Source organism: Chromobacterium sp. (assembly GCF_041912965.1).
Taxonomy (GTDB): domain Bacteria; phylum Pseudomonadota; class Gammaproteobacteria; order Burkholderiales; family Chromobacteriaceae; genus Chromobacterium; species Chromobacterium aquaticum.
Genome location: NZ_JAYSGF010000007.1, coordinates 1 through 54,487 on the forward strand (window position 1 = coordinate 1; position 54,487 = coordinate 54,487).

Sequence of the window (54,487 nt, forward strand, 5' to 3'; positions counted from 1 at the left end):
TGATGATGTTCGCGCAGGCCAACTCCGAGCACTGCCGCCACAAGATCTTCAACGCCAAATTCATCATCGACGGCGAGGAGCAGGAAAAATCGCTGTTCCGCATGATCCGCGATACCCACGACGCCAATCCGCAAGGCACGCTGGTGGCGTACAAGGACAATGCCTCGGTGATCGAGGGCGCTTTCATCGAGCGCTTCTATCCGCAGCCGGGCAGCCACGCTTACGCTTACCACAGCGAGCCCACCGATATCCTGATGAAGGTGGAAACCCATAACCACCCGACGGCGATTTCTCCGTTCGCCGGCGCGTCCACCGGCAACGGCGGCGAGATCCGCGACGAGGGCGCCACCGGCCGCGGCTCGCGGCCCAAGGCCGGCATGACCGGTTTCACCGTATCCAATCTGAACATCCCCGGCTTCGTGCAGCCGTGGGAGCGTCATGGCGACGCGGCGGCGCAGTACGGCAAGCCGGACCGCATCGCTTCCGCCTTGCAGATCATGCTGGAAGGCCCGATTGGCGGCGCGGCGTTCAATAATGAATTCGGCCGTCCCAATCTGACCGGCTATTTCCGCACCTTCGAGGAAGAGGTGGAAGGCGAGATGCGCGGCTATCACAAGCCGATCATGATCGCCGGCGGCCTGGGCAATATCCAGCAGCAGCAAATCCACAAGAACGAGATTCCGGAAGGCGCGCTGCTGATCCAGCTGGGCGGCCCCAGTCTGCTGATCGGCCTGGGCGGCGGCGCGGCTTCGTCGATGGATACCGGCGCCAATAGCGCGGATCTGGATTTCGACTCCGTGCAGCGCGGCAACCCGGAAATCGAACGCCGCTGCCAGGAGGTGATAGACCGCTGCTGGCAGATGGGCGACGCCAACCCCATCGTGTCGATTCACGATGTGGGCGCCGGCGGTCTGTCCAACGCCTTCCCGGAGCTGGTGAACGACGCCGGCCGCGGCGCCATCTTCCATCTGCGCAAGGTGCACCTGGAAGAAAAGGGCATGACGCCGATGCAGATCTGGTCCAATGAGTCGCAGGAACGCTATGTAATGGCGGTGCTGCCGCAGGATCTGGAACGCTTCAGCGCGCTGTGCGAGCGCGAGCGCTGCCCGTTCGCGGTGCTGGGCGTGGCCACCGACGACGGCCATCTGCAAGTGCGCGACGATCACTTCGACAACAAGCCGGTGGACATGCCGCTGGAAGTGCTGCTGGGCAAGCCGCCGCGGATGACGCGCGACGTGAGCACCCGCGAGCGCGAGCTGAACATTTTCGACGCTTCGCGTTTTGAGCTGAAGGAAACCGCGCTGCGCGTGCTGCGCAACCCGACGGTGGCCGACAAGTCCTTCCTGATCACCATCGGCGACCGCACCGTGGGCGGCATGACCGCGCGCGATCAGATGGTGGGCCGCTGGCAGGTGCCGGTGGCGGACGTGGCCGTCACCACCATGGGCTTCAACACCTATCGCGGCGAGGCGATGGCGATGGGCGAACGCACGCCCACCGCGCTGTTCGACGCGCCGGCTTCCGGCCGCATGGCGATAGGCGAGGCGCTGACCAATATCGCCGCGTCCTTTGTCGGCCATATCGGCAACGTCAAGCTGTCCGCCAACTGGATGGCCGCCGCCGGCCATCCGGGCGAGGAGGCGCGCTTGTACCGCACGGTGCAGGCGGTGTCCCAGCTGAGCCAGGACCTGGGCATCAGCATCCCGGTGGGCAAGGATTCCCTGTCGATGAAGACGGTGTGGGAAGAGGCCGGCGAGAAAAAGGCGGTGACCGCGCCGCTGTCGCTGATCATTTCCGCCTTCTCCCCGGTGGAGGACGTGCGCAAGACGGTGACGCCGGAACTGAAGGACGAGAAGGACACCGACCTGATCCTGATCGATCTGGGCTACGGCCGCTGCCGCTTGGGCGGCTCCATCTACGGCCAGGTGTGGAAGGCGATGGAAGGCAAGGCGCCGGATGTGGAAAGTCCGCATCAGCTGGCGGCCTTCTTCAACACCGTGCAGACGCTGTTGCGCGACGATATGTTGCTGGCCTACCACGACCGTTCCGACGGCGGCCTGTTCGTGACCTTGTCGGAGATGATGTTCGCCGGCCATATCGGCGTCACCATCGATTTGCAGGAACTGGTGATCGAGCGCAAGAACACTCAGCGCATCATCGACGACTTCGTGCAGCCCACCCAGGAGGCCGCCACCCATGGCCGCCTGATGCGGGTCTTGTTCAACGAGGAACTGGGCGCGGTGCTGCAGGTGAAGAAGTCCGACACGCCGGAGGTGATCTCGCGCTTCATGAAGGCCGGTATCGGCCGCGAGCTGTTCGTGATCGGCCGCGTCAATAACAAGGACCGCCTGGTGATCAAGCACCGCGGCGCCGAGTTGTTCAACGAGAGCCGTTCCGATCTGCACCGCGAATGGTCGGAAACCAGCGCCCGCATGCAGCGCCTGCGCGACAACCCGGCCTGCGCCGACAGCGAGCACCTGCTGCGTTCCAGCCCGAAAGCGCCGGGTCTGAGCGCCAAGCTGAGCTTCGATGTGCACGCCGACCCGGCGGCGCCCTTCGTCGCCCGCGGCGCGCGCCCGCGCCTGGCGGTACTGCGCGAGCAGGGCGTCAACGGCCAGATCGAGATGGCGGCGGCGTTCAATCGCGCCGGTTTCGATACCGTGGACGTGCATATGAGCGACATCATCAGCGGCCGTGTGTCGCTGGCGGACTTCAAGGGCCTGGCCGCCTGCGGCGGCTTCAGCTACGGCGACGTGCTGGGCGCCGGCGAGGGCTGGGCCAAGAGCATTCTGTTCAATGCCCGCGCCCGCGATCAGTTCGAGGCCTTCTTCGGCCGCGGCGACACTTTCGCGCTGGGCGTGTGCAATGGCTGCCAGATGATGTCCAATCTGTCGTCCATCATTCCGGGCGCCGAGTATTGGCCCAAGTTCCACCGCAACGCGTCCGAGCAGTTCGAGGCGCGCTTCGCGATGGTGGAGGTGACGGCCTCGCCGTCCATCTTCCTGGGCGATATGGTGGGCAGCCAGCTGCCGGTGGTGGTCAGCCATGGCGAGGGCCGCGCGGTGTTCGCGCCGGGCGCGCAGGACCAGGCGCTGACGGCGCTGCGCTATGTCGATTTCGACGGCCGCGCGACTCAGACCTATCCGCTGAACCCCAACGGCTCGCCGGCCGGCATCACCGGGGTGACCACGGCCGATGGCCGCTTCAGCATCATGATGCCGCATCCGGAGCGGGTGTTCCGCACCGTGCAGAACAGCTGGCACCCGGCGGACTGGGGCGAGAACGGCGGCTGGTACCGGATGTTCGCCACCGCCCGCCGCTGGGTGGGTTGAGCGGCGGGACCATGGCGGGCCGGTGTTCCGGCCTCGCCTGATGCACTCTACGAACGGAAGCCTGGGCTTCCGTTTTTTCATGGCATCAGCGCGGGTTCAGGCCGTGGCCGGCATCGCGGGCCGCCGCGCGCACCGCTTCCAGCAGCAGCCGCGCCTTGCGCGGAATGCGGCGGCTGGCGAAGACCGCGTGCATCTGCGGATTGTCGCCATGGCTGGAAACGATGCGGTAATCCGGGCACAGCCGCAGCAGCTGGCCGGCGCGCACCAGCGGCTCGGCCAGCCAATCGCCCATGCGCGCGATGCCCAGGCCGGACTGCACCGCGTGGAGCACGGCGCTGCCGGAGCTGACGCGGTGCCAGGGCGTCAGATTAAGGCTGACCTGGTGGCCGGCGGAGACGAAGTTCCAGGCTTTCAGCACCCGCGGCGCGGAATGGATCAGCACGCGGTGTTCCGGCAGTTGCTCCGGCGTTTGCGGCGCGCCGTGACGCTCGACATAGGCGGGGCTGGCGTAGAGGTGGCGCTGGTAGTCCCACAGCGGGTAGCCGATCAGCTCGCTGGAGGCGGGGAAGGCGCCGCGGATGCTGAAGTCCAGTTTCTCGCGTATCGGGTCCAGTATGGTGTCGCTATAGAGCACGTCGAAACGCAGTTCAGGGTTGGCGTCGGCCATGCGCGCCAGCACTGGCGGCAATAGCGCGTGGCTCATCGCCTCTGGCGCGGAAAAGCGCAACAGGCCGCGCGGCGCCTCGCTCATGGCCGCCAGCTCGTCCTCGGCTTCTTCCTGCAGGTCCAGCATCTTGCGCGCCGAGGTGTAATAGCTTTCGCCGGCCAGGGTCAGGCTGAGCTGTTTTTGCGAGCGCGCCAGCAGGCTGTTGCCCAGCGCTTCTTCCAGCGCTTGCACCGCGCGGGTGGCGCTGCTGGGCGAGGTGCCCAGCTGGCGCGCGGCGGCGACAAAGCTTTTTCTTTCCACCACCGCGCAGAACACGCGCAATTCCCAAAGCGATTTCATCTCCGGCCTCATTCAGATCATTGCAATTTCCGCAATACGGTATTGCAAGCATGCGCGGCTGGCAAGGCATAGAATATTGTCCTGATCGCAAGCGGCGTCTAGCCAGGAGAAGTGAATGTTGTTGACCTTGAGTTTTCTGTGCGTGATTGCCTTCGCCGCCGGCCTGGTGGACGCCGCGGTGGGCGGCGGCGGCCTGATTCAGATTCCGGCGCTGTTCAGCGCCTTGCCCAATCTGGCGCCGGCCACGGTGTTCGGCACCAATAAGCTGGCGGCGGCGATGGGCACCTTGTCCGCCGCGCGTTCCTATCTGAAGCGGGTCAAGGTGCCGTGGCGCTTGGTGCTGCCGGCGGCGGTGGCGGCCTTCTTCATGTCCATCGCCGGCGCGGCCACGGTCAGCTTGATCGATAAGGCGGTGTTGCGGCCCCTGGTGCTGGCGCTATTGGTGGTGATGGCGGTGTACACCTTGTGGAAGAAGGACTTCGGCTCCCTGCACAAGCCGGTGGCGATAGGGCGGCGCGAAATGGCGATAGGCATGGCCATAGGCGGCGCGATTGGTTTTTACGACGGCCTGTTCGGCCCCGGCACCGGCAGCTTCCTGATGTTCCTGTTCATCCGCTTCTTCGCTTTTGATTTTCTGCACGCCTCGGCCTCGGCCAAGGTGGTGAACCTGACCACCAATTGCGCGGCGCTGCTGTTCTTCATTCCGGCCGGCCATGTGCTGTTCCAGTACGCGCTGCCGATGGCGGTGTGCAATATGGCCGGCGCGACGGTGGGCACCTGGGTGGCGATGAAGAAGGGCACCGGCTTTGTGCGGGTGTTGTTCCTGCTGCTGACCTCCACCTTGATCCTCAAGCTGGGCTGGGACATCTTCCACGGCTGAGAACCTGTTCAAGTCCGCCGCGCTTGGCTAGACCCGGCGCGGCGCGCGCTGTTTCGAAAGATGCATGCGTCGCGTTCCCTCCACTTCCTCCGCTGTTTTCCCTCTAGATCTCGCGCGGGCTGGCGGCATCGTCAAAGGCTTTTGGGCCCTGCCGGCTTTTGAACTCTGGCGCGGCGTCCTTTATGATGCGGGTTGTTGTCATCTGCGCCGAGAGTTTATGCATCCATCACGTTGCCCGCCGGCCGCGCTGGCGCGGCATTTGCGCGAGCTGCCCAATATCGGCCCCAGCCTGGCCGAGGACCTGCGCCTGCTCGGCATCGACGAGCCGCGCCAATTGCGCGGCGCCGACCCCTTGCGGCTGTACCATCGCTTGTGCGAGCTCACCGGAGCGCGCCAGGACCCGTGCGTGCTGGACACGCTGATGTCGGTGGTGCATTACATGGACAGCGACGAGGCGCGGTCGTGGTGGAGCTTCACCGCCGAGCGCAAGGCGAAAGGCGGCTATTGATGGCGCGGCCGGACCCCGAATTCAAATTGAGCGCCTGCCACGACTGCGATCTGCTGCTGCGGGTGCCGATCGTGGGCGAGGACCGGGTGTGCTGCCCGCGCTGCGGCGCCGTGGTGCACCGCTACGGCGCGCAGCGCCAGGACGCCGAGCTGGCGCTGCTGCTGACCGGGGTGATCGCCTTTCTGCTGGCCAATGTCTATCCGGTGGTGACGCTGGAGGCGGCCGGCGTCCGCAGCGCGGCCACCCTGTGGCAGACGGTGGTGGCGCTGGAGCGCCAGGGCATGCTGTCGGTGGCGATGCTGGTGATGTTCACCGGCATCGTGATGCCGTCGCTGGAGTTGGGCAGCATGCTGTATGTGCGGCTGCCGCTGGCCTTCGGTCACGTACCGCGCGGCTTTCCCTGGCTGATGCGGTTGAAGATATTGACCCGCCCGTGGTGCATGGTGGAGGTGTTTTTGCTGGGCATCCTGGTGTCTTTGGTCAAACTGGTCAGTCTGGCCACCGTGCATGTGGGCGTGGGCCTGATGGCCTTGTTCGCCTTGATCATGCTGATGGCGGCCACCGCCAGCCGTTTCAATCCGGAAGATTTGTGGGAGCGTTATCAGCAATGTCGGGCTTAGAAGTGAAAACCGCTGCCGACGCCAGCTTGTGTCTATGCCACGGCTGCGGCCTTCTGTGCCGGATCGGTGAGGGCGCGCAAGCCTGCCCGCGCTGCCACGCCGCGCTGCACTCGCGCAAGCCGCACAGCCTGCAGCGCAGCTGGGCCTTGCTGCTGGCTGCGATGGTGGCCTATCTGCCGGCCAATCTGCTGCCTATCATGGAAACCTCCACCATCATGGGCATGCAGAACGACACCATCATGAGCGGGGTGGTGTATTTGTGGAAGTCCGGTTCCTGGCCGCTGGCGCTGGTGGTGTTCACCGCCAGCGTGCTGGTGCCGCTGCTGAAGATTCTGGCCTTGCTCTTGCTGCTGGTGACGGTGCAGCTGGGCTCGGGCTGGGCGCCGCGGCAGCGCACGCGGCTGTATCGCATCGTCGAGGTGATAGGCCCGTGGTCGATGCTGGATATTTACGTGGTGGCCTTGATGGTGGCGCTGGTGCAGTGGCAGTCGCTGGCGTCGATCAAGGCGGGGCCGGGGGCGATCGCCTTCGGCACGGTGGTGGTGCTGACCATGGTGGCGGCAATGAGTTTCGATCCCAGGCTGATCTGGGATCCGGTAAAGGAAGATGATGAGCAGTGATAAACCCGAAACCCCGGCCGAGGCCGGCGACGATCTGCCGCTGGCGGTGCCGGTGAAGCGGCGGCGCTGGTCGCCCTCGCTGGTGTGGCTGATTCCGGTGCTGGCGGCGGTGATAGGCGGCTGGCTGGCGGTGAACGCCGTGCTGTCGCGCGGACCCACCATCACCATCGCCTTCCAGAACGCGGAAGGCCTGGAGGCGGGCAAGACCCGCATCAAGTACAAGGATGTGGAAATCGGCGAGGTGAAGGCGGTGTCGGTGAGTCCGGATCGCCAGGCCATCCTGGTCACCGCCGAACTGAGCAAGAACGTGGATGACTACCTGGTGGCGGACAGCCGCTTCTGGGTGGTGCGGCCGCGCATCTCCGGCGGCAGCGTGTCCGGCCTGGGCACGGTGCTGGGCGGCTCCTACATCGGCATGGATGTGGGCAAGAGCAAGGAGCGCCGCACCGAGTTCAAGGGCCTGGAAGTGCCGCCCATCATCAATGCGGACCTGCCGGGCAAGATGTTCGTGCTGCGCTCCGACAACCTGGGCTCGCTCAATGCCGGCTCGCCGGTGTATTTCCGCCGTGTGCCGGTGGGGCAGGTGGTGGGCTATGAGCTGGATCCGGCCGGCAGCGCGGTGAAGCTGTCGGTGTTCGTCAACGCGCCCTACGACCACTTCGTCACCGTCAACAGCCGCTTCTGGCATGCCAGCGGCATCGACGTGGCCATCGGCGCCAATGGCCTGAGCGTCAATACTCAGTCCTTGGCGGCGATCGCGCTGGGCGGCATCGCTTTCGAAACCCCGTTGAGCGACGGCCCGGACAAGACGCCGGACGCCAAATACTTGTTCCTGCTCAATGAGACCCGCGAGAAGGCGCTGCAAAACCGCGACCGTGAAACCCAATCCTTCCGCTTGAAGTTCCGCCAGTCGGTGCGCGGCCTGACCGTGGGCGCGCCGGTGGATTTCCGCGGCATCACTTTCGGCGAGGTCACCGCCATCGGCATCGAATACGCGGCGGATCGCAAGGATTTCGACATGACGGTGGATATCCGCACCTATCCCAGCCGGCTCAACACCTTGTCCGGCGATCATCGGCTGTCGGCGAAGATCTCCGTGGAATCGCTGGTGCGCAACGGCCTGCGCGCCCAGCTGCGCTCCGGCAGCCTGATCACCGGCCAGCTTTACGTGGCGCTGGATTTCTTCCCCGAGGCCAAGCCCGCCAAGGTGGTGATGCGCAACGGCATGACCGAGCTGCCGACGCTGCCGGGCGATCTGGAGGAGTTGCAGCGGGTGCTGCAGCGCATTGCGCGCCGTCTGGACAAAGTGCCGTTCGACAGCATAGGCGAGGAGCTGAACCAGTCGCTGAAATCGCTGCATCAGACGCTGGACGGCATGCGCAAGCTGTCGGAAAACATGGATGGCAAGGTATTGCCGCAGGCGGTGAAGACGCTGGAAGACTTGCAGAAAACCTTGGAAAGCACGCGTCAGACGATGCGGGCGGATTCGCCGCTGCAGCAGGACGTGCGCGCCGCGGCGCAGGAAGTGTCGGAAACCGCGCGCAGCTTCCGCGCCTTGGCCGACTATCTTGACCGGCATCCGGAGGCGTTGATCCGCGGCAAGGGAGATAAGAAATGAAGACCATCGCATTGAGCCTGACGGTGCTGGCGCTGTTGAGCGCCTGCGCGTCGCCGCCCACCACTTTTCACCAACTGCGCCCGGCGTTGCCGGCCGCCAGCCAGAACCCGGCGCAGGGCGTCAGCGTGATGGTGGGCCCGGCCACGCTGCCGGCCGGCCTGGAGCGGCCGCAGCTGGTGGTGGAGGGCGCCGGCGGCAATATCGAGCTGCTGGATCTGCAGCGCTGGGCCGGTCCGCTGGACCGCATGTTGAGCCAGACGGTGGCGACCGATGTGTCCCGCGCCTTGGGCTTGGTCAGCGTCTACGCCTATCCGCAGCCGGGCATGGGCGGCGGCGATGTGCGGCTGCTGCTGGATGTGCGCCAGCTGCGGCTGCGTCCGGGGCATGAGGCGACGCTGGAGGTGGCTTGGCAGGCTGTGCCGGGCCGCGGCGAGCGCCAGCCGCTGGCCAGCGGCTATTTCAACCGTAGCCAGCCGCTGGCCGCCACCGATGCCACGGCCGCCGCCGCGGCGCTGCAGGCGCTGGTGACGGAGCTGAGCCGGCAGTTGGCCGGTGATCTGGGGCCGGCGCTGGCGGCGTTCAAGCCTTAGAAGCTAAAGGACTTCAAGGCCTTGCTCCGGCCTGGCGCGCGAGCGTAAACCGGTTCTTAGAGCCTGTTCAAAGTCTCGCGAGCAAGAGCGAGACAAGGCGAAAACGAGCGAAAAAGCGGAATGTACAGGTGGTACATGAGCACTGGGCGTGGTTTCAACGCCCATGTCTATCCATCCCGCCGACGCGCAGCAGACTTTGAACAGGCTCTTAAGGCGCCGGCGGTCGCCGTTGCGCCCAAGGCTGGGCCTGTTCCAGCTGGCGCGCCAGCCGCAGCAGCGTCAGCTCGTCGCCGCAACGGGCGACGAATTGCACGCCTATCGGCAGGCCGGCGGCGTTCCAGTGCAGCGGCACGCTCATCGCCGGCTGTCCGCTCATATTGAATGGTATGGTCCAGCCCAGGTATTCCATCATCCGGCGCGAGGTGTCCGGGATCAGCTGGCCGAAGCGCAAGGTCCAGTCCCAGCCCAGCTTGCCCAGGACCCAGCGCGATAGCGTCGCTTCGGCCGGGCTGGGTCCCAGGCTGCCGATCGGCGCCGGCGGCTGGTTCAGCGCCGGAGTGGCCAGCACGTCGTAGCCTTGGTGGAAGGCGTCCATCGCCCGGGTTTGCGACCAGATGAAGCCGCGCGCCCACGCCAGCTCGCCGGCGCTGAGCCGCTCGCCGTAACGCGCCAGCGCCCAGCTGGCCGGTTCCAATTGCGAATAGCGCGCGGCGGTGCCGGTCTGGCGCTCGATGTCGCGCAGCAGGCCGGCCATCTCGGCGCAGATCAGCACCAGCATCGCGCGCTGGTAGTCTTCCGGCGGCGCCAGCGGCAGCTGGACTTCCTCCACTTCATGGCCGAGGCCGGCCAGCAGCGCCAGCGCGCCGTCCAGCGCCGCGGCGCAATCCGCGTGCAGCTCGCCGCCCAGAATGGGGCGTTTGGTCCAGGCGATGCGCAGCTTGCCGGGCTCGCGCTGGTGCGCGCTGAGAAAGTCTTGCTCCGGCGCGGGCCAATAATAGGCTTCGCCGCCGCTGGGCTTGCCGGCCAGCAGGTCCAGCATCGCCGCGCTGTCGCGCACGCTGCGCGTCAGCGCGTGCTGGCAGACCAGGCCTTGCCAGCCCTCGCTGTAATCCGGGCCGGCTGGGCTGCGGCCGCGGCTGGGCTTGAGCCCGAACACGCCGCAGTTGGAGGCGGGGATGCGGATGGAGCCGCCGCCATCGCCGCCATGGGCGATGGGCACGATGCCGGCCGCCACCGCCGCGGCAGAGCCGCCGCTGGAGCCACCCGGCGTCAGCGCCAGATTCCAGGGGTTGCGGCTGGCGCCGTAGACTTCGGATTCGGTATAAGGGCAGAGACCCAGTTCCGGCGTGGTGGTCTTGCCGATGAAGATCAGGCCGCCCTGGCGGTAGCGTCGGATGATCTCGGCGTCGCGCGTCGCGACATAGCCGTCGAACAGACGGCTGCCGTTGCGGGTGGGCACGCCGGCGATATCGGCTAGCAAGTCCTTGATCAAGACCGGGCTGCCGGCGAGCGGGCCGCCGCCCTGCGGCTGCGCCAATTGCGCCTGGGCCTGTTCCGGCAGCGGCAGGCACACCGCGTTCAGCGCCGGATTCCATCGTTCCAGCCTGGCCTGGGCGGCCGCCGTCGCCTCGCTGGCCGCGATCTCGCCGCTGGCGATCAGCTGGGCCAGGCCGATGCCGTCGTAGTCTTCGTATTCCTTGAAACAGATCATGCCCGCTCCCTGTGATTTACATGGAATTTGCCGTCGTGTCGCCGCTCGCCATTGTAATGGATGGCTGTGTCTTGTTGTTCAAGTCGCAACAAAATAAAATCGCATGTGCTTGATTGTTGCTTGATGAAATGCATTTCAAATTTTTGGAGATGGCGATGCGGAATGAGGGAAGGCATGCCTGCGCCGCGCTGGTGCTGGCGGCATTGGCGAGTGGAGCGTCGGCGGTTGAGACGCCGGGGCGTTTGCGCGCCCTGGGCAAGGAGTCGGTCTACGCCTATGCCGAACTGGCCAAGGGGCGCGAGGTGTTCGACGCCTTCCGCGCGCTGGCGCCGGGCGCCGAGCTGCGCTACCGCCTGTATCCGCATCCGCCGCGGCAGGGCGTGGGCCTGGCCTGGCGCGATGGCGGCGGCGCCAAGGGCGCGTTGCGGCTGGCCGGCGACAATAGCTTCACCATGGCGCAACTGGCGGGGCTGGAGCGGCGCAATGCCTGGCTGGTGGCCAGCTTGCCGCCGGCGGAACTGAGCTGGCGGCCGGTGGTGCGCAGCAGCGGCCTGCCGGCCAATGTCCGGCGGCTGGGCGATTTGCGGTTGGAGTGCCTGGTGGGCGCGCAGGGGCGGGTCAGCCTGCGCGATGAGCGCAAAGTAGCCTGCCTGCCGCCGCCCAATGCCATGTGCCAGGATGATGTGGTGGCTTGCGCGCGGCGGGCCTCGGTGGCCTTGGGCGAGGCCATGCTCAAAGGGCTGACGCGCTTGCAGGGGGAGAAGAACCCCTATGAGCAAGGGCGCGCCCAGTATCTGTTCATCGCGGACAAGCCGGTGTTCAGCGCCACCTTGCAGGAGGGCGGCCGGCAGTTCACCCTGCCGGCGATCTGGCTGTATGGCCGCGCCGAGCCATTCACGCCGTTTTTCCAATGGCCGTACCCGCGCGAGTATTTGTACTCGGTGCCGCTGGAGCTGGGCGAGTGGTCCGATGACGCTCTGGTGGTGCTGGAGCCCATGGTGGCGGAGGGGGGCAAATGAGGCCGGGACGGATATTGGCGCTATGCTGCGCCTGCTGGCTGAGCGCGTGCGCCAGCAGCGGCAGCCAGCAATTGGAAGGCGTGGACGAGCCGGCGGTGAAACGCGTGTTGCAGCGCGGCGGTGGCCGGCAAGAAGTGCTGGCGGCTTTCGGCGAGCCGCAGGACAGGATCAAGTTCGCCAATGAGCGCGAGCTATGGGTCTACAGCTACATCCAGTACCGGGCGCAATTGCAGAATTTCACCGATCTGGCGCCCTTGATCGGCGCGCAGAACCGCTTCGACAAAGAGCTGGTGCTGCTATTCGACCCCGGCGGCAAGGTGCTGCAATGGCGGCTGTCCACCCGCGAGGAAGTGCGCGGCACCGGGTTGCTGAATCAGCCGCTGTCTGACGAGCGCTGAGCGGCGGCGAGGATGCCGCGTAGCCAGTTGCGGCGGCATCCCCTACAATAGGGGCAAAATGCAACAGCGGACTTGACGATGGCTTGCGGTTTGGCCTGCTTCTCGCCTTGAGTGCGAGGGCCGGCGCGAATGCCGCGGCGCGCGCAAGCCGCTTTTTTATTGGCGGAATGAAATGATGGAACCAGTGCGCTTGTCAAAACGCATGGCCGAGTTGGGGCTGTGCTCGCGCCGCGAGGCGGATAGCTATATCGAACAAGGGTGGGTGAAGGTGGACGGCGAGGTGGCCATCCTGGGGCAGAAGGTTTTGCCGCACAATCTCATCGAGGTGGACAAGAAAGCGCAGGACGCGCAGGCCTCGCGCGTGACCATCCTGCTGAACAAGCCCATGGGCTATGTGTCCGGCCAGGCCGAGGATGGCTACGAGCCGGCGGTGGTGCTGGTCAAGCCGGAAAACCAGTGGACCGAGGACAAGAGCCGCCGCCGCTTCTCGCCGCAACATCTGAAGGGCCTGGCGCCGGCCGGTCGCTTGGACATCGATTCGGTGGGCCTGCTGATCCTGACCCAGGACGGTCGCGTGGCCAAGCAGGTCATCGGCGAGCATTCCAGCGTGGACAAGGAGTACTTGGTGCGGGTGGAAGGCGAGCTTTCCGACGAAGGTTTGCGCCTGCTCAACCACGGCCTGGAGCTGGATGGTAAAAAATTGCTGCCGGCCACCGTGGCCTGGCAGAACGAGGACCAGCTGCGCTTTGTGCTGCGCGAGGGCAAGAAACGCCAGATCCGCCGCATGTGCGAACTGGTGGGGCTGCGCGTGGTGGGCTTGAAGCGCATTCGCATCGGCAAGGTCAAGCTGGGCAATCTGCCCACCGGGCAGTGGCGCTATCTGCGCGACGACGAGTCGTTCTAGGCGGCGTGGAATCGATGATTATTTAGCGGAGGACGGATGTTAGGGCGCTTGTTGCAACGATGGGGGTTGGATGCCGAGAGTCGGCGGCGCCAGCGTGAGCAGGAGCAGGCGATCGAGTTATTGGTCGATGCCACCGACAAGCGCCTGCGCTTGTCATCCGGCTACCAGCAGGCCTTGGCGCCCGGCATGCGCATCACCCAGGCCTATCTGGCCGAACTGCCGAGCCGGATGCCGGAGCCCTTGTGTCTGTCCCTGCGCGGCTTTGCGCAAGATCCACGGCTGGGCCTGCTGTTTTCCGGCCCGGCCAGCCTGTTGTCCTGCCTGCGGCAGAGCGAGCCCTTGCGCAATTTCTTCCTGTCGGCAAGCCAGGGCGACGAGGCCTGGGCTCTGTTGTCGATGGCGCGCAGCGAGACTGGCCGTTTGGGGGTGGCGATGGAGGGGGGCGAGCTGCGGCGCGAGGTGCCGCAGCAGGTGGTGAGCTTCGACGGCCATCGGCTGGCGATGCCCTGCGCGTCGCGCGAGCTGCTGCTAGAGAGCAGCGCGCGGCGCAGCCAGGAAATGCTGACCACGGTGATCGCCCGGCGCTTGAGCCTGCTGGAGCAGCTGCGCCAGACGCTGGACAATGAGATGTCGCGTTTGCAGCTGCGCATGAGTGTGCTGCGCTGCGAGGCCGGCACCGTGGTGGATGGCTCCTCGGACGGCGCGCCCTTGCCGGATACCTGCGAAGGCGTGCAGCGGCGCATGGACGAAATCGAGCCCCAATTGCGCGAAGCGCGAGGCGCGCTGAGCCTGGAAGGATTGCTGGAGACCGTGCGCCAGGTGCTGGAACATCCGGCCGAGCATTTCCGGCTGGAGTGGCAGACTCTGTATTTGAACCGCATGGGCGTCAAGCAGGACGGGCCGGGCGAGGATGTCACCGAACTGGCGTTCGAAGAGCTGGTGCTGGGGCAGGCCCAGTCGCTGCGGCGCGCGCTGATGCCGGTGCGGGTGACGCGGCAGGCGCTGGCGGAACTGGAGCGGGAGTTCGGCAGCGAATGAGCGTGGCGCGCGGACGTCAAAGCCGGCTTTGCAAAGCTGAAACAGCGACTATGCTTCAACTGTAGAGTCGCTTTCGATCAGCCTTCAGGGCGGCTGATTGAGTCTGCCCCGGCACCAGGCCGGGGTTTTTTTGTGCTCGCCTCATTGCAATGGGATATTTTGCGCCGGGGGCGCGCGGAACGCCCGCCAGGGCTTGCTTTGTGCTATCCTTGCGCCCCTCTTCAGCAACGACCGTGACCCGTCACTCAAGCCATGAAAGATCCTTGCGATCACTACACCTTCGATCTGATTGGCGGCGTCCGCAAAAAGCCGGGCCGCAAGCCCTTGGGCGAGCGCGCGATGACGGTGGCCGAGCGCAAGCGCCGCAGCCGCGAGTTGCGCCGCAGCCGTCTGCAGGAGCTGTCGGTGACGGTGGAGTTGAGTCGCGATGCGCAGAAGTCGCTGGACAAGATGATAGAGTGGTGGGGCGTCAGCAAGAAGGAGGCGATCAATCGCGCGCTGATGATAGCCTGTCAATCGCAGACTGGACGCACCGCGCAGCTGTTCGAGTTCGAGCTGCCGCCGGAGGCGCGGCGCAAGGGCAAGAAGGCGGCGCCGGGCGCTTGAGGCGGAGCGGACATGCAAAAGGCCGGGCAAATCGCCCGGCCTTTGCTATTGGCGCGCGGGTGTTCAGCCGTAGCGCTTGGCGGCCTCGATCGCCAGGCCGCTGCCAATGCTGCCGAACAGATCGCCTTCCACGTGGCGGGCCTGGGGCAGCAGGCGCTTGATGCTGTCGCGCAGCGCCGGCACGCCGCTGGAGCCGCCGGTGAAGAACACGGTGTCGATGTCGTCGGCCTGGGTGCAGGCGTCGCTCAGCAAGCGGCGCACGGTGGCGCCGATCTGGCCCAGCATCGTGTCTATGCTGTGGTTGAACTGCTCGCGGCTCAGTTCGCAATGCAGACCGGCTTCGATGTGGTTCAGGTCCAGCCGGTGCAGTTCCTGATCCGACAGCTCGATCTTGGCCGTTTCCACCTGCATCGCCAGCCGGTGGCCGGCGCGGTCCTGTATCAGCCGGAACAAGCGGTCCAGCACCTGCGGCTGCGCCGCGTCGCGGTGCACGTCCTGCAGGTCCATCCAGGCCTTGCGGGTGTAGGCGAAGTTGATGGTGTGCCAGGTGGCCAGGTTGAAATACTGGCTGGACGGCATCTCCGCGTTATTGCGCAGCCGGCTCTTGAAGCCGAACAGCGGCATCACGCCATGCAGGCTCAATTGTTTGTCGAAATCCGTGCCGCCGATGTGGACGCCGCCGGTGGCGAGGATGTCGTCACGGCGCTCGTCCAGGCGGTGGCGTTCCGGCGCCAGCCGAATCAGGGTGAAGTCCGAGGTGCCGCCGCCGATGTCGACGATGAGCACCAGTTCTTCGCGCCCCAGCCTAGCCTCGTAGTCGAAGGCGGCGGCGATGGGCTCGAACTGGAAGGAAATCTCCTTGAAGCCGACCTGACGCGCGATTTCGCCCAGCGTGGCCTCGGCTTCGGCGTCGGCCTTGGGGTTGTCGTCGACGAAATGCACCGGGCGGCCCAGCACCACCTGCTCGAAGGGACGATCGGCGGCGCGGTCGGCGCGCAGCTTCAATTCCTGGATGAATAGGCTGAGCAGGTGGCGGAATGGCAGCGCCTTGCCTTGCACTTCGGTCTGGCTGTCGATCAGGTTGGAGCCCAGCAGGCTTTTCAGCGAACGCATCAGTCGGCCTTCATAGCCTTCCATGTATTCCTGCAGCGCCAGCCGGCCAAACACGGAATGATCTTCTTCGTAATTGAAGAACACCACCGAGGGCAGGGTGATCTTGCCGTCTTCCAGCGCCAGCAGCGTGGCCTCGTGCGGGCGCAGCCAGCCAACAGTGGAGTTGGACGTGCCAAAGTCGATGCCGCAGGCGCGGGCTGTAGTCAGCGTATTCATATTCCCTCCGGTAAAGCGAGGCGCGATGGTACGCGGATTGGCGCGGCATGGGAAGGCATGGGCAGCAAAATCAAGCGCTTTGCCGTGGCGAAGACCGGTCTTTTGATCTGGCTGGCCGGTGGCGGCGAGACGATGCGTGTATGCTGAAAGCGTGCTCCGCGATGCGTTGGGGCGGGTGATGGACTGATTGAAAGGATCCAGGCATGAATAAACTGATCGTGATGTTTGTTGCGCTTGCGCTGGGAAGCGGCAGCCTGTCGGGCTGTGCCAATATGTCCGAGACGCAGAAAGACACCGGCACCGGCGCGGCGATAGGCGCTGTGGCGGGCGCGGTGCTGGGCGGCCTGACCGCCGGCGGCAACCCGGGGCGCAGCGCGGCCACCGGCGCGGCCTTGGGCGCGGCGCTGGGCGCTGGCGGCGGCTATCTGTGGTCCAAGCATATGCAGGAGCAGAAGGCCGCGATGGAGCAGGCGACCAAGGGTTCGGGCGTCAGCGTCAGCCAGACCGCGGACAATCAACTGAAGCTGGACATCCCCAGCGATGTGTCTTTTGACGTGGGTCGCTATGATATCAAGCCCAATCTGCGGCCGATTCTCGATCGTTTCGCCGCTACCCTGAACCAGAACCCAGTGACCACGGTGAACATCGTCGGCCATACCGACAACACCGGCAGCAACGCGGTCAACGATCCCTTGTCGCTGAACCGTGCCCGCGCCACCCGCGACTACCTGACGGCGCATGGCGTGGCCGAAGGGCGCATCAGCATCGCCGGCCGCGGCTCGCATGAGCCGGTGGCCAGCAATGCCAGCGCCGCCGGGCGGGCCAAGAACCGGCGCGTGGAGATCTTCGTCGCCGAAGCGGCGCGCGGTTAGCCAGACGCCGCTTTGGCGGTATGTCAGGGGCGGACCGGCTTGCCGGTGCCGCCCCTATTGCATGCACGACGTGACCGGCGCTGTCGATTTGTTAAATTTGCAATGTAATTCGTAATGGACGGAGGACGGGGTTTGTTAGAATGTCGCCAATAAGCAAGAAGCAGATTCAGCATGGCGACAGATATTTATTCGCGCATCCGGCAGGCTGCGTTCGAACTGGTGGGCGAGGGCGTATGGCCCACGGTGTTGGAAGTGCGGGCCAGGATAGGCGCGGGCTCCAATACCACCATCAATAACACCCTGAAGGAATGGCGGCAGGAGTTCCTGTCGCGCGTGGCGGTGTCCTCGCGGCGGCCGGATTGGCCGGCCGGCCTGGCGGAAGCCTTCGAGCAGGTGTGGCAGCGGGCTTGCGACGAGGCGGACGGCCGGCTGGAATCGCTGCGCCAGGATGCGGAAACCGCGGTGGCCCAGGCGGCGGCGGAGACGCGGGAACTAGAGGCCGGGCTGGCCGCGCGCCAGGCCGAGTTGCAATCCGCCTTGCGCGAACTGGAACTGCGCGCCGCGCGGCTGGCGGACCTGGACGGGCGGCTGAAAGGCGAGGAAAGCCGGCGCCAGATGCTGGAGGAGTCGCAGCAGCAGATGGCGGCCCGCTTGGAGCAGGCGCGACAAGAGCAGACGCAGGCGCGGCAACAGGCCGAGCAGCGCCAGCAGGAACTGGAGCAGCGCGCCGAGCAGCGGGTGCTGGAAGCGCGCGAGGAAGCGGGCAGGCGTGAGAGCCTGGCCTATGAGCGGCTGGAAGGCCTGCGTTTGCGGCTGTATGAGCAGATGGAGGAGGAGCGCCGCGCGATGCAGCAGGCGCAGGCGCGCCAGGAGGAGGCTTTGCGCCAGAGCCGGCGCGAGCTGACGCGGCAGGATGGCGAGTGGCGCGAGCGAATGGCCGAGCGCGAGCGCGACAATGGCCGGCTGGAGGCGCGGCTGGAATTGCTGGAAGAGCGCAATGCGGCGCTGGAGCAGGATGTGTTGCGCCAGGCGGTGCAGCTGGAGCAGGCATCCGCGCGCTTGCTGGACATGGCGAGCGAGAACAGCCGGCTGGCCGGCGAAGTCAATCTGGGCGCGGAGCGGCAATTGGCGCGGCTGGCGGAAGTCCTGGCCGGAGCGCGCCAGGAGTGGTCGGCGCTGGACGAGGCCGGGCTGCGCGAATGGCTGGGGCGGCAGCTGCAACTGCCCTTGCAGGTTTGAGCGGCCGGCGGCGCGCGTATTTCTACTAAGTGCTTGTCACAATGGCGGCCGGGTGCGGCTTTGCTAGTCTGTCGAGATGGGACAGTCCTGATGGAGAGCGAAATGTCATTCGGCGAATACTATCGGGCGCCGGCGTGGATCACGCTGCTGGCGCTGCTGCTGTGGTTTGGCCTGTGCTGGGCCGATGCCGGCTCCGCGCTGTCCGGTCTGTTGGCGATGATCAGCGGCAAGAACCTGATCGTTCTGTCCGGCCTGGCCTTGTTCTGGGGGCTGGAGCTGGCGTTGCGCCATCGCTCGCGGCCTGGTGCCGGGCATGGCCGGCATCACGCATGGCCCTAGTGGGTTGGGCTGGATGAGCAAAAGCGCGCCGCGGCGCGCTTTTTTCATGGGCGAGCGTCTGCTCAGAACAGGCGGGCGAGCGCGGCCGCGATGCGCTCCAGATACTCCGCGTCCACCGCGTCAAAACTGGCCAGCTCGCTGGAATCGATGTCCAGCACCGCTGCCACTTCGCCGGCGGCATTGAACACGGGAACCACGATTTCCGAGCGCGCGCTGGAGGAGCAGGCAATGTGGCCGGGGAAGGCGTCGACATCGTCCACCACCAGGGTTTTGCCGGCCTGCCAGGCGCTGCCGCACACGCCCTTGCCAAACGGGATGCGGGTGCAGGCGATAGGGCCCTGGAAGGGGCCGAGCACCAGTTGCTGGCCCTTGACCAGGTAGAAGCCGGTCCACAGCCAGTCGAAGCTGCTGTGCAGGGCGGCGCAGAGATTGGCCAGCGCGGCGATCTGGTCGGTCTCGGATTCAATCAGCGCCAGCGCTTGCGGCAATAGGGTTTGATAGCGCTCCTGCTTGTCGGCGCCTTGGATGATCAGGTGTTCTGCCATGGATGTCGTTGGGGTGGGGCTGGGGAAAGCGACAGCATACACAGCGGCCGGGCAAAAAGAAAACGCCACCCGGAGGCGGCGCTGAGATAGGAGCCGGAGCGGCGGCGTCACATCATGTGCTGGCCGCCGTTCATCGCGACATTGGCGCCGGTGATGAAGCCTGCCTGCTCGGAGGCGAGGAAGGCGACCAGCGCGGCGATCTCCTCGGGCTTGCCCAGGCGGCCCACTGGAATCTGCGCGACGATCTTGTTGCGGGTTTCTTCCGGCACCGCCATCACCATGTCGGTGGCGATGTAGCCGGGGGAGATGGTGTTGACGGTCACGCCCTTGCGCGCAACTTCCTGCGCCAGCGCCATGGTGAAGCCATGCATGCCGGCCTTGGCCGCGGAGTAGTTGGTCTGGCCGAACTGCCCCTTCTGGCCGTTGATCGAGGAAATATTGATGATGCGGCCGAAGCCGCGCTCGCTCATGCCATCCACCACCGGTTTGGTCATATTGAACAGCGAATCCAGATTGGTGCGCAGCACCGCGTCCCAGTCGTCCTTGGTCTGCTTTTTGAAGCTGCAGTCGCGGGTGATGCCGGCATTGTTGACCAGCACGTCCACCGGCCCCAGATCCTTGGCCACCTGTTCGGCCAGCGTCTTGCAGGAGGCGGTGTCGCTGACATCGCATTGATAGGCGTGGATGTCATGCAGGCCCAGCCCCTTCATGTCGGCGAGCCAGGCCTGCTCGCGGCCGGACTTGCTGTAGGTGGTGACTACGATGTGACCGCTTTCGGCGAGCGCTTTGCAGATGGCGGTGCCAATGCCGCCCATGCCGCCGGTAACAAGTGCGATTCGCTTATTCATAGTGCTGGCTCCTTTATGGCTGTCTGTCTGGATATGCTTATGCGATACGGCTTTCGATCTCTTTTAGGGTAAGTGAATTACCGCTGTATGTGAATGGAATGTACGCACGCCTTACGTTACGGCCTGGACGGTGAAAGCTCATCCGTCAGGCGCCGCAACAAGGCTAGCCTGGGTCTGGTGATCAAGCCGGCGTCGCATGCAGCCATGATGGCACAGTTCGGCTCCACCCGGTGAGAACAGTTGTGGAAGCGGCATTGCCCTATCAGCGGGCGCATTTCCGGGAAGAAACGGGTCAGTTCCGTGGCCTTCAAATGCTTGAGGCCAAACTCTTGCAAGCCGGGGGAGTCGATCAGATGGCTGTCGGCGTCCAGGTGGTAGAGCGTGGCGTGGGTGGTGGTGTGGCGGCCGGAGTCCAGCGCGGTGGAAATGTCGCCGATGCGGGCGTTGGCGTCCGGAAGCAGCGCATTGGTCAGCGTGGATTTGCCCATGCCGGACTGGCCGACGAAGACGCTGGTCTGGCCGTGCAGCAGCGGCAGCAGCGGTTCCACGTCCTGCTTGGCCGACAGCGTGACCAGCTGGTAGCCCAGTTGCCGGTACAGCTCCAGCTTCTGCAGCAAGCCGGCGGTTTCCGGCAGGTCGGACTTATTGACCACGATGACGGGATCGATGTCGCCGGCCTCGGCGGCGATCAGGCAGCGGCCCAGCAACTCTTCGTTGGGACTGGGCACGGCGGCGATGACGAACAGGATGCGGGTCACATTGGCGGCGATGACCTTGGTTTTCCAGTCGTCCTGGCGGTAGAGCAGGCTGCGGCGCTCTTGCGAGCGCTCGATGACCGCCTGTTCCTTGTTCTGCACCAGGATGTCCACCCAATCGCCGCAAGCGAAATCAACGCGCTTGCCGCGGGTGGTGCAATCGTAAACCTGGCCGCCGGATTCAACGATGAAGCGGCGGCCATGGCTGCGGATGATTTGTCCGGTCTGACCTGTCATGGGCGGGCCAGCAGTGCTTCGGTCTTGGCCGCGCAGATGAAGTCGTTCAAGGTCAGGCCGCCGGCGTCGTGGGTGCTGAAGTTGACGACGGCGCGGTTGTAATGCACCGACAGGTCCGGGTGATGGTCTTCGCGGTGAGCGATCCAGGCCAGCGCGTTGACGAAGGCCATGGTGTCGTGGAAGTTGGCGAAGGGGAAGGTCTTGGTCAGTTCGATGCCGCGGATGCTCCAGCCGGGCAGCGCGCCCATCAGCTGATTGATGGTGCTGGCCGCCAGCGGGCTGGCGCCGTGTTGGGCTTCGCAGGACAGTTCGAGCAGGTTCATGTCAGCGGTTTCCTTGTAAGTGGTTGATGCGCAGCGCGGCGGGCGGATGCGAGTCGTAGAAAGCGGAGTGCAGCGGGTCCGGCGTCAGCGTGGAGGCGTTGTCGCGATACAGCTTGACCAGGGCGGAAACCAGTTTGCCGGCGTCGGTTTCGCTGGCGGCGAAATCGTCGGCCTCGTATTCGTGGCGGCGCGACAGGCCGCTGGACAGCGGCGTGAACGGGAAAGTGAAGGCCGGCGCCACGGTGAAGAACAGGATCAGCGCCATCGCGGTGCTGGGCGTGGCAACGCCGAGGCCGGCGTAGAACCACGGCGCGTCCAGCAACTGCCCCAGCAGGAACAGGAAGGCCAGCGACAGCGCGAACGCCAGCGCGATGCGCTTGACGATGTGGCGGCGCTTGAAGTGGCCCAGTTCGTGCGCCAGCACCGCTTCGATTTCGGCGTGGTCCAGCTGTTTGAGCAGAGTGTCGAAAAACACGATGCGCTTGCCGGCGCCAAAGCCGGTAAAGTAGGCGTTGCCGTGGCTGGAGCGGCGCGAGCCGTCCATCACGAACACACCCTGGCTCTTGAAGCCTGCGCGCTGCAGCAGCGCTTCGATGCGCGCCTTGAGCTCCAGGTCCTCCAGCGCGACGAATTTATTGAACAGCGGCGCGATCAGCGTCGGGTAGAGCGCCACCATCAGCAGCTGGAAGCCGGTCCATACCAGCCATACCCACAGCCACCACAGCGGGCCGGAGATGTCCATCAGCCACAGCACCAGCGCCACCAGCGGCAGGCCGATGACGGCGCCGAGCAGCAGGCCCTTGATTTGGTCGATGAAGAACAGCCGCGGCGTGGTCTTGTTGAAGCCAAAGCGGGCCTCGATGCCGAAGGTGGAGTACAGGCTGAGCGGAAAGCTGACGCAGCCGGTCAGCACGGCCACGCCGACGATGAGCAGCAGGCCGGACAGCAGCGGCGAGGCGCTGGCGCCGGCGGCGACGACGGCCAGCCATTGCAGCACGCCGCCGAAGGTCAGCGCCAGGATCACCACGCAGTCCAGCACGGCGGAAAATAGGCCGAAACGGGTCTTGGCGATGCAATAATCGGCGGCCAGCTGGTGTTGTTGCAAGGCGATGGCGTCGCGAAACGCGGCCGGCACTTCGGCGCGGTGGCGGGCGATGTGGCGGATGTGGCGCCAGCCCAGCCAGAGTTTCAGGGCGAGGGTGGCCGCCAGCGCGGCAAGAAAGAGAGAGCTGAATGCCTCGGTCATCGGGGTCCGTTATCTGCGTCAGGTTTGCCGCCAGCGCGGCAATGAAGGAAAATGGCAGGGTTTTGCAAAGATTGGCAAGTATGACACAAGATCAAATGAACCTCATCTGGCTCGACATGGAAATGACGGGCCTGAATCCTGAGACCGACCGCATCATCGAAGTGGCGATGATCGTGACCGACAGCCAGCTGAACGTGGTGGCGGAATCGCCAGTGCTGGTGATTCACCAGCCGGACGCGGTGCTGGACGGCATGGACGACTGGAACAAGAATACCCATGGCAAGAGCGGCCTGATCGAAAAGGTCAAGGCATCCACGCTGGGCGAGGCGGAAGCCGAGCAGATCCTGCTGGATTTCATGGCCCAGCACGTGCCGCCGCGGATCACGCCGATGTGCGGCAACACCATCCACCAGGACCGACGCTTCATGGTGCGCTGGATGCCCAAGCTGGAGGAGTATTTCCATTATCGCAACCTGGACGTGTCCACGCTGAAAGAGTTGTGCAAGCGCTGGAAGCCGGAAGTGGCGCGCGGCGTGGTCAAGCGCGGCAAGCACGAGGCGCTGGCGGACATCCTGGAGTCGATCGAGGAGTTGCGTTACTACCGCGAGCATTTCCTCAAGCTGTAAGCGAGGGTGTTGTTCCGCGGGGGCGGCTCGGTAAGAGGGCTTGCCCCTTTATTATTGGCAAATCTCATTCCAGCGGCAATCCATATGGCTTCGCAACGCAGTTCCGACATTAATTCCACCCGGGTCTGGGCCCGGCTGCATCAACATCAGCGCGCAACCCGGCACATGCATATGCGTGAGCTGTTCGATGCCGATCCGCAGCGTTTCCAGCGCTTTTCGCTGGAGCTGGACGGCCTGTTGCTGGACTACTCCAAGAACCGCATCACCGAGCGCACGCTGGAACTGCTGTTCGAACTGGCGCGGGAGGCCGACCTGGCCGGCTGGATGGAAAGGATGCGCGGCGGCGAGCGCATCAATGTCAGCGAGGACCGCGCGGTGCTGCATACTGCCTTGCGCCTGCCTGCCGGCGAACGGCTGGAGCTGGACGGCTGTGAACTGGTGGCCGAGGTGCAGGCGGTGCTGCAGCGAATGCGTGTTTTCAGCGAGCAGGTGCGCGGCGGCGAGTGGAAAGGCTTCAGCGGCCGGCGCATCCGCCATGTGGTCAATCTGGGCATAGGCGGCTCCGACCTGGGGCCGCTGATGGTGAAGGAGGCGCTGGCCGCGTATGCGACGCCGGAGCTTGAGGTGCATTTCGTCTCCAATGTCGACGGCGCCCACATCGCCGGCACCTTGCAACGGCTGGATCCCGCCGAAACCCTGTTCATCGTCGCCTCCAAATCCTTCACCACGCCGGAGACGCTGCTGAACGCGCAGGCGGCGCGGCAGTGGTTTCTGCAGGCCGGCGGCGAGGCCGACATCGCGCGCCATTTTGTCGCGGTATCCACCAATCTGCCCGCGGTGCAGGCCTTCGGCATCGATCCCGCGCATATGTTCGGCTTCTGGGACTGGGTGGGAGGGCGCTATTCCACCTGGTCGGCGATAGGTCTGCCAGTGATGCTGGCGATAGGTTTCGACCATTTCCAGGAGTTCCTGGCCGGCGGTCACGCGATGGACCAGCACTTCTTCAGCGCGCCGTTCGCCGCCAATATGCCGGTGCTGCTGGCCTTGATCGGCATCTGGTACAACACCTTCTACCGCGCCCACACCCATGCCATCATGCCTTACGATCATGGCCTGCGCCGCTTGCCGGCCCATGTGCAGCAATTGGACATGGAGTCCAACGGCAAGCGCGTCGGCCGCTACGGCGAGGCGCTGGACTTCGATACCGGCCCGGTGATCTGGGGCGAGGAGGGCGCCAACAGCCAGCACGCCTTCTTCCAGCTGCTGCATCAAGGCACGAGGCTGGTGCCTTGCGATTTCATCATTCCAATGCGCAGCCATTACGCCGTCGGCGAGCAGCATCAGGTGTTGGTGGCCAACTGCCTGGCCCAGACCGAGGCCTTGATGCGCGGCAAGAGCGAGGCCGAGGCAATGCGCGAATTGGCGCATCTGCCGGGCGAGCAGCTGGACATGCTGTTGCCGCAGAAGCTGTTTCCCGGCAATCAGCCGTCCAACACCCTGGCGCTGGACGCGGTGACGCCGCGCGGCGTGGGCATGTTGCTGGCCTTGTATGAGCACAAGGTTTTTGTGCAGGGTGTGATCTGGGGCATCAATTCCTTTGATCAATGGGGCGTGGAGTACGGCAAGCAACTGGCGCGCCGCATCCTGCCGGAACTGGGCGCGGCCGACGACGCGCTGGCGCACGACAGCTCCACCAATGGCTTGATCCGTCATTTCAAAACGCGGCGAAGCTGAGAGGATGGTCATGCAAGAAAGCCTGGAATTGGCTCGCCGCTTGGGCGAGCGTCTGCTGGCGGCGGGCGAGAGCGTCGCCGCCGCCGAATCCTGCACCGGCGGCATGATAGCCGCGGCCTTGACCGATATCGCCGGCAGCTCGGCCTGGTTCGGCTATGGCGTGGTCACTTACAGCAATGAGGCCAAGCAGCGCCTGCTGCAGGTGGATGAGCGCGCCTTGCGCGAGCATGGCGCGGTCAGCGAGGCGGTGGTGCGGCAGATGGCGGCCGGCGCGCGGAAACTGTCCGGCGCGGATTGGAGCGTGGCGGTGTCCGGCGTCGCCGGCCCCGGCGGCGGCACGGCGGCCAAGCCGGTGGGCCTGGTCTGGTTCGGCCTGGCCGGTCCGGACGGCTGGAGCGAGGCCTTCAGCTGTCGCTTCGACGGCGACCGCGCGCAGGTGCGCGCTCAGACCGTGATCCGCGCCTTGCAGCGTTTGGACGAGTTGCTGGCCGCGCGCAGCCGCTCGGCTTAATCCTCGTTTTCCGGTTTCTTGCGCGCGCGCGGGTGCGCGTCGTCGTAGACCTTGGCCAGGTGTTGGAAGTCCAGCGCGGTGTAGATCTGGGTGCTGGACAGATTGGCGTGGCCCAGCAGTTCCTGCACCGCGCGCAAATCGCCGGAAGACTGCAGCAAGTGCGAGGCAAACGAGTGGCGCAGCATATGCGGATGCACATGCTGCTGCGCGCCGGTCTTGATCGCCCAGTCGCGCAGGCGCTTTTCCACCTGGCGTCCGCCCAGTCGTCCGCCATGGCGGGCGATGAACAGCGCGTTTTCCCCCTCGGCCGCCTGGCGTTGTGCCAGCCATTGTTGCAAGCAGGCGCGCGCCGCGGCGCCCAACGGCGTTATCCGCGTCTTGCCGCCCTTGCCGCGCACGCGCAGCAAGTCGTCGGAGAAGTCGATGTCTTCCAGGTTCAATCCCACCGCTTCAGACAGCCGTAGCCCGCAGCAGTAGATCAGCTCGAATAGCGCGCGATCGCGGACGGATAGCGGATCGGCATCGTCTATCCGGTCCAGCAGCGCCGCGGTGCTATCCACCGGCAGCGCCTTGGGCAGCGGTTTGTCCTGCTTGGGCGCGCGCAGGCCCAGGCTGGGGTCGTCCGGGCGCTGCGCGCTGTCCAACAGCCATTGGTAGAAGCGGCGCCAGGCGGACAGCTTGCGCGCCAGGCTGCGGCTATGCAGCCCTTGGGCGTGCAGCTTGGCCAGCGCCTTGCGCAGTTGGCCGGCCTCGGCTTGCGGCAGCGGCGTGGGGGCGAGCATGGCCGCCAATTGCTCCAGGTCGCGCAGATAGGCCGCGCTGGTGTGGCCGCTGCGGCCGGCCAGCGCCAGCGAGGCGGCGAAGCGATCCAGGCTTTCCATCTCAGCGGCGCAGCTTGGCCATCTGCATCAGCCGCTCGAACAGTTGCAGGTCCTGTTCGTTCTTCAGCAAGGCGCCGGCCAAGGGCGGCGGCGCATTGTCCTGATGGCGTCGTTTCAGCGCGTCGGCGTCCATGCCTTCGGCGGTCAGCAGCTTCAGCCAGTCCAGCAGCTCCGAGGTGCTGGGCTTTTTCTTCAGGCCGGGCAGCTCGCGGATGGAGAAGAACACTTCCAGCGCCTCGCTGACTAGTTGCTGGCGCAGCGCGGGGAAGTGGACGTCGACGATGGCCTGCATGGTATCCCGTTCCGGGAAGCGGATGTAATGGAAAAAGCAGCGGCGCAGAAACGCGTCCGGCAGCTCTTTCTCATTGTTGGACGTGATGATGATGATGGGGCGTTGGCGCGCGCGCACGAATTCCTGGGTTTCGTGCACGAAGAATTCCATCTGGTCCAGCTCGCGCAGCAAGTCATTGGGGAATTCGATGTCGGCCTTGTCGATCTCGTCGATCAGCAGCACCGGCGCGGTGTCCGCGTCGAAGGCCTGCCACAGCTTGCCCTTGACGATGTAGTTGCGGATGTCGTGCACGCGGGCGTCGCCCAGCTGCGAGTCGCGCAGCCGCGACACCGCGTCGTATTCATACAAGCCGTGCTGGGCCTTGGTGGTGGATTTGATCGGCCAGACTATCAGCTCGCGGCCCAGGCTGTGGGCCACTTCCTCGGCCAGCATGGTCTTGCCGGTGCCGGGCTCGCCCTTGATCAGCAGCGGACGTTCCAGCGTGACGGCGGCGTTGACCGCCATCATCAGGTCTTCGGTGGCGATGTAGTTTTCGGTTCCGGAAAATCGGGTATTGCTCGTCATGGGTGACAGGGGCTTCGAAATGGCCACGGCAGCCGCTTGGGCGGTTGCTGTGGCTTGGAAAGAGGTTAACGGGCGAATTCGCGTTCCAGGTCGTCCAGCGAAATGCCCCAGCTTTTCATCATATGGCTCAGCAGCGCCATTTCCGGCTCGCTGATGGTGCCGTCGGACTTGCTGATGTCCATGGCCAGCACGCAGGCCAGCACGCGTTTGCGGCGGTCGGTGATTTCGGTCAGCAGGCCGTTGATGCGCTCGGCGTCCAGCAGGCGGATGGTGCCGTCGTCGCCGGCTTCGTCGGAGACGTCGTCGCAGTAGTCGACCAATACCTTGGTGAATTGTTTGCGCGGCAGGCCGATTAGGTCATAGACGTGCAGTTTATCCAGCAACTCCAGTTCGCGCGGGTCCATATTGCCGTCCGTGATCATGAACATGGCCAGCAAGCGAGCCAGCGCTTCCGGGCTGTTGAGCGCGTATTTTCTCATGACGTCTTTCCTTTATTCTGATGTGACGCCAAGCCGGGCCAGAAACACTGGGGGCATGGCGGCAAGCTTGCGGCAGGCATAGTCGAAAAAAACGATGCCAGTCTTCAATCTTGCCACTTCTTTCCCGGTTTTGTCATTGCTTGCCTGATAGAGCAAATCGAAACCGCGCGGACCGATGTCGGTGACGGCGAGGCCAAAGCGCAGCACATCGCCGTGAAAGGCTTCCGCGCGATAGCAGACGGCGGTGTCCGCCACCACGATGCCCAGCCCTTCGACGCTGAGCTCGTGGGCATAGCCTAGACTTTGAAAGAAGCGTAGCCGTGCCTCGTGGGCTAGGCGCAGCACGGCGTCGTTGCCGAGGTGGCCGCCGTAGTTGATGTCGCCGATGCGGACATCGACGCGGGTTTCGAAGGTGAAGCGCTCGGGCAGCTCAAGCTTGATTCTGGGCATGATATGGGCTTTGGGCGAGTCGTTTAACTTGCTTGTTTGTCTTAATCTGGGTCAACAGTACGGTAGCATGGTTTGATAGACTGAAAGTGTAAGGCAAATACAACAAGGAGCAGAGTCATGTATCAGCGCATTTTCGTACCGGTGGATGATAGCGAAACCTCCAATCTGGCGTTGCACGAGGCGTGCCAGCTGGCCAAGGAAGTGGGGGCCAGCCTGAAGCTGGTGCATGTGGTGGACCTGGCGCAGTTTGGCTGGGGCGGTACCGAGTTCCTCGACGCGACCGAACTGCAGAAGTCGATCAAGCAGGCCGGCGAGCAGGTGCTGGGGCAGGCGGGGGCCAAGGCCAAGGAGCTGGGCGTGGAGGCGGATTGCAAGATACTCGAGAGCTGGGGCGACAAGATCGCCGCGGTGCTGGTGGATGAGGCCGGCTCCTGGGGCGCCGATTTGATAGTGATGGGTACCCATGGTTGGAGCGGTTTGATGCATTTGCTAATGGGCAGCGTGGCGGAAGGGGTGCTGAAACTGGCGGACGTGCCGGTCTTGCTGGTGCGCAATCCTGGTGACTAGGCCGATGGCATGCGAGCCGCGCCGCTTTGGCGCGCGCGGCGCGTAGTTGCTTGTCGGACAATTCGAGTGAAAAAATAAAGCCAGCCGGCATTGCTGCGGGCTGGCTTTGTCGCGCGGGAGCCGCTTAGTTGGCGGTGACTTCCACGCTGCCATCCTGGGCTTCCAGCTTGGTGCGAACCGCTTTGCGCAGGCTCTTGTACAGGTCCGGGTGGGTTTCCTTGAGGTATTCGACGATTTCGAAGTCCTCGCGACGCACCTTGGACAGGTCGATCTGCTCCACATGCACCAGGCGCAACAGTTCGCGCACCGGCTTTGGCATGTTGCGGCCGCTTTCGTAGCGGGAACCGCCGGATTGGGTCACGCCGATGCGGCTCCAGAACTCTTGCTGGTTCAGGCCGAGCTTGCGGCGGATTTCACGCGGGTTGGGGATTTTTTCAAACAGTTTCATTGAGTGTTCCTCTCAGTATCAAAGAATATTGGTTCTAATATTTTTTTAGGTTCGTGCCCTGCACCCTAAAAATAGCAAAAAAAATCCATCAGGAATAATTCTGATGCAAAAAAGTTCATGAAGTTCCGTTAAGCACGAACTTCGTTTTTTGCAATGTTAGTGGCTTCTTATTGTCAAGGACAATGGGATTTGCAGGGCGAGACGCGAAAAGATACTGCGTGGTCGCTTTTTTGTAAAGCGTTTCGGCATCTGAGACAGAAAATAAAGGGGAGGGGCGGCGAGCCTGACCCCCGGCACTTGCGCTAAATAACTGTGGCTGCTTCCTTCCGGACCTGACCAGGTTCGCTATCGCGCAATGCGGGGAGACCCGCCTCAAGAGAAGACGCATTCTAGCGATAAGCGGCGGCTTTGCCAAGCGCGGCGTGCGTTTTTATTGCCGGCGCGGCGGTTGCCGAAGCGGCGGCGGCAAGGCAGACTTGGCTGCATCCTATAACGAGAGTCCGGCAAGACCCCCGTGTGCGGCCGGCGCAAGCCGCGCGGCGCCGGGGTTGGCGGTCTCTTCAAACACCATGGCAAGGCTTGGGAGAGCGAGATGTCTCAATCGGCGCAAGAACTGTTGGCGGAACTGGTCCGCTTCGATACCACCAGCCGGTATTCCAATCTGCAATTGATCGAATGGGCGCGCGATTATCTGCTGCGGCTGGGCGTGGAGGCCACGCTGACCTTCAACGACGATGGCGGCAAGGCCAATCTGTTCGCCCGCATCGGCGCGCCGGAGTTGCCGGTGGTGTTGCTGTCCGGGCATTCCGACGTGGTGCCGGTGGATGGGCAGGTCTGGGACAGCGATCCTTTCGCGCTGACCGACAAGGGCGATGGCCGGTTGTATGGCCGCGGCTCCGCCGATATGAAGGGCTTTATCGCCTGCGTGCTGTCCTTGGCGCCGTGGTTTGTCGAGTTGGCACAGGGCGGGAAGCTGCGCCAGGCGATCGGCATCGCGCTGTCCTATGACGAGGAGGTGGGTTGCCTGGGCGTGGGGCGGATGATAGACCGGCTGGTGGCCGATGGCGTGCAGGTGTCCGGCTGCATCGTTGGCGAACCCACCAGCATGCAGCCGGTGATCGCGCACAAGGGCATCGCGCATTATCTGTGCAAGGTGAGCGGCCGCGCCGCGCACTCCTCGCTGACGCCGCAGGGTGTCAACGCGATCGAATTCGCCGCGCGGCTGATCACCCATATCCGCAAGCTGGCGGACGCCGAGGCTTCGTTCGGGCATCGCCAGTCCTTATATGATGTGCCGTTCACTACCCTGCAGACTGGGACCATCAACGGTGGCACCGCTTGCAATATCGTGCCCAAGGATTGCGAATTCATGTTCGAGTGCCGCTGGCTGCCCGGCGACAGCCCGGAGCGCTTTGTCGATTCGGTCAGGGATTACGCCGCCACCTTGCTGCTGGAAATGCGCGAAGTGGCGCCGGAGGCGGATGTCCAGATCCAGCCTGTGGTGTACAGCCCGGCTTTCGAATCGTCGGAAGACAGCGCGGTACGTCGTATCGTGGCGCGCTTGTGCGGCTGCGACGGCGGCAAGGGCGTCGCCTACACCACCGAGGCCGGGCTGTTCAGCGAGGCCGGCATCGCCTGCGTGGTGTTGGGTCCGGGCAACATCGAGCAGGCGCATCGACCCGATGAATACATTGAAATAGAGCAATTGCGGCAGTGTTTGGCCTGGTTGCGGCGCTTAGGGGATGAGCTGACGCAAGAACCGTGAAGATTTTTTTGCGCTGATGGCCGAATGGCCGCAAAATCGCTGCCGGCGACAAGCCAAACACTCAAGTTGCCCGCCAGGGGGATCCCTTAGGCGGGCTTGTTTTATGGTGGCGTTAGAAGCGGCGCAATGCCCGCCGGGCTTGGCCGGCACTGGCGTCGCGGCAGTCAGAAAGAAAAAATAAATGAGTCAGAACGTGGGATCTGTACGGCAGGGAGGCGTGGCCAAGTCGCGAGACGGCTTCACCTCCAGCTTTGGCGTATTGGCGGCGACCCTCGGTTCCGCCGTGGGCCTCGGCAATATCTGGAAATTTCCTTACTTGACCGGCACCAATGGCGGCGCCGGTTTCTTGGTGGTGTACGTGCTGGCCACCTTGCTGGTGGGCCTGCCGGTGATGATCGCCGAGATCATGTTGGGCCGCAAGGCCAAGAGCGACGCGGTGAGCGCGCTGAAGACGCTGGCGCCGGCCGGGCAGCCCTGGTGGCTGATCAGCGCCTTCGGCGTGCTGGCGGCCTTCCTGATCATGGCCTTCTATTCCGAAGTGGCGGCCTGGGTGTTCGCCTATGTGTTCAAATCCATGGGCGGCGGCCTGTTGTCCAGCGATCCCAAGGTGACTTCTCAAGCGTTCAACGCCTTGATTTCCGATCCCTTGCAGTCCTTGCTGTGGCAATGGCTGGTGCTGCTGTTGATCGGCGGCATCCTGCTGATGGGAGTGTCCAAGGGCATCGAGGCGGTGACCAAGAAGCTGATGCCGCTGTTGTTCCTGCTGCTGTTGGTGATAGGCGCGCGCAGCCTGATGCTGCCTGGCGCGGCCAAGGGCCTGGACTTCCTGTTCACCCCGGATTTCTCCAAGATCAGCGGCGCGGTGGTGCTGACCGCGGTGGGCCTGGCCTTCTTCAAGCTGTCCATAGGCATGGGCACCATGATTACCTATGGCAGCTATTTCCGCGATGACCAGAACATCCCGGTCACCACCTTCCGGGTGATGTGCGCCGACCTGTTCGTATCCATTCTGGCCGGCATCGCCATCTTCCCTGCGGTGTTCGCCTTCGGCTTCGAGCCGGCGGCCGGTCCGTCGCTGTTGTTCATCACCATCCCGGCGGTGTTCGCCAGCATGCCCTTGGGCAATGTGTTCATGGTGGCCTTCTTCGTGCTGGCCGCGATCGCCGCCACCGGCGCGATGCTGTCGATTCTGGAGGTGCCGGTGTCGGTGTTCAGCGAGCGTTTCGGCATCAGCCGCGTCAAGGCCACGCTGATCAATCTGCTGCTGCTGGCGCTGGTGGGCGCCGGCTGCGCGCTGTCCAACAGCACGCTGTCCGGCTTCAAGCTGTTCGGCATGACCTTGTTCGATCTGTTCGACTTCGTGACCTCCAATCTGCTGATGCCCATGGGTGGCATCTTCCTGTGCCTGTTCGTCGGCTGGGTATGGGGCTTCGAGCGTCTGAAGCAGGCCTTGAGCAATCAGGGCGCGCTGCGCAACGAGGGTTTGCTCAAGGCGCTGTTCTTCGTGCTGCGCTATGTGTCGCCTTTGTTGATCTTGGTGGTGATGCTGAAGGGCCTGGGCGCGATTTGAGGCCAGGTTGTTCAGTAGAAAAAGGAGCCGAGAGGCTCCTTTTTTCATGCGGCTTGTCGCCGGCTCAGGGCTGGCTGGCGTCGTCTTCCGGAATCACCACCGGCGGCGCGGTGAAACCGTTCAGTTCCCGGGCGTTTTTTTCCAACAGCAGCACAATGCTGGTGTTGAGGGCGCCGAAGGTCCAGCTGATCAGGAAGAATACCGAATAGGCCGACAGCTTGTCGTTGAACAGCGTTTTGCCGTGCAGGCTGAGCTCGGCCGGGTCGAAGATGGAGAAGAACACCCCTGTCGCTAGTATGGCGATGATGAAGGAGGGCCAGAACAGCAAGATGCCTTTTTTCATGAGTCATGCTCCTGTGGCTGCCGTGCTTGGAGGCAAGTGGGTGGCTGATGTCAGGGTAATGGCCGGACGGCGCGCTGTCAAAACGCCGCCGCGCCGGACAGCGGCCCGTGACGCGGTTCTCCATGTTAGACTGTGCTTATCCGGTTTTTCTTGTCCGGCCGGCCAGCTTGCCGCTGGGTCCGGTCGTTGCGTTAAGTAATGGAGCCCCGCATGACCTCTTCGATCTTCTCCGCCGTAGAACTGGCGCCGCGCGACCCTATCCTGGGCCTGAATGAAGCATTCAACGCCGATACCCGCACCACCAAGGTGAATCTGGGCGTGGGCGTTTATTCCGACGACAACGGCAAGATTCCGCTGCTGGCGGCGGTGAAGGCCGCGGAGAAGGCGCGTCTGGAAGCGATGCCGCCGCGCGGCTACCAGCCCATCGAAGGCGCGCAGGCTTACGATAGCGCGGTGCAGAACCTGTTGTTCGGCGCGGACAGCGAGTTGATCAAGGCTGGGCAGGTGGTGACCGCTCAAGCGCTGGGCGGCACCGGCGCGCTGAAAATCGGCGCGGATTTCTTGAAGCGCCTGAATCCGGCTGCCAAGGTTTATATCAGCAACCCGAGCTGGGAAAACCACCGCGCGCTGTTTGAATCCGCCGGCTTCGAGGTGGAGAACTACCCGTATTACGACGCGGCCACTCGCGGCGTCGATTTCGACGGCATGCGCGCCTTCCTGGCGCAGCTGCCGGCCGGCTCCATCATCGTGCTGCACGCCTGCTGCCACAACCCCACCGGCGCCGACCTGTCCGACGCGCAATGGGCCGAGGTGGTGCAGGTCTGCCGCGAGCGCGGCCTGGTGCCCTTCCTGGACATGGCCTACCAGGGCTTTGCCGACGGTATCGACGCCGATGCCGTCGCCGTGCGCCTGTTCTCGGCCTCCGGCCTGCAGTTCTTCGTGTCCAGCTCCTTCTCCAAGAGCTTCTCGCTGTACGGCGAGCGCGTCGGCGCCTTGTCCATCGTCACCGCCGGCAAGGAAGAATCCGCGCGGGTGTTGTCGCAGCTCAAGCGCGTGATCCGCACCAACTACTCCAATCCGCCGATTCATGGCGGCGCGGTGGTGGCAGCCGTGCTGTCCAATCCCGAGCTGCGCCAGATGTGGGAAGACGAACTGGCCGGCATGCGCGACCGTATCCGCGCGATGCGCACCGGCCTGGTGGAGGCGATCAAGGCCGAAGGCGTGGCCCAGGACTTCTCCTTCGTCGCCAAGCAGCGCGGCATGTTCTCCTACACCGGGCTGAGCGCGGCCCAGGTCGAGCGCCTGCGCGCCGAATTCGGCATCTACGCGGTGTCCACCGGCCGCATCTGCCTGGCGGCGTTGAACAGCAAGAACCTGGGCTATGTCGCCTCCGCCATTGCTCAAGTGGTGAAGGCGGACTGAACCTGGCCGGTTTTGCGTCCAAGCATTGCCAAGCCCCGCAGGTCGGGGCTTTTTTTCAACCGGCCGGCCATCGGCCATAGTCGAGGAGCACATCATGCAACTGCATAGCCGCAGTTTTCAAGAAGGGGAGCGCATTCCAGGCCGCCTGGCCTTCTGCGTGCCGGATGCGGGCAGTCATGTCGCCTTGTCCGACAACCTCAATCCGCACCTGGCCTGGAGCGGCGCGCCGGAGGGCACGCTCTCGTTCGCGTTGCTGTGCCATGACCCGGATGTGCCGTCGCGCGGCGACGATGTCAACCAGGAGGGCAGGGAAGTGCCGGCGGAACTGCCGCGCGTGGACTTCTATCATTGGCTGCTCTTGGATATTCCCGCCGAGCAGTCCGAAATCGCCGAGGGCGGCCACAGCGTTGGCGTCAGCGCGCGCGGCAAAAGCGGGCCGGAGGCGCCGCAGGGCCTGCGCCATGGCATCAACGACTACACCGGCTGGTTTGCCGGCGATACGGCAATGGCTGGCGATTACTACGGTTACGATGGCCCCTGCCCGCCGTGGAACGACAGCCTGGAACATCGCTATGTTTTCACCCTGTACGCGCTGGATGTGGCCAAGCTGCCGGTACCCGGCGCGCTGACGCCGGCCAATGTGCTGGCGGCGCTGTCCGGCCATGTGTTGGCGTCGGCCAGCCTGAGCGGGCGCTATACGCTGAATCCGCGTTTGCTGTAATCGTCCCGCAATGTAAAGAAGTGGCAAAAAGGACAGTTTGCCTATCTCACGGCGCGGCGGCCTCTGGCAAGGGATTGCAGTGTGGCAATGAAATGCAGCATGATGTTGCGGCGTTTGCTGTCTTGGCGGCGAATTAGCTCGGCGGAAGCGGTGCAGCGCTCCCGTTAGGCGGCGGACGATAACAACATCAAAGGGGATTAACTGTCATGGTTGCAAACACTGTTAAAGACAAGCTGCCTGCCGCCGCATTGGCGACCGGCGCGTTTGACGCGGACGATGCCGATGTGCGCAACAATCTGGGGCTGATGGGGCTGTTGGACGTGAATTCCGGCGATGGCCGCTACCGTCTGACCGCGACGCTGGAACCGGAAGTCGAAGGCGTGGACGATGTCCAGGCCTGGGTGCTGGAGATGGAGCTGGTGACCCTGGCCACCGGCCAGGTGCTGCGCTGCAAGCAGGCCGGCGTCGCCTATGCCGGCCCCACGCCCGGCAGCCATTTGCGCCGTCTGTTGGCCAACGGCCAATTGCAGGGTTATCTGCAGCAGGCCGCCTAGACGGGGCGTTCCGCAGCGATAAATTAAGCCGCCGCCTTGCGCCGCGGCTTATTTTTTTGCCCGCGGCCAGAGGGTGCGCCAACGCGCGTCTGCCGCGAGCGCTATAAAAAACGGTACAATCGCCGCTGTCGGCCCGCCGTAGGTCTGGGCTGTCCGTTAATTTTCGACATCGTCAGAGGTTGTGAACTGTGTGGTTCGTGCTGTGTTTGCTGCTGTTGCTGCTGGGCGTGCTGGCTTGGCTGACGTATACCGGACGTGTGTCCGTGTCCGAGTGGACCCGAAAGCTGGATAGTCTGCTGGGCGTGTCGCCGACGGAGCGGCATGAGCCGGATTACTTCGCCGAAGAGCCCGCTGTCGAGCGGTCCGCCGCGTCAGTCTGGACCCCGCCGGCGGAACCCGAGGCCGCCGCGCCGCGCGCCGAGCCGCCGCGCCGCGTCGTCGAGGAAAGCCCGGTTGAGCGCTCCGCGCCGATGGAGCGCGAAACCATAGTATTGCCCAAGCGACAAGCGGCCCCGCCGCAGCCCGCGCCGGAACTGCCGACGCTGGAGTTGTCGCGTGAATACCGCAAGCGGCAGCGCCAGCCGGCGGCGGAGCCGCAAGCCAAGGATTTGCCGGTGATAGGCTTGCACGAGCTGCAGAGCAATCTGCAGTCCGACTATCGTCGCCGCCAGGCTGGCCGTGCGCTGTCGCAAAGCGTCAAGGAGCAGGACGGCGCGGCGCTGCCGCTGATCGATCCCAGCGAAGTGCGCGAGCAATTGCGTCATATCCATTCCAAGCGCGGTAAAACCATGGCCGCGCCGTCCGCGCCCATGTTGCGGCCGCTGGTCGCCAAGTCGCAAGAGCCGGTGGCGGAGCCGCAAATCGTGCCGCCGCCGGTGGTGCGGCATGAGCTGCCGGCCAGCGCGCGGCCGGCGCAGCATGGCTGGCTAGCGCCTGCGCGGCCGCCGGCGCCGCCCGCGGAGCCCGAGCTTGTCGCCTATGCCGGGCTAGTCGATTCCCTTGACCCACTGCCGACGCCGCCCGAAGCCGAGCCCGACGCCGCCGAGCCCGCTGTGTTTGCCGCAAGCTTCCCTGAGCCGGAAATCGTGGACTATGCGATAGCGCCTGGCTTGGCCGCCGAGGCGCCGGCTGAGCTTGAGGTGGTCACTGCGCCGCCGATGGCGACGCCGATCGAGCGACAGTCCGCGGTTTTCACGCCGCAGGTCTTCGCCGACGCGCCGCCGGTTTCCATGACGGAGAGGCCGCCGTCCGCGTCGCCGGCGCCGCTGCCGGTCGTGGTCATCGACGAACCGGAAGCGCCGCGCGCCGCCGAACCCGCGCCATGGCGCTGGCCGCAGACCCGCTCGGTGCTGGTGCAGGAAGAGGAGAAACCCGCCGTGGTGCAACGCGAGAGCGTGCCGGCGGAGCCGCCCACGGTGGCCGCGGCGGCGCAGCAGCTGGCCGCCAAGCCGCTGCCCTGGGTCTTGATCGACGCCCCTGTCGCCGCCGAGACGACGGCGGAAGCGCCGGAGGAAACCAGCCTGCCTTGGGATGCCGCGCCGCAGCCCGGCGATTGGGCGCTGCAGGCGCAGGCCGAGGTGGAACGCGCGGCCGAGCCGACGCCGCCCAAGCCAAGGCCGGTGTACGACGATTATGGCTTGCCGGGCCTGGACTTGCTGCGTCCGGCCGATGAGGCGACGGTGAGCTGCTCGGAAGAGGAGTTGCTGGAACGCGGCATCGTCATCGAGGAAAAGCTGGCCGAGTTCAAGGTCAAGGTCAGCGTGGTGGACGCTTACGCCGGTCCGGTGATCACCCGCTACGAAGTGGAACCGGCGGTGGGCGTGCGCGGCAACCAGGTGGTCAACCTGATGAAGGATTTGTCGCGCGCGCTGGGCCTGGCCGCGATCCGGGTGGTGGAAACCATTCCCGGCAAGACCTGCATGGGTCTGGAACTGCCCAATCCCAAGCGGCAGATGATCCGGCTGTCGGAGATATTCTCCTCCGAGGCCTTCCAGCTGCCCAGTTCGCGGCTGACGCTGGCTCTGGGCAAGGACATCACCGGCCAGCCGGTGGCGATGGACCTGGCCAAGGCGCCGCACCTGCTGGTGGCCGGCACCACCGGTTCCGGCAAATCGGTGGGCGTCAACGCGATGATTCTTTCGATGTTGTACAAGGCGCGGCCGGACGAAGTGCGCTTCATCATGATAGATCCCAAGATGCTGGAACTGTCGGTATACAACGACATCCCGCACTTGCTCGCGCCGGTGGTCACCGATATGAAGCTGGCGGCCAATGCGCTGAATTGGTGCGTGGGCGAGATGGAGCGCCGCTATCGGCTGATGAGCGCGCTGGGGGTGCGTAACCTGGCCGGCTACAACGACAAGGTGCGCGAGGCCGAGGCCATGGGGCAGCGCATCGGCAACCCGTTCAGCCTGGCGCCGGAAACGCCGGAGCCCTTGGAGCCGCTGCCCTTCATCGTGGTGGTGGTGGACGAATTCGCCGACCTGATGATGGTGGCCGGCAAGAAGATCGAAGAGCTGATCGCGCGGCTGGCGCAGAAGGCGCGCGCCGCCGGCATCCATCTGATCCTGGCCACGCAGCGGCCATCGGTGGACGTGATCACCGGCCTGATCAAGGCCAATATTCCTACGCGCATCGCCTTCCAGGTGTCCAGCAAGGTGGACAGCCGCACCATTCTAGATCAGATGGGCGCGGAAAGCCTGCTGGGCCAGGGTGACATGTTGTTCCTGCCGCCGGGCACCGGCTATCCGCAGCGGGTGCATGGCGCCTTCGTCACCGACGACGAAGTGCACGCCATCGTCGAGCATCTGAAGCAATTTGGCGAGCCTGACTATGTGGAAGGGCTGCTGACCGGCGAGAGCGAGGCGGAGGAGGAGTCGGCCGCGGCCACCGCCAAGGCGCAGGCGGCCAGCGAGAGCGACCCGCTCTACGACGAGGCGGTGGAAATCGTGATGCGCACCCGCAAGCCGTCGATTTCCTCGGTGCAGCGCCATCTGCGCATAGGCTATAACCGCGCCGCGCGGCTGATCGAGGAAATGGAGGCCGCCGGCATCGTCAGCCCGATGGAGAGCAATGGCAACCGGACGGTGTTGGTGCCGCAGCGCGAGCTGTGAGCCAAGTGCCGTTGCAATGAAAAAGCGCGCCAGCGGCGCGCTTTTTCTTTTCTTATGCGTGGACGGGGTCAGCGACGGCGCCGCTCCTGATCGTTGCGAATGCGGATCGGGGCCAGCTTGTCCTGGTCTTCCACCGGGCCGCTCAGCATCTTGGCGACGACGACCACAGCGGCGATGAGGGCGAATAAAAGCAAAATTTCCATGGCATGGTTCCCCGAGGCTTGAGTACGAACTTATTGGTTGGAGACGACAGCCGGCGAACAGGCCTGGAAGCAAAGTCGTCTATGGCGGCCCCCTGTGATTTCATTCTGGAACACAAGCCGCCGCAAGCTCAAGTAATAATTTGTGTCGGAAAGTTAAAATTCAAGACGCGCTGCGCTTTAATGCGCGCATCGCCTGATCTATGCCTTGCAGCGTCAGCCCGTACATGCGGCCGGACATCAGTTGGCGCAGCATGTGCAGCGATTGGGTGTAGTCCCAGTGCGCCTCCGGCACCGGATTGAGCCAGGCCGCGTGCTTGAAATGGCCGAGCAGACGGCGCAGCCAGACTTCGCCTGCCTCCTGGTTCATATGCTCGACGCTGCCGCCCGGATAACTGATCTCGTAGGGGCTCATGCTGGCGTCGCCGACGATGATCAGCTTGTAATCGCTGCCGAAGGTGTGGATCAGGTCCCAGGTGGGCAGGGTGCGGGTATGGCGGCGGGCATTGTCCTTCCACACCGCTTCGTAGACGCAGTTGTGGAAGTAGAAATACTCCAGGTGCTTGAATTCGGACTTCACCGCGGAAAACAGCTCTTCGCAGGCCTTGACGTGGTCGTCCATAGAGCCGCCGACGTCGAACAGCACCAATACCTTGACCGCGTTGCGCAGCTCGCGCTGCATGCGCAGATCCAGCATGCCGGCCTTGCCGGCGGTGGCGGCGATGGTGGCGTCCAGGTCCAGCACTTCCTCGGCGCCGTCGCGGGCGAATTCGCGCAGCCGGCGCAGCGCGATCTTGAGGTTACGGGTGCCCAGTTCCACCGAGTCGTCGAAATTGCGGAATTCGCGCTGGTCCCATGCCTTGACCGCGCGGCGGTGACGCGATTCGCGCTGGCCGATGCGGATGCCGGCCGGGTTGTAGCCGTAGGCGCCGAAGGGGCTGGTGCCGCCGGTGCCTATCCATTTATTGCCACCCTGGTGGCGCTCGTGTTGTTCTTGCAGCCGCTGGCGCAGGGTATCCATCAACTGATCCCAGCCCAGCGCCTGCAACTGGCGTTTTTCTTCCTCGGACAGGTATTTTTCCACCTGCTTGCGCAGCCAGTCTTCGGGGATGTCGGTCTTTTGCTCGTCCAGCGATTGCGACAGGCCGTTGAAGTGGCTGCCGAACACTTGGTCGAAACGATCGAAATGCTTTTCGTCCTTGATCAGCGTGGTGCGCGCCAGATAGTAGAAGGCGTCCGGGTCGCCGAAGGCGACGCGTTTTTGCAAGGCCTCCAGCAAGGTGAGGAATTCTTTTAGCGTCACCGGCAGGCCGGCGTTGCGCAGGGCGTAGAAAAAATCGATCAACATGGCGCGGCTAGCAGGTGACAGCGAGGGTGGGCGATGATAATCTTGCTTTAGAGTCTGGACTCTAAACAATCGTTCGGCTACAGCAATCCGAGGATAATACAATGAATGCCGTCACCATGCCCACTGGCCAGCATGATCTTCTGCACGCGGAATTCGCCCGCCTGCACCGCATCAGCCGCGAGTCGCCATTTCCGCCGCTGCAGCAGCGGCTGGAGTGGCTCAAGCGCCTGGAAAGCATGTTGCAGCAGCATCGCCAGGAGTTTGTCGACGCGATCAGCCGCGACTTCGGCCACCGCAGCGGGGTGGAAACCCGGCTGGCCGAGCTGTTTCCGTCCTTGCAGGCGATACGCTATGCGCGCCGCCGCCTACGGCGCTGGATGCGACCGGAACGGCGCGGCGTGTCAATGTGGTTCCAGCCGGCGGGCAATAGCGTGATGCCGCAGCCCTTGGGTGTCATCGGCGTGCTGGTGCCGTGGAACTATCCGCTGTTCCTGGCGCTGGGGCCCTTGGTGTCGGCCTTGGCGGCCGGTAACCGGGTGATGGTGAAGATGTCGGAATTCACGCCGGAAACCGGGGCGCTGCTGCAGCGCCTGGCCGAGCGCTATCTGGGCCCGGAGGTGATCGCGGTGGTCAACGGCGATGCCGATCTGGCGCAGGACTTCACCCGGCTACCCTTCGACCATCTATTCTTCACCGGCTCCACCGCAGTGGGCCGTCATGTGATGCGCGCGGCGGCGGAAAACCTGACGCCGGTGACGCTGGAGCTGGGCGGTAAATCCCCGGTCATCGTCGCCAGGGGCGCCGATCTGCGCCAGGCGGCGGAGGCCATCGTCGCCGGCAAGATGCTGAACGCCGGTCAGACCTGCGTGGCGCCGGACTATGTGCTGGTCAATGACAAGGATAAAGAAGCCTTGTTGGACGAGTTGCGCGGCGCGGCGCGGCGCGCCTATCCGACGCTGGCGGACAATTCCGATTACAGCTCCATCATCAATGAACGCCATTGCCAGCGTCTGCTGCAATGGCTGGAGGAGGCGCGCGCGGCCGGCGCCGAAGTGGAGCAGATCAATCCGGCGGCGGAAGACTGGCGTCCCAAGCGCAAATTCCCATTGACCCTGGTGCAGGCTTGCCCGGATGACGCGCTGCTGCTGAGGGAGGAGATTTTCGGGCCTATCCTGCCGGTGCTGAGCTACGACAAATTCGACGAGGCGCTGGCCTACGTCAATGCGCGGCCGCGGCCGCTGGCCTTGTATTTGTTCGACAACGACGCGCTGCGCATCGAGAAGACCTTGCGCGAGACGATTTCGGGTGGGGTGGCGATCAACGACATCGCTTTGCAAGTGGTGCAGGACGATCTGCCCTTCGGCGGAGTCGGTCCTTCCGGCATGGGGCATTGCCATGCCAAGGAAGGCTTCCTGGCCTTCTCCAAGCTCAAGCCGGTGTTCCGGCAAAGCCGCTGGGCCGGTACCACGTTGACGCGCGCGCCTTATGGCGCCGGCGTCGAGCTGCTGCTGAAATGGATGCTGGGGCGCTGAAATGCTGACGCGTCGCCAACTGCTGCAAACCGGCCTGGGCGGCGCCGCGGCGCTGGCGCTGGCCACGCTGCTGGCCTCGCCGCAGCCGGAGGGTCCGGCCGAGGACTGGGCAAAGCCCTTGAAACTACGTGCCTTGACGCCGCGGGACGCCCAGCTGCTGGCGGCGATCGCCCCGGCCGTTCTGGGGGCGGGCGTCGCGCCGCCCGAGGATGTGGTGCGCGGCGTTGACCGCGCGGTGGCCGGCTTGCCGCCAGCGATGCGGGCCGAACTGCGTCAATTGCTGGATCTGCTGGGCAATCCCTGGGGGCGGCGCTGGATCGCCGGGGTGTCCACGCCGTGGCGGCAGGCGTCGGCGGACGATATCTCAGCCTTTCTGCGGCGCTGGCGCGGCAGTAGCTTCCCCTTGCTGCGCAGCGGCTACCAGGCTTTGCATCAATTGCTGAACGCGGCCTGGTACGGCAATCCGGCCAGTTGGCCGGCACTGGGCTACCGTCAGCCGGCGGCGGTGATGGAGATGCTGCCATGAGCCGCGCGACGATACCGGATCCAGTGGCGGCCGGCGTCGCCGCCGGCTGGAAGGCTTTGGACGGCGCGATGCAGCCGGATCTGGAGCTGAGCGCCGATGTGGTGATCATAGGCAGCGGCGCGGGCGGCGGCATGGCCGCCGAGCAATTGGCCGCGGCCGGGCTGGACGTGCTGCTGTTGGAGGAGGGGGGGCTGTACAGCTCGCGCGATTTTCGTCTGTTGGAAGCCAAGGCCTACCCGGAGCTGTATCAGGAGTCCGCCTGTCGCAAAACGGCGGACAAGGGGATTTCCATCCTGCAGGGCCGGGCAGTGGGCGGGAGCACCGTGGTCAATTGGACCAGTTCCTTTCGCACGCCGCCGGACACCTTGAACTGGTGGCGCGAGCGTCATCGCCTAGGCGGCTTGAGCGAGCAGGCGATGCGGCCGTGGTTCGTGCAGGCCGAGGCGCGGCTGGGCATCGCCGATTGGCAGCCGGACCCGAATCCTAATAATGCGGTGTTGGCGCGCGGCTGCGAGGCCTTGGGCATTGCTCACGCGCGCATCCGCCGCAATGTGCGCGGCTGCTGGAATCTGGGTTATTGCGGTATGGGCTGTCCCACCAATGCCAAGCAGTCGATGCTGGTGACCACCATTCCAGCCGCGCTGGAGCATGGCGCCAGGCTGATCAGCCGCGCGCGGGTGGACCGGCTGCGCGCCAATGCGGCGCGGAACCGGGTGGAAGGCGTGGAAGGGCATTTCCTGGCGGCGGATGGAGTTGGCGAAACCGGGCGCCGCTTCAAGGTGACGGCGGGGCAGGTGATATTGGCCGCCGGCGCCATCGGTTCGCCGGCCATCCTGCTGCGCAGCGGCCTGATCGATCCGGGCGGCCATACCGGAACGCGGACTTTCCTGCACCCGGTGCTGTTGTCGGCGGCGCTGATGCCGGAAGCGGTGGAGCCGTTCAACGGCGCGCCGCAGACGGTGTATAGCGATCACTTCATGCATGCGCACGCGCTGGATGGGCCGCTGGGCTATAAGCTGGAAGTGCCGCCCATTCACCCGCTGCTGGCCGGCATCACTTTCCCCGGGCTCGGGGCCGGTCAGGCGGCGCTGATGCGCCGGCTGCCCTATCTGCACGCGACGCTGGCCTTGCTGCGCGACGGCTTCCACCCTGACAGCCGTGGCGGCGAGGTGCGCTTGCGCGACGATGGTTCGCCGGTGCTGGATTATCCCCTGAACGAGGTGTTTTGGGAGGGCGCGCGCCGCGCCTGGCTGAGCATGGCCGAGATCCAGTTCGCGGCCGGCGCCAAGCAGGTGCTGACGGTGCATGAGCAGGCCGGCCTGGCGCGCAGCTGGGGCGAGGCCCGCAGCATGATAAGGGGACTGGCGCTCAAGCCCCTGCTGGCCAAGGTGGTCAGCGCTCATGTGATGGGAGGCTTGGCGATGTCGGGTGACGCCGATGGCGGGGTGGTGGATGAGTGGGGGCGGCATTGGCAGCTGGGCAACCTGACCGTGGTGGACGGTTCGGTGTTTCCCACTAGCGTCGGCGCTAACCCGCAGCTGTCCATCTACGCTTTCGCGCTGCGCGCGGTGGCGGCGCTGCGGCAGCGAATGCAAGGCACGCAAGCCTGAGACGCTGTTTTACGATGCGGCGGCAACAAAAAAGGGACCGCGAGGTCCCTTTTTGCATGATGCTGCGGCGCAGCGGGAAATCAGGCGAAGTTCTTGGCGACGAAGTCCCAGTTCACCAGTTTCCAGAAGCTGTCCAGATAGTTCGGGCGGCTGTTGCGGTAATCGATATAATACGCGTGCTCCCACACATCACAGGTCAGCAGCGGCTTCTTGTCGGTGGTCAGCGGGGTGGCGGCGTTGCTGGTGGATACCAGGTCCAGCGAGCCATCGTTGTTCTTCACCAGCCAGGCCCAGCCGGAACCGAAGGTGCCGATGGCGGTTTGGGTGAAGGCTTTCTTGAATTCGTCGTAGGAACCCCATTTTGCGTTGATGGCGTCGGCCAGCGCGCCGCTGGGCTTGCGCTCTTCGCCGGTGTTGGGGGCGAAGCCCAGCCAGTAGAAGGTGTGGTTCCAGACTTGGGCCGCGTTGTTGAAGATGCCGCCGGAGGATTTCTTCACGATCTCTTCCAGGGAGGCGTTTTCGAACTCGGTGCCCTTGATCAGGTTGTTCAGATTGGTGATATAGGTCTGATGGTGCTTGCCGTAGTGGAATTCCAGGGTTTCCTTGGAAATGTGCGGGGCGAGCGCGTCCAGCGCGTACGGCAGTTCCGGCAGTTTGTGTTCCATTATGCTCTCCTTGTTGAGAAAGTACGCCGCATAAGCGGATGCTTTAGCCGCAAGTTTACTGGATTAAACCGCTGCTCGCCAATAGTTGACTAAAAAAGTAAAGTAAGGATGAACTCCATTGCAGTACGATGTTATTGTCATCGGCGCCGGCGCGGCCGGCCTGATGTGCGCGGCTACAGCAGGTCAGCGCGGCCGCCGCGTCCTGTTGCTGGACCATGCGCGCAAGCTGGCGGAGAAAATCCGCATTTCCGGCGGCGGCCGCTGTAATTTCACCAATCTGCACGCGCGTTTTGACTGCTATCTGTCGGCCAATCCCCATTTCTGCCGCTCGGCGCTGGCGCAGTACACGCCGCAGGATTTCATCGCCATGGTCGAGCGCCACGGTATCGGCTACCACGAGAAAAAACTGGGCCAGTTGTTCTGCGACGAGGGCAGCGAGCGCATCATCGCGATGTTGGACGAGGAGTGCCGGCTGGGCGCGGTGGAGCGGCGCATGGAGGTATCCATCCAGCAAGTGAGCCGGACGGCGGACGGCTTCACGCTGGAGACCAGCGCAGGCGCGTTTCGCGCGGCGTCGCTGGTGGTGGCCTCTGGCGGCTTGTCGATTCCACAGATCGGCGCGACGCCGTTCGGCTACCGGTTGGCCGAGCAGTTCGGCCTGGAGTTGACGGCGTTGACGCCGGCGCTGGTGCCGCTGACTTTCCATGTGGAGGACGCGGAGGCGTTCGCGCCGCTGGCCGGGGTGTCGCTGGAGGTGGAGGCGCGCGCCGGCAAGGGCCGCTTTCGCGAGAACGTGTTGTTCACGCACAAGGGTGTGTCCGGGCCGGCGATTCTGCAAGTGTCTTCCTATTGGCAGCCGGGCATGGAACTGGAGCTGGACTTACTGCCGGACGCGGACGCCGCGGTCTGGCTGGAGCAAAAGGCCGGCAGCGAGCAATTAATCGCCAACGCGCTGGCGGAGTTCGGCTGGCCCAAGCGTTTCGCCGAGGCCTGGCTGGCGCGCGAGGGCTTCAATCTGCGGCTGAAGGATTTGTCGCCCAAGCAGCGTCAACAACTGGCCGAGCGCCTGCATGGCTGGCGCGTCAAGCCCAATGGCACCCAGGGCTATAAAAAGGCCGAGGTGACGCTGGGCGGCGTGTCGACCAAGTCGCTATCGTCCAAGACCATGATGGCCAACGAGGTGCCCGGTCTGTTCTTCATCGGCGAAGTGGTGGACGTCACCGGCTGGCTGGGCGGCTACAATTTCCAGTGGGCGTGGTCGTCCGGCTATGTGGCCGGGATGAATTGCTGATTCCTCACACGGCCAAGCATGCTCAGCGGGTGACGGTTTCGGGTTAAAATCCAAGATCGCTTCAACCCGGTTTGCTTCATTCGCGCGGCTTGGCCGCGCTATCACTTTGAGTCTACATGACTGAATCGTACGAGAATTTTGACAGCGAGATGGCGGCGATCCGCACGCCGCCTCATTCGATTGAGGCCGAACAGTCGGTACTGGGCGGCCTGCTGCTGGACAACAGCGCCTGGGACAAGATCGCCGACGTGGTGTCCGAGGCCGATTTCTACCGCCATGACCACCGGCTGATCTACAAGCATGTGGCCAAGCTGGTGGAACTGGCGCGCCCGGCCGACGTGGTGACGGTATCGGAAAGCCTGGACAAGAACGGCGAGCTGGGCAATGTCGGCGGCCTGTCCTATCTGGCGACGCTGGCGCAGAACACGCCGTCGGCCGCCAATATCCGCCGCTACGCCGAAATCGTGCGCGAACGCTCCGTCATGCGCCAGCTGGCGCTGGTGGGCACCGAGATCGTCGAGGCGGCTTACGCGCCGATGGGGCGCGACGCCTCGCAATTGCTGGACGAGGCCGAGGGCAAGGTGTTCCAGATCGCCGAATCCACCGCCAAGTCCAAGCAGGGCTTCCTGGAAATGCCGGGCTTGCTGAAGGAAGTGGTGGAGCGCATCGACATGCTCTACAGCCGCGAAAACCCGGACGAAGTGACCGGCGTGCCCACCGGCTTCGTCGATCTGGACGCCAAGACTTCCGGCCTGCAGGCGGGCGACCTGATCATCGTCGCCGGCCGTCCGTCCATGGGTAAGACCGCGTTTTCGATGAATATCGCCGAGCACGTGGCGGTGGAGCAGCATCTGCCGGTGGCGGTGTTCTCCATGGAAATGGGCGGCGCGCAGCTGGTGATGCGTATGCTGGGTTCGGTGGGGCGGCTGGATCAGCATACGCTGCGCACCGGCAAGCTGGGCGACGACGACTGGCAGAAGCTGACCTATGCGATAGGCAAGCTGTCCGAGGCGCCGATGTATATCGACGAGACCGCCGCGCTGACCGCGTTGGAAGTGCGCGCGCGCGCGCGCCGGCTGGCGCGCCAGCACGGCGGCAAGCTGGGCCTGATCGTCATCGATTACTTGCAGCTGATGTCGGGTTCCGGCCGCGGCGACAACCGCACCGCCGAGCTGGGCGAAATTTCGCGCGGCCTGAAAGGCCTGGCCAAGGAGCTGCAAGTGCCGGTGATCGCGCTGTCCCAGCTGTCGCGGGCGGTTGAGCAGCGTCCCAACAAGCGGCCGATGATGTCGGACTTGCGGGAATCCGGCGCCATTGAGCAGGATGCCGACTTGATCGTCTTCATGTACCGGGAAGAGTATTACAACCCGGAGAACCAGGAAGTGAAGGGCCTGGCCGAGGCCATCATCGGCAAGCACCGTAACGGTCCCACCGGCGCGGTGCGGCTGGCCTTCGTCGGCAAGTACGCCAAGTTCGACAATGCCGCCACGCTGGGCGTCAGCGGCTGGGCGGATAGCGACTCCTAAGAACCTGTTTACGATCTCGCGAGCTAGAGCGAGACAAGGCGAAAACAGCTGAGAAAGCGGAATGTACGCGTGGTACATGAGCATTTCGAAGCTGTTTTCAACGCCGTATCGCCGACGCGCAGCAGATCGTAAACAGGTTCTAAGATGGTTCTGTGAGCATACGAGGCATTCCATGAGCTTTTTCGACAAGCATGTATTCATCTGCTGCAATCAGCGCGCCGGCTGCGAGGATTGCTGCAACAATCATGGTTCCAGCGAATTGCTGGGCTATATGAAGGATCAGGTCAAGGCGCTGGGCCTGGCCGGCGAGGGCAAGATCCGCGTCAACAAGGCCGGCTGTCTTGGGCGCTGCGACGACGGCCCGGTGATGGTGGTGTACCCGGAGGAAACCTGGTACACCTTTGTCGATAAGGAAGACATCGACGAAATCGTCGCCGAGCACATGGTGGGCGGGCGCGTGGTGGAAAGGTTGAAGATCTGATGTTGAAGGCGATGAACAAGCAAGTGGTGGCCGGCCCGGCCGGCGGCCTGGAAACCATCGTGGTGGCGGCGCAGGGCGAGGCGCGCGGCATCGCGGTGATCTGCCACCCCAATCCGCTGCAGGGCGGCACCAATACCAATAAGGTGGTGCAGACCGCGGCCAAGGCGCTGTCGCAGCTGGGCTATGTCTGCTATTGCCCGAATCTGCGCGGCGTCGGCGACAGCGAAGGCCAGCACGATTACGGCAATGGCGAGGTGGACGACGTGATCGCGGTGGTGGAGCACGCGCGCGGCGAGCAGGGCGAGCTGCCGCTGGCGCTGGCCGGCTTCTCCTTTGGCGGCTTCGTCGCGGCGCGCACCCGCGCGCGCATAGCGTCGGACAAACTGCTGCTGATGGGCGTGGCGGTGGGCAAGTACGAGATTCCCACGCCTGAGGTGCCGGCCGATGCCTTGGTGATTCACGGCGAGGAGGATGAGGTGATTCCGCTGTCAGCGGTGATGGATTGGGCTAGGCCGCAAGGCTTGCCGGTGGTGGTGTTTCCCGGCGCCGGCCATTTCTTCCATGGCCGGCTGGTGCAGCTGGCGCAGACGATTCAGCGCTGCTGGTAAGGTTTTGCCGCTGGCGCGACACAAAAAAACCGGTCATCCATGTGATGGCCGGTTTTTTTATCAGCGGTGCAGTTCGCCCGCCGCTTCTGGCTGGTAGGTGACTTCCAGCACCGACAGCCGGATGCTGCCGGCCGGTGTCGGCCAATCGATGCTCTGGCCCACGGACAGGCCCAGCAGCGCCGCGCCTATGGGCGCCAGCACCGAGATCTTGCCTTGCTCGCTATCCGCTTCGCGCGGGTAGACCAGGGTCAGCGTCTTTTCTTGGGCGTCGTCCAGTTTGACCCGCGCGCAGCTGTTCATGGTGATGATGCCGGCGGGCATGGCGCTGGGTTCCACCACATCGGCCCGCTCCAGTTCCGCCTCCAGCGCGGCCGCCGTGGGGTGGCCGCTCTCGCAATCCTCCAGCAGCGCGGCAAGGCGCTCATAGTCCAGAGAGGACACCGTGATGGCCGGGCTTGTCGACATATGCAACTCCTTCAGATAGACAAAGGGCACCGCAGGGTGCCCGATGATTTAGTGCGCGAAAAGCGTGTGTGCCAATGATATCGCTTGTAACCGCGTGTAACAAGGCTTGGCCGGCTAAAGCGCGCGGAAACTGGGCTTTGGGCCTGGCCGGTCTCAGCCCAGCAGCGACAGCGCCGAGCGCGCGCTGATATTGGCCTGCGCCTGGGTGGCGAGGCCGGCCTGGCCCAGAATCTGGTTGGCGGCCAATTGCGCGGAGGCGGAGGCGAAGTCGGTGTCGCTGATGCGGCTATTGGCGGCGGAGGCGTTCAGCGAGGCGGTTTGCAGATCGTTGATGCTGGCCTCGAAACGGTTGCTGACCGCGCCCAGCGTGCTGCGGGTGCTGGCCAGGGTGTTGAGATCGGCCGCGGTGCTCTGCTGCGCTGCCAGCGCGCCGGCCTGGGTGCTGATGTCTATGGTACCGGTGGCGTTCAGATTGGCGTTGTAGCTGTTCAGCCCGCCGCTGGCCGGCGTGGCGGCCAGATTGATGCCGGGCACATTGACCTGGTTGTCGGCGCTGCCGTTGGGGCCCACCTGGAAGGTGGTGGGATTGTTGCTATTCAACAGCGGCGTGCCGTTGAATTCGGTGCTTTGCACGATGGCGGAATTGGCCTGGGTCAACTGGTCCACTTGCTGTTGCAGTGCCTGGCGGTTGCTGGCGCTGAGCGCGCCGTTGCCGGCCTGGATCGCCAGCTCTTGGATCTGTTGGGTATTGTCCTGGATCTGGTTGAGCGCGCCATCGGCGGTCTGGGCCAGAGAAACGCCGTCGTTGGCGTTGTTGATCGCCTGATTGCTGCCGTTGATCTGGGCCAGCAGCGCTTCGGAAATGGCGGCGTTGGCCGGGTTGTTGGCGGCGTTGTCGGTGGTCTTGCCGGCGGAGAGTTGGGCCAGCAGCTTTTCCTTGGCCTTTTGGGTCTGGCTAAGCTGGTTCTGTCCTTGCAGCGCGCTCAGATTGCTATTGATGGTCAGTGCCATGGCCGGCTCCCGCTGGATGTGGTTTCACTTCTTCAGTTTAAGAAAGCGGATGGTGCAGGGCAAGCCGGGTTTTGGATAAAGTCGCGCCGCGCACGATGGCGCGGGCATGGGCGTGAAAAAGCCCGGCGGCGCCGGGCTGATGATGAGGTTTTGGGTTTATTTGCCGGGCTTGGGCGGGGTGCCGGCGGACTGGGTCAGGATTTCGTAGCCGCTGTCGGTGACCAGCACGGTGTGTTCCCACTGCGCGGACAGGCTGCGGTCCTTGGTGACCACGGTCCAGCCGTCGCCCAGCATGCGCAGGTGGCGCTTGCCCTGGTTGATCATCGGCTCGATGGTGAAGATCATGCCGGCCTGCAGTTCCAGCCCGGTGCCGGGGCGGCCGTAGTGCAGCACTTGCGGCTCTTCGTGGAATTTGGTGCCGATGCCGTGGCCGCAGAATTCCTGCACCACGCTGTAACCGGAGTTCTCCGCGTGCTGCTGGATGGCGTAGCCGATATCGCCCAGCGTGGCGCCCGGCTTGACCTTGTCGATGCCGCGCCACATGCATTCGTAAGTGACGCGGGACAGGCGGCGGGCGTGTTCGCTGACATTGCCGACATGGTACATGCGGCTGGTATCGCCGTGGTAGCCGTCCTTGATCACGGTGACATCCAGATTCATGATGTCGCCGCTCTTCAAGGGCTTGTCATTGGGGATGCCGTGGCAGATCACGTGGTTGACCGAGGTGCACACCGACTTCGGGTACGGATTATGGCCGTCCGGCGCGTAGTTCAGCGGCGCCGGGATCGCGCCCTGCTCATTGACGATGTAGTCATGGCACAGCTTGTCGATGGCCTCGGTGGTGACGCCAGGCTTGATGAAGGGGGTGATGTAGTCGAGGACTTCCGACGCCAGGCGGCCGGCGATCCGCATCTTTTCGATGTCTTGGGCGGTTTTCAGTTGGATGCTCATGGGATTCTGGTGATGTGCGTGTCTGCGGCTAATGAGACGTATTCTAGCAAAAACGCCCCCGGCCCGGCAGTGCTTGTCGGTTCCAGGGGCGCGTTGGCGTTCAAATCAGGCGCATCTTGAACTGCTTGCCCTTGATCTTGCCGGCGGACAGACGCTGCAGCGCCTGCTCGGCGATGGCGCGGTCCAGCGCCACGAAGCTGGCGAATTCGAAGATGTTGATCTTGCCGATCTGGGCGCCGGTAAAGCCGGCGTCGCCGGTCAGCGCGCCGAGGATGTCGCCGGGGCGCAGTTTTTCGCGCTTGCCGCCGGCGATTTCCAGCGTGACCATCGGCGGCAGCAGCGGGCCGCCGGGGGCCGGGGTCAGTTGCTCCAGCTTGGCCCAGGTCAGCGGCGCCTGCTGATAGTCCTCGATCAGCGCCAGCCGCTTGTCGTCGTTGTCGGCGGTCAGGGTCAGCGCCAGGCCCATCGCCTCGCCGCGGCCGGTGCGGCCGATGCGGTGGATGTGGATTTCAGGATCATGGGTGACGTCGACGTTGATCACCAGGTCCAGCTCCTTGATGTCCAGGCCGCGCGCGGCGACATCGGTGGCCACCAGCACGGTGGCGCTCTTGTTGGCGAAGCGCAGCAGGATCTGGTCGCGCTCGCGCTGTTCCAGGTCGCCGTACAGCGCCAGCGCGCTGAAACCGCGCGCCTGCAGGTCGCGCACCAGTTCCTTGCAACGCTCCTTGGTATTGCAGAAGGCCAGCGCCGAGGTCGGGCGCAGGTGTTGCAGTATGGTGGTGACGGTTTCCAGCCGCTGTTCCGGCTTGATCTTGTAGAACCATTGTTCGATGCGTTCGCCGCCGTGCAGCGACTCCACCTGGATTTCCTGCGGACGGCGCATGAACTGGGCGCTGATCTTGCGGATGTTTTCCGGATAGGTGGCGGAGAACATCAGCGTCTGGCGCTGGCGCGGGCAGGCGCGCACGATGCCGACGATTTCCTCGATGAAGCCCATGTCCACCATGCGGTCGGCCTCGTCCAGCACCAGGGTGCCGACGCCGGACAGGTTCAGCGAGCCGCGGAACAGATGGTCCTGCAGCCGGCCGGGCGTGCCCACCACGATGTGGGCGCCGTGTTCCAACGAGCCGATCTGCGGGCCCATCGGGCTGCCGCCGGTCAGGGTGACCACTTTGACATTGTCTATGCTGCGCGCCAGGCGGCGGATTTCCTGCGCCACTTGGTCGGCCAGTTCGCGGGTGGGGCAGAGCACCAGCGCCTGCACGCCGAACCAGCGCGGATTCAGCCGCGCCAGGATGCCGAGTCCGAAAGCCGCTGTCTTGCCGCTGCCGGTCTTGGCCTGGGCGATCAGGTCCTGGCCATCCAGGATGGCCGGCAGGCTGGCCGCCTGGATGGCGGTCATGCTGTGGTAGCCCAGGCTGTCCAGATTGGACAAGAGGGCGGCGGGCAGGGGCAGGGTGGAGAAAGCGGCTTTTTTCACAATGACTTGGCGTATTACGGTATCGGGCTGCGAGTGTAACAGGCCGGCGGCCAACGGCCAAATCGGATGTCCGCCGGCGGCGGGATTCACACCGTGAAACGCGATACCGATTCCGTCAGCCGCTGCGCCAGGCCTTCCAATTGCTCGGCGGCATGCACGGTCTGGCCGATTTCCTGGTCATTGGTCTGCGCCATTTCGGCGATGGCGTCGATATTGCCGGTGACCGCCTGGCTGGCGGCGCGCTGCTGCTCGGTGACGGCGACGATCTGGCGCAGGCCCTGGCGCACTTCGGCCACCGATTGATTGGCGGCGCCCAGCACGCTGGCCACGCTGTCGGCGGATTGGCGGCTGGCGGCCAGCGAGGACAGGCCGGCGTTGACCGCGGCGCGCACCGCGTCGGTTTTCTGGTTGAGCGCGCCGGTCACGGTATCGATTTCGCTGGCGGAGCGGGCCGATTTCTCGGCCAGCTTGCGCACCTCGTCGGCCACCACGGCGAAGCCGCGGCCCTGCTCGCCGGCGCGCGCCGCCTCTATCGCCGCGTTCAAGGCCAAGAGATTGGTCTGTTCGGCGATTTCGCGCACTTCCTTGGTCATATTGGTGATGCTGGAGGTGGAGTGGGCCAGCTCGGTCTCCGCCTGCGCCATCAGCCGCACCGCCTGTTCCACCTGGCTGACTTCGTGCTGCAGCTGGCTGAGGCTGGCGCGGCCGGCCTCGGAGCGCTGCAGGCTCTGATCGGCCTCGGCGCTGACATCCTCGGCCTTGCCGGCGATCTCGCCGATGTGGCTGGCCAATTGCTCCACCGCGCTGGCGGCGGACTGGGATTGACGGTTCTGCTTGTGCGAGCTTTCCGCCAACTGCGCGGCGCCGCCGGCCAGCTGGCGCGAGGATTGCGACACCGCGCTGGCGGAAGCGCCGACGTTGCGCACCAGCTCGGCGATGGTGGCCAGCATCTGGTTGAAGCGCAGGGCGGTGTCGCCGATTTCGTCGCGGCTGCGTACCGGCAGCCGCCGCGTCAGATCACCTTCTCCCTGGGCCAGTTCGGCCAGGCCGGCGGACATCGCCTGCAGCGGCCGGGTGACGAAGCGGCGCGCCAGCAGGAACACCACCGCCATCAAGGGCAGCGAGGCCAGGATGGCGAACAGGATGCTCTGGTCGCGGAAACGGCTGACCGAGGCATAGGGCTTTTCCAGCGAGATGCGCATGCTGACCACGCCCAGCGGCGTTTTGTCCGCCACCTGATGGCAGCTCATGCAGTTCTTGCCCAGGTAGTTGCGCGCGGCCAGCGCCGGGTAGACCACGCGCAGGTGCTCGCCCAGCGCCGGCGTGGACTCGATCTGGATATGGGGCTTGCCGTCCCGCAACGCCTGTTGCTCCACCGCGTCGCCGCTTAGATTCTTGTCGCCGGCGTTGCCGGGGCCAAACTGCTTGCTGACCGCCGGGCCGCGGATCACGCGCAGATCGCGCACCGCGGACAATTCCTTGATCTGGTCCAGAAATACGTCGCGTTGGCCGACGGTGCCGGTGATCATCATGCCGGTGAGTCCGGCCATGGTCATTTCGTTCATGCTGTGGGCCAGGTCTTGCGCCTGTTCCACCGCGATATCGCGGCTGACGCTGGTTTCCCAGGCGATCAGCCCACTCCAGGCCAATACCAGGCAGCACCATACCGCCATGGTCAGTTTCAGCCAGATCGGCCAATCGGAAAATTTGCGCATGCGTGTGCGGACGGTGGGTCCGTTCTCCTTGGTGTGTTTGTAGAATCGCGCGTTTGCCGCTATAGGTTTTATTGGAATGAGCCGCAGCGCGATGGTAGTGATTTGATGACGTAGGAATGTTGGTTTAAATCAAACTTATAGTTAAAACGATTAGGCTTGGGTTTGCGGCGGTTTTCTGTGAGAATCGCGCCCTCGCCGCAAGCCGGCGTCTTCATCACCGTGAATTTCAAGGAGCGCAGTATATGAGTGACAACAGCGGACGCCGCGTGGCCATCATCGGCGGCGGACCGGCCGGCCTGGCGGCCGCCGAGCAACTGGCGGCGGCGGGCCTGCGGGTGGATGTCTACGACGCGATGCCCTCGGTGGGCCGCAAGTTCCTGCTGGCCGGCGTCGGCGGCATGAACATCACTCATTCCGAACCGCATGCCAGCTTCGTGCAGCGCTACGGCGCGCGC

General features: G+C 64.6%; 55 protein-coding genes and 1 other RNA gene (1 of these 56 cut by a window edge). 33 read left to right on the plus strand and 23 right to left on the minus strand.

What is annotated here, in order from left to right; genetic code table 11:
* Positions 1–3,332 (plus strand): phosphoribosylformylglycinamidine synthase (gene purL, locus ACE3QM_RS05220; RefSeq protein ID WP_374420730.1); only part of this gene is annotated, 3,332 nt, incomplete at its 5' end.
* Positions 3,333–3,417: 85 nt separating this feature from the next.
* On the opposite strand, the gene ACE3QM_RS05225 is transcribed toward purL, so the two are convergent.
* Positions 3,418–4,338, minus strand: a complete 921-nt coding sequence (locus ACE3QM_RS05225; protein ID WP_374420732.1) for a LysR family transcriptional regulator — start codon at positions 4,336–4,338, stop codon at positions 3,418–3,420.
* A 115-nt stretch (positions 4,339–4,453) separates the two neighbouring features.
* Between ACE3QM_RS05225 and ACE3QM_RS05230 the strand changes: the two genes are divergently transcribed.
* The 6 genes from ACE3QM_RS05230 to ACE3QM_RS05255 all read left to right on the plus strand — a co-directional run bounded on the left by ACE3QM_RS05230 (position 4,454) and on the right by ACE3QM_RS05255 (position 9,174).
* On the plus strand, positions 4,454–5,218 hold the full coding sequence (locus ACE3QM_RS05230; protein ID WP_197081470.1) for a TSUP family transporter: 765 nt from the start codon (positions 4,454–4,456) through the stop codon (positions 5,216–5,218).
* 217 nt (positions 5,219–5,435) lie between these two features.
* On the plus strand, positions 5,436–5,726 hold the full coding sequence (locus tag ACE3QM_RS05235; RefSeq protein WP_374420734.1) for a helix-hairpin-helix domain-containing protein: 291 nt from the start codon (positions 5,436–5,438) through the stop codon (positions 5,724–5,726).
* The gene (locus ACE3QM_RS05240) at positions 5,726–6,346 is read left to right on the plus strand and encodes a paraquat-inducible protein A (RefSeq protein ID WP_231460723.1); all 621 of its coding nucleotides are present in this window, start codon (positions 5,726–5,728) and stop codon (positions 6,344–6,346) included. The genes ACE3QM_RS05235 and ACE3QM_RS05240 overlap by 1 nt, the downstream gene beginning before the upstream one ends.
* The gene (locus ACE3QM_RS05245) at positions 6,334–6,966 is read left to right on the plus strand and encodes a paraquat-inducible protein A (protein ID WP_048410352.1); all 633 of its coding nucleotides are present in this window, start codon (positions 6,334–6,336) and stop codon (positions 6,964–6,966) included. Before ACE3QM_RS05240 ends, ACE3QM_RS05245 begins: the two co-directional genes overlap by 13 nt.
* Positions 6,956–8,584: an intermembrane transport protein PqiB gene (locus tag ACE3QM_RS05250; protein ID WP_374420736.1), complete on the plus strand. Its 1,629-nt coding sequence runs from the start codon at positions 6,956–6,958 to the stop codon at positions 8,582–8,584. Before ACE3QM_RS05245 ends, ACE3QM_RS05250 begins: the two co-directional genes overlap by 11 nt.
* Positions 8,581–9,174: a membrane integrity-associated transporter subunit PqiC gene (locus ACE3QM_RS05255; protein WP_374420738.1), complete on the plus strand. Its 594-nt coding sequence runs from the start codon at positions 8,581–8,583 to the stop codon at positions 9,172–9,174. The genes ACE3QM_RS05250 and ACE3QM_RS05255 overlap by 4 nt, the downstream gene beginning before the upstream one ends.
* 208 nt (positions 9,175–9,382) lie before the next feature.
* On the opposite strand, the gene ACE3QM_RS05260 is transcribed toward ACE3QM_RS05255, so the two are convergent.
* Entirely contained in the window at positions 9,383–10,885 is a 1,503-nt protein-coding gene (locus ACE3QM_RS05260; RefSeq protein WP_374420741.1) for an amidase, read from the minus strand.
* A 155-nt stretch (positions 10,886–11,040) separates the two neighbouring features.
* Here ACE3QM_RS05260 and ACE3QM_RS05265 point away from each other — a divergent pair, with 155 nt between their 5' ends.
* The 5 genes from ACE3QM_RS05265 to ACE3QM_RS05285 all read left to right on the plus strand — a co-directional run bounded on the left by ACE3QM_RS05265 (position 11,041) and on the right by ACE3QM_RS05285 (position 14,850).
* Positions 11,041–11,904, plus strand: coding sequence for a hypothetical protein (locus ACE3QM_RS05265; RefSeq protein ID WP_374420743.1), 864 nt, complete (start codon positions 11,041–11,043; stop codon positions 11,902–11,904).
* On the plus strand, positions 11,901–12,302 hold the full coding sequence (locus ACE3QM_RS05270) for a hypothetical protein (protein WP_156183902.1): 402 nt from the start codon (positions 11,901–11,903) through the stop codon (positions 12,300–12,302). The genes ACE3QM_RS05265 and ACE3QM_RS05270 overlap by 4 nt, the downstream gene beginning before the upstream one ends.
* Before the next feature lie 175 nt (positions 12,303–12,477).
* Entirely contained in the window at positions 12,478–13,206 is a 729-nt protein-coding gene (locus ACE3QM_RS05275) for a pseudouridine synthase (RefSeq protein WP_048410674.1), read from the plus strand.
* Between the two features lie 66 nt (positions 13,207–13,272).
* Complete coding sequence (locus tag ACE3QM_RS05280) at positions 13,273–14,244, plus strand: hypothetical protein (RefSeq protein WP_374420745.1); 972 nt, start codon at positions 13,273–13,275, stop codon at positions 14,242–14,244.
* A 252-nt stretch (positions 14,245–14,496) separates the two neighbouring features.
* A complete protein-coding gene (locus tag ACE3QM_RS05285; protein ID WP_374420747.1) occupies positions 14,497–14,850 on the plus strand; it encodes a hypothetical protein in 354 nt (117 codons plus the stop codon).
* Positions 14,851–14,913: 63 nt separating this feature from the next.
* Here ACE3QM_RS05285 and ACE3QM_RS05290 read toward each other — a convergent pair whose 3' ends face one another.
* Positions 14,914–16,179 (minus strand): Hsp70 family protein, encoded by a 1,266-nt coding sequence (locus ACE3QM_RS05290; protein WP_374420749.1) that lies wholly within the window; start codon positions 16,177–16,179, stop codon positions 14,914–14,916.
* A 203-nt stretch (positions 16,180–16,382) separates the two neighbouring features.
* Here ACE3QM_RS05290 and ACE3QM_RS05295 point away from each other — a divergent pair, with 203 nt between their 5' ends.
* The 3 genes from ACE3QM_RS05295 to ACE3QM_RS05305 all read left to right on the plus strand — a co-directional run bounded on the left by ACE3QM_RS05295 (position 16,383) and on the right by ACE3QM_RS05305 (position 18,629).
* A complete protein-coding gene (locus tag ACE3QM_RS05295; RefSeq protein ID WP_048410670.1) occupies positions 16,383–17,051 on the plus strand; it encodes an OmpA family protein in 669 nt (222 codons plus the stop codon).
* Between the two features lie 171 nt (positions 17,052–17,222).
* Positions 17,223–18,290 (plus strand): DNA-binding protein, encoded by a 1,068-nt coding sequence (locus tag ACE3QM_RS05300; RefSeq protein ID WP_374420751.1) that lies wholly within the window; start codon positions 17,223–17,225, stop codon positions 18,288–18,290.
* Between the two features lie 102 nt (positions 18,291–18,392).
* Positions 18,393–18,629, plus strand: coding sequence for a hypothetical protein (locus tag ACE3QM_RS05305; protein WP_048410668.1), 237 nt, complete (start codon positions 18,393–18,395; stop codon positions 18,627–18,629).
* 62 nt (positions 18,630–18,691) lie between these two features.
* On the opposite strand, the gene ACE3QM_RS05310 is transcribed toward ACE3QM_RS05305, so the two are convergent.
* The 5 genes from ACE3QM_RS05310 to ACE3QM_RS05330 form a co-directional block, all read right to left on the minus strand.
* Positions 18,692–19,174 carry a GAF domain-containing protein gene (locus tag ACE3QM_RS05310; protein WP_374420754.1) on the minus strand — a complete coding sequence of 161 codons (483 nt, stop codon included), beginning with the start codon at positions 19,172–19,174 and terminating at the stop codon, positions 18,692–18,694.
* Positions 19,175–19,281: 107 nt separating this feature from the next.
* A complete protein-coding gene (gene phbB, locus ACE3QM_RS05315; protein ID WP_048410666.1) occupies positions 19,282–20,022 on the minus strand; it encodes an acetoacetyl-CoA reductase in 741 nt (246 codons plus the stop codon).
* A 116-nt stretch (positions 20,023–20,138) separates the two neighbouring features.
* A complete protein-coding gene (gene rsgA / locus ACE3QM_RS05320) occupies positions 20,139–21,014 on the minus strand; it encodes a ribosome small subunit-dependent GTPase A (protein WP_048410665.1) in 876 nt (291 codons plus the stop codon).
* Positions 21,011–21,337, minus strand: coding sequence for a 4a-hydroxytetrahydrobiopterin dehydratase (locus tag ACE3QM_RS05325; protein ID WP_048410664.1), 327 nt, complete (start codon positions 21,335–21,337; stop codon positions 21,011–21,013). The genes rsgA and ACE3QM_RS05325 overlap by 4 nt, the downstream gene beginning before the upstream one ends.
* 1 nt (position 21,338) lies before the next feature.
* Complete coding sequence (locus ACE3QM_RS05330) at positions 21,339–22,583, minus strand: M48 family metallopeptidase (protein WP_374420757.1); 1,245 nt, start codon at positions 22,581–22,583, stop codon at positions 21,339–21,341.
* An 80-nt stretch (positions 22,584–22,663) separates the two neighbouring features.
* Between ACE3QM_RS05330 and orn the strand changes: the two genes are divergently transcribed.
* From orn to ACE3QM_RS05345, 3 genes are all read left to right on the plus strand, one after another.
* The gene (gene orn, locus ACE3QM_RS05335; protein ID WP_048410662.1) at positions 22,664–23,209 is read left to right on the plus strand and encodes an oligoribonuclease; all 546 of its coding nucleotides are present in this window, start codon (positions 22,664–22,666) and stop codon (positions 23,207–23,209) included.
* A gap of 84 nt (positions 23,210–23,293) precedes the next feature.
* Positions 23,294–24,943: a glucose-6-phosphate isomerase gene (gene pgi, locus ACE3QM_RS05340; protein WP_231464527.1), complete on the plus strand. Its 1,650-nt coding sequence runs from the start codon at positions 23,294–23,296 to the stop codon at positions 24,941–24,943.
* Positions 24,944–24,965: 22 nt separating this feature from the next.
* Positions 24,966–25,454, plus strand: a complete 489-nt coding sequence (locus ACE3QM_RS05345) for a CinA family protein (RefSeq protein ID WP_374420884.1) — start codon at positions 24,966–24,968, stop codon at positions 25,452–25,454.
* Here ACE3QM_RS05345 and xerC read toward each other — a convergent pair.
* From xerC to ACE3QM_RS05365, 4 genes are all read right to left on the minus strand, one after another.
* Positions 25,451–26,335 (minus strand): tyrosine recombinase XerC, encoded by an 885-nt coding sequence (xerC, locus tag ACE3QM_RS05350; protein ID WP_374420760.1) that lies wholly within the window; start codon positions 26,333–26,335, stop codon positions 25,451–25,453. The two genes, ACE3QM_RS05345 and xerC, sit on opposite strands and share 4 nt — an antisense overlap.
* 1 nt (position 26,336) lies before the next feature.
* Positions 26,337–27,191: an AAA family ATPase gene (locus ACE3QM_RS05355; protein WP_374420762.1), complete on the minus strand. Its 855-nt coding sequence runs from the start codon at positions 27,189–27,191 to the stop codon at positions 26,337–26,339.
* A 65-nt stretch (positions 27,192–27,256) separates the two neighbouring features.
* The gene (locus tag ACE3QM_RS05360; RefSeq protein ID WP_048410658.1) at positions 27,257–27,670 is read right to left on the minus strand and encodes a TerB family tellurite resistance protein; all 414 of its coding nucleotides are present in this window, start codon (positions 27,668–27,670) and stop codon (positions 27,257–27,259) included.
* Between the two features lie 12 nt (positions 27,671–27,682).
* Positions 27,683–28,120, minus strand: coding sequence for an acyl-CoA thioesterase (locus ACE3QM_RS05365; protein WP_374420765.1), 438 nt, complete (start codon positions 28,118–28,120; stop codon positions 27,683–27,685).
* A gap of 117 nt (positions 28,121–28,237) precedes the next feature.
* Here ACE3QM_RS05365 and ACE3QM_RS05370 point away from each other — a divergent pair, with 117 nt between their 5' ends.
* Positions 28,238–28,687, plus strand: coding sequence for a universal stress protein (locus ACE3QM_RS05370; protein WP_048410656.1), 450 nt, complete (start codon positions 28,238–28,240; stop codon positions 28,685–28,687).
* A gap of 124 nt (positions 28,688–28,811) precedes the next feature.
* On the opposite strand, the gene ACE3QM_RS05375 is transcribed toward ACE3QM_RS05370, so the two are convergent.
* The gene (locus ACE3QM_RS05375) at positions 28,812–29,135 is read right to left on the minus strand and encodes a DNA-binding transcriptional regulator (RefSeq protein ID WP_231464534.1); all 324 of its coding nucleotides are present in this window, start codon (positions 29,133–29,135) and stop codon (positions 28,812–28,814) included.
* Between the two features lie 273 nt (positions 29,136–29,408).
* Positions 29,409–29,507, minus strand: an RNA gene (gene ffs / locus ACE3QM_RS05380) — signal recognition particle sRNA small type.
* Between the two features lie 220 nt (positions 29,508–29,727).
* Here ffs and argE point away from each other — a divergent pair.
* Positions 29,728–30,900, plus strand: a complete 1,173-nt coding sequence (gene argE, locus ACE3QM_RS05385; RefSeq protein ID WP_374420768.1) for an acetylornithine deacetylase — start codon at positions 29,728–29,730, stop codon at positions 30,898–30,900.
* 181 nt (positions 30,901–31,081) lie between these two features.
* A complete protein-coding gene (locus ACE3QM_RS05390) occupies positions 31,082–32,470 on the plus strand; it encodes a sodium-dependent transporter (protein WP_374420770.1) in 1,389 nt (462 codons plus the stop codon).
* A gap of 64 nt (positions 32,471–32,534) precedes the next feature.
* Here the strand turns inward: ACE3QM_RS05390 and ACE3QM_RS05395 are convergent, their stop codons facing one another.
* Positions 32,535–32,813, minus strand: a complete 279-nt coding sequence (locus ACE3QM_RS05395; RefSeq protein ID WP_048410653.1) for a hypothetical protein — start codon at positions 32,811–32,813, stop codon at positions 32,535–32,537.
* A 222-nt stretch (positions 32,814–33,035) separates the two neighbouring features.
* Between ACE3QM_RS05395 and ACE3QM_RS05400 the strand changes: the two genes are divergently transcribed.
* The 4 genes from ACE3QM_RS05400 to ACE3QM_RS05415 all read left to right on the plus strand — a co-directional run bounded on the left by ACE3QM_RS05400 (position 33,036) and on the right by ACE3QM_RS05415 (position 38,623).
* Positions 33,036–34,235 (plus strand): amino acid aminotransferase, encoded by a 1,200-nt coding sequence (locus tag ACE3QM_RS05400; protein WP_331282572.1) that lies wholly within the window; start codon positions 33,036–33,038, stop codon positions 34,233–34,235.
* Positions 34,236–34,329: 94 nt separating this feature from the next.
* Complete coding sequence (locus tag ACE3QM_RS05405) at positions 34,330–34,956, plus strand: YbhB/YbcL family Raf kinase inhibitor-like protein (protein WP_374420772.1); 627 nt, start codon at positions 34,330–34,332, stop codon at positions 34,954–34,956.
* 206 nt (positions 34,957–35,162) lie between these two features.
* Positions 35,163–35,510, plus strand: coding sequence for a hypothetical protein (locus tag ACE3QM_RS05410; protein WP_156183901.1), 348 nt, complete (start codon positions 35,163–35,165; stop codon positions 35,508–35,510).
* Positions 35,511–35,698: 188 nt separating this feature from the next.
* On the plus strand, positions 35,699–38,623 hold the full coding sequence (locus ACE3QM_RS05415) for a DNA translocase FtsK (RefSeq protein ID WP_374420774.1): 2,925 nt from the start codon (positions 35,699–35,701) through the stop codon (positions 38,621–38,623).
* Positions 38,624–38,691: 68 nt separating this feature from the next.
* Here the strand turns inward: ACE3QM_RS05415 and ACE3QM_RS05420 are convergent, their stop codons facing one another.
* Both ACE3QM_RS05420 and ACE3QM_RS05425 read right to left on the minus strand, forming a co-directional pair.
* On the minus strand, positions 38,692–38,826 hold the full coding sequence (locus ACE3QM_RS05420) for a hypothetical protein (protein WP_255360815.1): 135 nt from the start codon (positions 38,824–38,826) through the stop codon (positions 38,692–38,694).
* A gap of 160 nt (positions 38,827–38,986) precedes the next feature.
* On the minus strand, positions 38,987–40,171 hold the full coding sequence (locus ACE3QM_RS05425) for a VWA domain-containing protein (protein ID WP_374420776.1): 1,185 nt from the start codon (positions 40,169–40,171) through the stop codon (positions 38,987–38,989).
* A gap of 101 nt (positions 40,172–40,272) precedes the next feature.
* On the opposite strand from ACE3QM_RS05425, the gene ACE3QM_RS05430 reads away from it, so the two are divergent.
* From ACE3QM_RS05430 to ACE3QM_RS05440, 3 genes are read left to right on the plus strand one after another with little or no spacing between them, the layout of a single operon-like run.
* On the plus strand, positions 40,273–41,703 hold the full coding sequence (locus ACE3QM_RS05430; protein ID WP_374420778.1) for a coniferyl aldehyde dehydrogenase: 1,431 nt from the start codon (positions 40,273–40,275) through the stop codon (positions 41,701–41,703).
* Position 41,704: 1 nt separating this feature from the next.
* Positions 41,705–42,229 (plus strand): hypothetical protein, encoded by a 525-nt coding sequence (locus ACE3QM_RS05435; RefSeq protein WP_374420780.1) that lies wholly within the window; start codon positions 41,705–41,707, stop codon positions 42,227–42,229.
* Entirely contained in the window at positions 42,226–43,839 is a 1,614-nt protein-coding gene (locus ACE3QM_RS05440; protein ID WP_374420781.1) for a GMC family oxidoreductase N-terminal domain-containing protein, read from the plus strand. The genes ACE3QM_RS05435 and ACE3QM_RS05440 overlap by 4 nt, the downstream gene beginning before the upstream one ends.
* Positions 43,840–43,919: 80 nt before the next feature.
* Here the strand turns inward: ACE3QM_RS05440 and ACE3QM_RS05445 are convergent, their stop codons facing one another.
* Positions 43,920–44,504, minus strand: a complete 585-nt coding sequence (locus ACE3QM_RS05445; protein ID WP_374420783.1) for a superoxide dismutase — start codon at positions 44,502–44,504, stop codon at positions 43,920–43,922.
* A 118-nt stretch (positions 44,505–44,622) separates the two neighbouring features.
* Between ACE3QM_RS05445 and ACE3QM_RS05450 the strand changes: the two genes are divergently transcribed.
* From ACE3QM_RS05450 to ACE3QM_RS05465, 4 genes are all read left to right on the plus strand, one after another.
* A complete protein-coding gene (locus tag ACE3QM_RS05450; RefSeq protein WP_374420785.1) occupies positions 44,623–45,795 on the plus strand; it encodes an NAD(P)/FAD-dependent oxidoreductase in 1,173 nt (390 codons plus the stop codon).
* A gap of 116 nt (positions 45,796–45,911) precedes the next feature.
* Positions 45,912–47,321: a replicative DNA helicase gene (dnaB, locus tag ACE3QM_RS05455; RefSeq protein ID WP_374420787.1), complete on the plus strand. Its 1,410-nt coding sequence runs from the start codon at positions 45,912–45,914 to the stop codon at positions 47,319–47,321.
* Positions 47,322–47,493: 172 nt separating this feature from the next.
* Positions 47,494–47,802 (plus strand): ferredoxin, encoded by a 309-nt coding sequence (locus ACE3QM_RS05460; RefSeq protein WP_374420789.1) that lies wholly within the window; start codon positions 47,494–47,496, stop codon positions 47,800–47,802.
* Positions 47,802–48,410, plus strand: coding sequence for an alpha/beta hydrolase (locus ACE3QM_RS05465; RefSeq protein WP_374420791.1), 609 nt, complete (start codon positions 47,802–47,804; stop codon positions 48,408–48,410). Before ACE3QM_RS05460 ends, ACE3QM_RS05465 begins: the two co-directional genes overlap by 1 nt.
* Positions 48,411–48,470: 60 nt before the next feature.
* On the opposite strand, the gene rnk is transcribed toward ACE3QM_RS05465, so the two are convergent.
* The 5 genes from rnk to ACE3QM_RS05490 form a co-directional block, all read right to left on the minus strand.
* On the minus strand, positions 48,471–48,875 hold the full coding sequence (gene rnk / locus ACE3QM_RS05470) for a nucleoside diphosphate kinase regulator (RefSeq protein WP_048410642.1): 405 nt from the start codon (positions 48,873–48,875) through the stop codon (positions 48,471–48,473).
* A 153-nt stretch (positions 48,876–49,028) separates the two neighbouring features.
* On the minus strand, positions 49,029–49,886 hold the full coding sequence (locus ACE3QM_RS05475) for a flagellin (protein WP_374420793.1): 858 nt from the start codon (positions 49,884–49,886) through the stop codon (positions 49,029–49,031).
* Between the two features lie 156 nt (positions 49,887–50,042).
* Positions 50,043–50,870, minus strand: coding sequence for a type I methionyl aminopeptidase (gene map / locus ACE3QM_RS05480; protein WP_374420886.1), 828 nt, complete (start codon positions 50,868–50,870; stop codon positions 50,043–50,045).
* Between the two features lie 67 nt (positions 50,871–50,937).
* A complete protein-coding gene (dbpA, locus tag ACE3QM_RS05485; protein WP_048410679.1) occupies positions 50,938–52,317 on the minus strand; it encodes an ATP-dependent RNA helicase DbpA in 1,380 nt (459 codons plus the stop codon).
* 86 nt (positions 52,318–52,403) lie between these two features.
* Positions 52,404–54,032 carry a methyl-accepting chemotaxis protein gene (locus ACE3QM_RS05490; protein WP_048410639.1) on the minus strand — a complete coding sequence of 543 codons (1,629 nt, stop codon included), beginning with the start codon at positions 54,030–54,032 and terminating at the stop codon, positions 52,404–52,406.
* 242 nt (positions 54,033–54,274) lie between these two features.
* Here ACE3QM_RS05490 and ACE3QM_RS05495 point away from each other — a divergent pair, with 242 nt between their 5' ends.
* Positions 54,275–54,487, plus strand: the beginning of a protein-coding gene (locus tag ACE3QM_RS05495) for a TIGR03862 family flavoprotein (protein WP_048410638.1). It continues 1,026 nt past the right edge of the window; 213 of the gene's 1,239 nt are visible here — the first part of the coding sequence; it begins with the start codon at positions 54,275–54,277; the stop codon falls past the right edge of the window.

Excerpts from the sequence above, each read along its gene's own strand:
- ACE3QM_RS05225 (WP_374420732.1), bottom strand. The coding sequence starts at position 4,338 with ATGAAATCGCTTTGGGAATTGCGCGTGTTCTGCGCGGTGGTGGAAAGA.
- ACE3QM_RS05230 (WP_197081470.1), top strand. The coding sequence starts at position 4,454 with ATGTTGTTGACCTTGAGTTTTCTGTGCGTGATTGCCTTCGCCGCCGGC.
- ACE3QM_RS05235 (WP_374420734.1), top strand. The coding sequence starts at position 5,436 with ATGCATCCATCACGTTGCCCGCCGGCCGCGCTGGCGCGGCATTTGCGC.
- ACE3QM_RS05240 (WP_231460723.1), top strand. The coding sequence starts at position 5,726 with ATGGCGCGGCCGGACCCCGAATTCAAATTGAGCGCCTGCCACGACTGC.
- ACE3QM_RS05245 (WP_048410352.1), top strand. The coding sequence starts at position 6,334 with ATGTCGGGCTTAGAAGTGAAAACCGCTGCCGACGCCAGCTTGTGTCTA.
- ACE3QM_RS05250 (WP_374420736.1), top strand. The coding sequence starts at position 6,956 with ATGAGCAGTGATAAACCCGAAACCCCGGCCGAGGCCGGCGACGATCTG.
- ACE3QM_RS05255 (WP_374420738.1), top strand. The coding sequence starts at position 8,581 with ATGAAGACCATCGCATTGAGCCTGACGGTGCTGGCGCTGTTGAGCGCC.
- ACE3QM_RS05260 (WP_374420741.1), bottom strand. The coding sequence starts at position 10,885 with ATGATCTGTTTCAAGGAATACGAAGACTACGACGGCATCGGCCTGGCC.
- ACE3QM_RS05265 (WP_374420743.1), top strand. The coding sequence starts at position 11,041 with ATGCGGAATGAGGGAAGGCATGCCTGCGCCGCGCTGGTGCTGGCGGCA.
- ACE3QM_RS05270 (WP_156183902.1), top strand. The coding sequence starts at position 11,901 with ATGAGGCCGGGACGGATATTGGCGCTATGCTGCGCCTGCTGGCTGAGC.
- ACE3QM_RS05275 (WP_048410674.1), top strand. The coding sequence starts at position 12,478 with ATGGAACCAGTGCGCTTGTCAAAACGCATGGCCGAGTTGGGGCTGTGC.
- ACE3QM_RS05285 (WP_374420747.1), top strand. The coding sequence starts at position 14,497 with ATGAAAGATCCTTGCGATCACTACACCTTCGATCTGATTGGCGGCGTC.
- ACE3QM_RS05290 (WP_374420749.1), bottom strand. The coding sequence starts at position 16,179 with ATGAATACGCTGACTACAGCCCGCGCCTGCGGCATCGACTTTGGCACG.
- ACE3QM_RS05295 (WP_048410670.1), top strand. The coding sequence starts at position 16,383 with ATGAATAAACTGATCGTGATGTTTGTTGCGCTTGCGCTGGGAAGCGGC.
- ACE3QM_RS05300 (WP_374420751.1), top strand. The coding sequence starts at position 17,223 with ATGGCGACAGATATTTATTCGCGCATCCGGCAGGCTGCGTTCGAACTG.
- ACE3QM_RS05305 (WP_048410668.1), top strand. The coding sequence starts at position 18,393 with ATGTCATTCGGCGAATACTATCGGGCGCCGGCGTGGATCACGCTGCTG.
- ACE3QM_RS05310 (WP_374420754.1), bottom strand. The coding sequence starts at position 19,174 with ATGGCAGAACACCTGATCATCCAAGGCGCCGACAAGCAGGAGCGCTAT.
- phbB (WP_048410666.1), bottom strand. The coding sequence starts at position 20,022 with ATGAATAAGCGAATCGCACTTGTTACCGGCGGCATGGGCGGCATTGGC.
- rsgA (WP_048410665.1), bottom strand. The coding sequence starts at position 21,014 with ATGACAGGTCAGACCGGACAAATCATCCGCAGCCATGGCCGCCGCTTC.
- ACE3QM_RS05325 (WP_048410664.1), bottom strand. The coding sequence starts at position 21,337 with ATGAACCTGCTCGAACTGTCCTGCGAAGCCCAACACGGCGCCAGCCCG.
- ACE3QM_RS05330 (WP_374420757.1), bottom strand. The coding sequence starts at position 22,583 with ATGACCGAGGCATTCAGCTCTCTCTTTCTTGCCGCGCTGGCGGCCACC.
- orn (WP_048410662.1), top strand. The coding sequence starts at position 22,664 with ATGACACAAGATCAAATGAACCTCATCTGGCTCGACATGGAAATGACG.
- pgi (WP_231464527.1), top strand. The coding sequence starts at position 23,294 with ATGGCTTCGCAACGCAGTTCCGACATTAATTCCACCCGGGTCTGGGCC.
- xerC (WP_374420760.1), bottom strand. The coding sequence starts at position 26,335 with ATGGAAAGCCTGGATCGCTTCGCCGCCTCGCTGGCGCTGGCCGGCCGC.
- ACE3QM_RS05355 (WP_374420762.1), bottom strand. The coding sequence starts at position 27,191 with ATGACGAGCAATACCCGATTTTCCGGAACCGAAAACTACATCGCCACC.
- ACE3QM_RS05360 (WP_048410658.1), bottom strand. The coding sequence starts at position 27,670 with ATGAGAAAATACGCGCTCAACAGCCCGGAAGCGCTGGCTCGCTTGCTG.
- ACE3QM_RS05365 (WP_374420765.1), bottom strand. The coding sequence starts at position 28,120 with ATGCCCAGAATCAAGCTTGAGCTGCCCGAGCGCTTCACCTTCGAAACC.
- ACE3QM_RS05370 (WP_048410656.1), top strand. The coding sequence starts at position 28,238 with ATGTATCAGCGCATTTTCGTACCGGTGGATGATAGCGAAACCTCCAAT.
- ACE3QM_RS05375 (WP_231464534.1), bottom strand. The coding sequence starts at position 29,135 with ATGAAACTGTTTGAAAAAATCCCCAACCCGCGTGAAATCCGCCGCAAG.
- argE (WP_374420768.1), top strand. The coding sequence starts at position 29,728 with ATGTCTCAATCGGCGCAAGAACTGTTGGCGGAACTGGTCCGCTTCGAT.
- ACE3QM_RS05390 (WP_374420770.1), top strand. The coding sequence starts at position 31,082 with ATGAGTCAGAACGTGGGATCTGTACGGCAGGGAGGCGTGGCCAAGTCG.
- ACE3QM_RS05395 (WP_048410653.1), bottom strand. The coding sequence starts at position 32,813 with ATGAAAAAAGGCATCTTGCTGTTCTGGCCCTCCTTCATCATCGCCATA.
- ACE3QM_RS05405 (WP_374420772.1), top strand. The coding sequence starts at position 34,330 with ATGCAACTGCATAGCCGCAGTTTTCAAGAAGGGGAGCGCATTCCAGGC.
- ACE3QM_RS05410 (WP_156183901.1), top strand. The coding sequence starts at position 35,163 with ATGGTTGCAAACACTGTTAAAGACAAGCTGCCTGCCGCCGCATTGGCG.
- ACE3QM_RS05420 (WP_255360815.1), bottom strand. The coding sequence starts at position 38,826 with ATGGAAATTTTGCTTTTATTCGCCCTCATCGCCGCTGTGGTCGTCGTC.
- ACE3QM_RS05425 (WP_374420776.1), bottom strand. The coding sequence starts at position 40,171 with ATGTTGATCGATTTTTTCTACGCCCTGCGCAACGCCGGCCTGCCGGTG.
- ACE3QM_RS05430 (WP_374420778.1), top strand. The coding sequence starts at position 40,273 with ATGAATGCCGTCACCATGCCCACTGGCCAGCATGATCTTCTGCACGCG.
- ACE3QM_RS05435 (WP_374420780.1), top strand. The coding sequence starts at position 41,705 with ATGCTGACGCGTCGCCAACTGCTGCAAACCGGCCTGGGCGGCGCCGCG.
- ACE3QM_RS05440 (WP_374420781.1), top strand. The coding sequence starts at position 42,226 with ATGAGCCGCGCGACGATACCGGATCCAGTGGCGGCCGGCGTCGCCGCC.
- ACE3QM_RS05445 (WP_374420783.1), bottom strand. The coding sequence starts at position 44,504 with ATGGAACACAAACTGCCGGAACTGCCGTACGCGCTGGACGCGCTCGCC.
- dnaB (WP_374420787.1), top strand. The coding sequence starts at position 45,912 with ATGACTGAATCGTACGAGAATTTTGACAGCGAGATGGCGGCGATCCGC.
- ACE3QM_RS05460 (WP_374420789.1), top strand. The coding sequence starts at position 47,494 with ATGAGCTTTTTCGACAAGCATGTATTCATCTGCTGCAATCAGCGCGCC.
- ACE3QM_RS05465 (WP_374420791.1), top strand. The coding sequence starts at position 47,802 with ATGTTGAAGGCGATGAACAAGCAAGTGGTGGCCGGCCCGGCCGGCGGC.
- rnk (WP_048410642.1), bottom strand. The coding sequence starts at position 48,875 with ATGTCGACAAGCCCGGCCATCACGGTGTCCTCTCTGGACTATGAGCGC.
- ACE3QM_RS05475 (WP_374420793.1), bottom strand. The coding sequence starts at position 49,886 with ATGGCACTGACCATCAATAGCAATCTGAGCGCGCTGCAAGGACAGAAC.
- ACE3QM_RS05490 (WP_048410639.1), bottom strand. The coding sequence starts at position 54,032 with ATGCGCAAATTTTCCGATTGGCCGATCTGGCTGAAACTGACCATGGCG.